The sequence below is a fragment of the Rhodomicrobium sp. genome, assembly GCF_047605405.1.
Lineage (GTDB): Bacteria > Pseudomonadota > Alphaproteobacteria > Rhizobiales > Rhodomicrobiaceae > Rhodomicrobium > Rhodomicrobium lacus.
In genome coordinates this window covers 1-57,671 of sequence record NZ_JASGFR010000023.1, presented here as the reverse complement: position 1 = coordinate 57,671, position 57,671 = coordinate 1, and the positions used below count along the sequence as shown (strand labels likewise).

Below are 57,671 nucleotides of genomic sequence, written 5' to 3'. Positions count from 1 at the left end.
GCGAGGGGTTCGAAACGCGCCTTCTTTCCTTCGCCGGTCTTGCGGACATACCCTTCGTTCGCGAGGCGTCCGAGGGCATTTGAGACGCTGCCAGGTGCGAGGCCAACACGGACGGCAATCTCGCGGAGATTGCGATAGTTCGGGTTACCGACGAGTTCAGAATAGACCTTCATGTCATTGGACACATTGCTGGGTTTCGCCGTTGCTGCCGTTTCGTCCAAATCGACAACATATGTCGACGAGCGAGCAAGGTAGACCGTCCGCCGCTTGTAGCCCAGCACGAGGCTGGGGTCATCGTCGCGCGTTTTGACGATACTCAGCACTTTGCCATCTGCGTAAAGGCAAGCGTCGCATAGCGCGTAAAGCGAACCATGTCCGCGAGGAAGTCTCTTCGGGCCGTCCTTTTTATTGCCGAGTGCGGGGTGATGTAGAGCGAGCACCGAAGCGTCAAGGCTGCTCGAAAGCCGGCCCAGCCCGGCGAGGATCGCGCCCATCCCTTCCGGCGTGTTCTCGGGCGTGCCGAGGCTCATGCTCGACAAGGTGTCGACAATGACAAGACCCGCCCGCTTGCCGTACCGCCCACGGAGCGCGCTGGCGCATGAATACGCCGCATCGACGACGCTACCGACGTTACGAACAAGATCGAAATGCCCGTGCAGGAAGGCCGCTTGCATTTGCCCTCTGCGCTCCGTCTCGAACCGCCGACGCACGGCCGTTACCCGGTTCATGAACTTGTCTCGGCTGCCTTCGCCGACGAGATAGACGACAGGCGTCTGCGACACCTCAAGCCCAAGAAAGGGAAAACCAGAAGATACGCACGCAGCCATCTCAATGGCAATGCCACTTTTTCCAGTCTGACTTTCGCCGACTAAAAGCGACAGCGGGCTTTCCGGCAGTAGACCTTTGATCAATCCTTGGCTCTGCATGCAGTTTTCCTCCGCCATTTCGAACATAACCGGCTCGCAAGCGCTTGCAGCAGTGTCATCCGAATGATAAATTCTTACTGCCACGTCAGAAGGATTAGCAAGACTTCGACCGTCGCCATCGGTCGAGGCCTTTTCTTTTAGTGTGCCCATCGGCTCACGCTCCGTCATCGCCCTCTCGGGCGTGTGATGAGTTCCATACTCTAATTGGGTGTCATCCGCCGTCGCTCGCTCATGCGACGACCGGGCAAGCCGTAAATTTCATTTATTCGGTTGCTTTGTTCAACCTTCCAAGTGACAAAAACAAAAATGGTGTGAACGCGAGCAAAAAGGGGCGCGGATCGCCGCGCCCGGTTTCAGTTTTGGTATTTGGGTTTCACTTCTTCTTGCACCGCCATGCATCATACTGCACGATTGGGGCCTAATGCACGGGTTAGCACGTTGTTTTCATTGAAGTTTATTCGTACTCCCGGGATCGCCATTGAATACAATACCTTAAGCACCGGTTTCGCAGCGCTTGCATTCCGCAGGAAGGCCGGTACGGAACGCAAACAAGCTGTGATCACAAAACATGAGGCTTCTCCCCGACGCCTCGCCGTAAAATGCCCAGACGAGACCGTCTGCGAACGACGTGCGAACGTTCTAGTGGAGCGAATTTGACATTTGAATCCCGGTGGCTGCGAGCTCTCGCTCAAATGTCAAATTCAAAAGCTCCACGAGAATCATGATGTTGCTAGTGGTCCTTTCGATTCCGACATTTGCTCGCAAGCGTGCTGCAAACGGATGCAAATGTCGGAAACGGACCACTAGGAAGTCGCTGAAGTCTTTGCGCCTGAAGGCGAACACCCGGGGGAGCGCAAGGCCCTTGCCAACCAATCCTTTCCAAGCCGCGCCAAGTCCGTGTAAATCGCGGACATGGGTGATTTGAACAGAGCGCGGGACTGCCTGCGCAAGACCTTCGGGTTCGCGGATTTCCGGGCTGGCCAGGATGATGTCATCAGCGCCGTCCTGAATGGTAGCGATGTCCTCGCCGTGATGCCGACAGGCGGCGGCAAGTCGCTCTGCTATCAGTTGCCCGCCTTGATGAGAGAAGGACTGACCGTCGTCGTCTCGCCGCTCATTGCGCTGATGCGCAATCAGGTTGCGCAATTGCAGGCCTACGGGATTGCGGCGGGCGCTCTCAATTCTTCAAACAGCCGCGAAGAAACCGCCTCTCTCATCGATGCCATCGCAAATCGCCGCTTGCGCCTGCTTTACGTCTCTCCCGAAAGACTGGCGCTCGGCGATACGAAAGCGATGCTCCAGCGAGCGGGGGTCAGCCTCCTTGCCATCGACGAGGCTCATTGCGTTTCCCAGTGGGGCCATGACTTCCGACCCGATTATCTCAATCTGGGAGAAGTGGCGGCGGCGCTGACCGGCGTTCAAATTCTTGCGCTCACGGCGACGGCCGACACCGCCACGCGCGCCGACATCCTGAGCCGTCTTTTCGTGCGTGAGCCCGCGGTCTTCGTCCACGGCTTCGACAGGCCGAACCTGCGCCTTGCCATGCGCGCGAAGAGCGACGCTCGCCGTCAGCTGACGGAGTTCATTGCCGACCACACAGGCGAAAGCGGCATCGTCTATTGCAGCGCGAGAAGGCAAACCGAGGATCTGGCGGCGTTCCTGAGCGGGAAAGGCATCCCGGCGCTCGCCTACCATGCCGGCATGGATAGCGCGGCACGATCGCAGACCCAGGACCGGTTCCTGCAGGAAGACGGCCTTGTCATGGTGGCGACTGTTGCCTTCGGGATGGGCATTGACAAGCCGGATGTCCGCTTCGTCGCCCATGCCAATCTGCCCAAATCGATAGAGGCTTATTATCAGGAGATCGGGCGCGCGGGACGCGACGGCCTGGCCGCCTCCACGCTGACGCTCTACGGCCTCGACGACATGCGCCTCCGCCGCCAGCAGATCGAGGATAGCGAGGCGCCGGACGAGCAGAAGCGCGTCGAACGCCGAAGGCTCGATGCACTTGTCGCGCTATGCGAGGCCCCGCGTTGCCGACGGCAGACGCTCCTCGCCTATTTCGGCGAGAGCGCCGAACCTTGCGGCAATTGCGACCTGTGCATCGAGGGTGTCGAACTCGTGGACGGCACGATCCTCGCGCAAAAGGCGCTTTCCGCGATTGCGCGCACGGGCGAACGGTTCGGAACGGAGCATCTGATCGCTCTGCTGCGCGGCCAGCAGACGGATCGCATCACACAACTCGGCCATCATGATTTGCCGACATTCGGGGTCGGCAGCGATATCGGTGCATCGGCATGGCGGGCGATTTTTCGCCAGCTTTACGCAGGCGGCGTCATCAATCTCGATGTTGCCGGATATGGCTCCTGGACCATCACCGCGCATGGGCGGGATGTCTTGCGCGGCAAGGCTGCGGTCGAACTCAGGAAAGAAGCGCTCGTGGAGCGGGGACAGAAATCGCCTTCCCGCTCTGGTTCGGCGGCGGGCGGAAACGCCGTTGCCTTGTCGGCCTCTGACACAAGCTTGCTCGAAGCCTTGAAAGCGATACGACGTACGCTTGCGACGGACAAGCAGGTGCCCGCTTATGTGATATTCCCCGATAAAACCCTGCTCGACATGGTGCACCTTAAGCCTCAGACGCGCGATCAGATGGCGATGGTGCATGGCGTAGGCGCCGCCAAGCTCGACCAGTATGGCGACGCGTTTCTCGCCGTCGTCACGGATCATCTGGCCCGGGTGCGATAAGTGTGGCTTTCGCTGGGGCGCCACATGATCGGCGCTTCGGATTCCTGCCTGGAGCGCGTCGGGAAAGTGTGAAGCGGCTTCCGACAAGACGCGCGACAAGACAAGATTAAGTGCGCTTCCGATCCGATCAAAAGCGGATACGCTTAAGCAACGATCCGCTCGAACCGGCGTTCGCGTTTGCCGATCCTGCATGCGCGCCAAGCCGCAAGCGGCCCGGCGCGCCCGATAGAGTTGGGTCCAAGGTGACGTGCTACCGGTTGAGCACGCGCCCCGCGACAGCGTCGAGCTTCGCAAGCAGTGCCGGATCGCGTGCATCTCGCGACGTGACGATGGCATGTTCGAGCGCGCGGTCGGAGCCGATGGGGCAAGGTTCGTGCTCGCGCGGGAAGTCGGCGGCGAGACGCGCAACGAGACGGCTCGCCTTCTCGGAATTGTCCTTCATGATGCGGATGATCGCCGTCATGTCGACGTCTTCGTGCTCTTCGTGCCAGCAGTCGAAGTCGGTCACCATGGCGATGGTGGCATAGCAAAGCTCGGCCTCGCGGGCGAGTTTCGCTTCCGGCATGTTGGTCATGCCGATGACGCTGCATCCCCACGCCTTGTACATGTAGGACTCGGCGCGCGTCGAGAATTGCGGGCCTTCCATCACGAGATAGGTGCCGCCGCGCGTGTGGGCTATGCCTTCGGCCTTGGCCGCCGCTTCGATATGATCCGCAAGGCGCGGGCTCACGGGATCGGCCATTGGCACATGCGCAACGCAGCCCTCGCCGAAGAAAGACTTTTCACGGGCGAAGGTGCGGTCGATGAACTGGTCCACCAGCACAAAATGTCCGGGCGGCAGTTCCTCCTTGAAAGACCCGCAGGCCGAAACCGAAATGAGATCGGTCACGCCGATGCGCTTCAGCACGTCGATGTTGGCGCGGTAGTTGATGGACGAGGGCGACTGAACATGACCGGCGCCATGGCGCGGCAGAAATGCGACCGAAAGGCCGCCGATCTCGCCGAGATGCACGTCGGAGGACGGCTCGCCCCACGGCGACGGCACCTTCACCTTGCGCTTGTTTTCCAGTCCCGGCAGATCGTAAAGCCCAGATCCGCCTATGATGCCAAGAAACGACTTCGTCATGTCCCGCTCCAGCCGCGCCAAAATTCAAGTTCGCGCATCTTCAAAGCTGAAGCCGGGTTGTCAAGCCAATAGCTCGATATAATAAAGGGCGAAAACCCAGCGCGCCTCCTCTTCCTCCGTCCTCCTGGTGCCAGCCGGAAGTTCCCGCACGAGATAGATCGGACCGAAACCGCCGAGGTCGAAGGCGTTGCCGTCCGCTTCGAGCGCAAGAACCCAGCGCTCGGAATAGACCGTGTCGAGAGAGAGTTCTGCCGCGAAACCGTCGAGCGCGGAGAGGCGCGCCGTCTTCGCCTCGACGGGAGGCAAGGCGGTCGCCAGAACATCATGGAGCAGCGGGCCCTTGTAGACATGGGCAATGCCGGCTTCGTCGAGGCTCGTTACGATGACTTGCGAAAACTGGAGGAGATCGCCGTAGGAAAAGGCGCGCGCCTCCTTGAAGTCGATGTTGTTGCTGTAAAACAGGCGGTCGCGCTTCTGCTCCAAAGGCGGGCGGTTCGGCGCGCCGACGAGGCCGCCGACCGTGAGGACCACGAGCCCCGCGGGCGCGGCGGGCGCTGCGACGGCGCTCCGCCCTTGCGTGGCGAATGCCGCTGCACCGCCCGCGAGTGCGGCCATGGTGCCCCGCCGGGTGAAATTCCTTGCGAACATGCGTGTTCTCCTGTCCATCGGGGTTGCGCCACCGACGCCGCGCGCCTAAACCGCTTCGCGGTGGGACAAGCGGGGCCACAAGGTGGATATTTATATTCAAGCGGCAGTGCTAGGTGTCATAGAGGGGCTGACCGAGTTTCTGCCCGTCTCCTCAACAGGCCATCTGATCGTCTTCGGCGATCTTCTCGGCTTCAAGGGGCCTCCCGGCAAGACCTTCGAGGTGATGATACAGCTTGGCGCCATACTCGCGCTGATCATCCTCTACTTCCGAAAGCTTTTCGGCACCTTGTTCGGCCTCCCGACTGACCCGGCCGCGCGACGATTTGCGCTTTCGATCCTCGTCGCTTTCTTGCCCGCGCTGGTGCTCGGGGCAACTCTTCACGGCTTCATCAAATCCGTGCTCTTCTCGCCGGTCGTCGTGGCGGTCGCGCTCATCGTCGGCGGAATTGTCATCCTCATCGCCGAGGAAACGCAAAAGCGCGTGCTCTACAAGGAGGCCGACAATGTCCCGCTCAAGACGAGTTTTCTCGTCGGCTGCGGGCAGGCGCTTGCGCTCGTTCCAGGCGTGTCGCGCTCCGGCGCGACCATTATCGCCGGTCTGCTGCTCGGCCTTGAGCGGCGCGCGGCGGCGGAATTTTCGTTCTTCCTGTCGATCCCGACCATGGCGGGCGCCTTCGTCTACGACGCTTTCAAGAACCGGCACGAGCTTTCAACCGGCGATGCCGGGGTGATCGCCGTGGGCTTCATCGCGGCCTTTATCGCGGCCATACTGGTGGTCAAGCCGTTCCTTGCCATCGTGACGCGGATCGGCTTCGCGCCCTTCGCGTATTACCGCATCGCGTTCGGCACCTTCATTCTCGCGGTTATCTACGCGTTCAACGCGTGGCCCACCGGCGGCACAGCGTAAAGGTTGCGTAAACCGCGCTCATAAAAAATGCGTGACGCGGCATGGCAAAGCTTCCAAAGCGAGGCAATGCCGCTTATGTAATACTGTTGCATGAGACAAAACAGATCAGCCCGCGCTTGCGCTCTTCCGTGCAGCCGATGTGCCGCTTTCGGCGCCGAGACAGGCGCTCGCGTCGGGACGCTTGCGCTTTTCGGTCGGAAGGGCGACCTTTACCGAAGGGCACGCCGATCGAAATCGTGCGTCGGATCTTGCGCGCGGCATTCGGCGCAGGGTTCCCATTCACCATCATACGCCTCCGCACTTGCGCGTGAGGCTTGGTTTGCTTCCGTTCGGGATGCGCGGCATTGCGTCTGCGGATTCGACGGCTTGGACAGGATAGGCCATGGAAAGCGCTAATCCCCCTTCTCCTTTTGGCGACGCCCGGCAGATTGCCGTCGAACGCGCGATAGCGGAGTTTCGCGCGGCGCGCCCCGTGGTGGTCCGGTCGGGAAGCGGCGCCATCGTTGCGTTTCCGGTGGATGGCGCAACCGAAGCCGCGCTGGCGTTCCTGCAGCGAGGCGACGGCAAGCCGCGTGTCATCGTGCCGGGCGAAAAGATCCTGTCGGCGGGCAAGTGGATCAGGCCCGTTGCGGCGCTCAGGCTCGAGCCCTTCACAATGGAGGCGCTTGATGCGTATTTCGGCCACGATGAGCGCGTGACGGCTGCGGCGAACGAGAGTTTTCGCGCCGCCGACCGTGCCGAGGTGGCCGCGCTTGCGCTGGCGAACCTCGCGCTTCTCCTGCCCGCTGTGCTCGTCGCTGACGCGAGCGCGAATGCGCGGGACGCGTTTTCGCTCCTGGCCGTCGACGCTGAAGATATCTTTGGTTTCCGCGACCGCGAGGCGAAGGCGCTCAAGATCGTTTCGCGTGCGTTTGTGCCGCTTGAAGGCGCCGGAAGCTGCGAGTTCGTCGTGTTTCGCGGCGGCGACGGGTTTCGCGATCAGATTGCCATCCTTGTCGGCAATCCCACGCCGGGCAAGCCCGTGTCGGTGCGCATTCATTCCGCCTGCCTCACGGGCGATCTGTTCGGCAGTCTAAAATGCGACTGCGGCGAGCAGCTGCGCGGCACGGTGCGCGCGATGGCCGAACAGGGCGGAGGCGCGGTGCTCTACCTCGATCAGGAAGGGCGCGGCAACGGCATCGCGAACAAGATCCGCGCCTACCGGCTACAGGATCAGGGGTTCGACACCTACGATGCCGACGAGCTTCTGGGCTTTGGGCAGGATCAGCGCCGCTTCGATTTCGCTGCGGACATGCTGAGGCTGCTGGGCTTCACGTCCGTGCGGCTGATGACGAACAACCCGCTCAAGATCAAGGCGCTGCGCGATGGCGGGCTCGATGTCTTGTCGACGCACCGCGTCCTGACACGGCCGACGGCGCACAATGTGAAGTATCTCGCTGCGAAGCGCGACAAGGCCGGGCACCTGCTCGGCGACGCGGGGCTCGACACGTTCGAGGGCGGCGAACATCCTCTTTCCCCGGCGCGGCTTCCCTGAGCATTTCGAGCGAAACAGATATCGTCTCGCTCGAAGAGCGTCCGCCCGGAGCTGGCAGGCCAATCCGATTTTCCTGATCGAGCATTCGGACGAGTTTACGCAGCCACGCGTTTTCCGACGACGCCCCTCGCCAGGAGTTCGTCGAACAGCGCGCGATACTGCGCCATGATGGTGGCTTCGGAATAGGTCGTCATGGCCTCTTCCTTGCCCGCCGCAGCCAGCCGAGCCGCGAAATCGCGGTCTCCGAGCACCTCGCGGAACGCAGCGGCCATCGCGGCCGGGTCTTCGTTCGGCACCAGCAGCCCCGTCTCGCCGTGGCGGATGAGATGTTCCGGCCCCGGTGAGCGCACCGCCACCACCGGCAGCCGGTGCGACCAGCCTTCCAGCACGACATTACCGAACACCTCGAAACGCGAGGCGCACACGAAGATGTCCGCCGCCGCAAGGAACGGATGCACATTGTCCTGCCAGCCAAGGAAGCGGATGCGGTCATTCAACTGAAGCTCGGCCGCAAGCGCGCGAAGCTCCGCCTCGAAGCGGCCCGCGCCCGCCATCCAGAGATACGCGCCCGGCACCTCCGCCAGCGCGCGGACGACGAGATCCGGCCCCTTCTCGTGCTCCATGCGGCCGGTCCATACGATCAGCGGCGCGTCGTCCGGCGTATCGTAGTCGGAGCGGCGCGCCTTGTTCACGCCGAGTTCCAGTTCAGGTACGAAATTCGGGATGTAAAAGATGCGATCGTCGCTCCAGCCGCCGCTGCGGAAATAATCGAGGCACCCCGGTGTGTTGCCGATGAGGTAGTCGCAGCGCGCGTAGTCCTCCAACGCATAATACCCGCCGAGGCGGGCGACATGCACCCAAGGCCCGCGGGGCGTGCGCTTGGTCGCGCGTTCGAGATGCGTCAGCACGAGGTTTGCGCGGGCCTGTTTCAGGATGCGCGGATATCGGATCGGGGTGACGAGATCGAGCGCCCCGCCGAAGGGCAGGCTGTGAATTTTCACATTCGTCTTGCCGAGTTCAGCTTCGGTCCAGCCGCCGCGCTTGACGAGCACGCCATGCTGCACGCCATCGGCCTCCATGGCTTCGACAAGGCGCATCGTGAAGCGCTGAGCGCCTCCCTTGTGGCGACTGCCGATAGCCTGCACGAGCCGGAGGGGCTCCATTTTGCTGCGTTGCCAGAACTGCATCGTTCCCCGCACGCGCCTAAGGGTGCGCGTCGAGTAAAATCTGCTCTAAAAGCGGCGAATGCAATTAAAAGCAGCAGTTTTCGGGTGTAAACATCTGTTGATTGCAAGGCTCGCGCAAGTCAGGCTTCAAACGGGGGATCGAACGCGAAGTCGCCTCATCCCGTCACCACAAAATTGTGCAGAGCGGAGACGGAAAGCGTGATTCGCGCCACAGTGTGTGATTTAACCACCATGAGACTGGTCAGCCACGGCTGGCGGTATGACATAGCGTGTTTGGTACATGACAAAGAAAAAACTGCTTCTTCTGCCCGGCGACGGGATCGGCCCCGAAGTGATGGCCGAAGTCGAACGGGTTCTCGCGTGGCTCAACGAGAGCGGGCGTGCACAATTCGAATATGAGACGGATCTGGTCGGCGGCTGCGCGTATGACGCGCATGGCGAGGCCATTTCCGATGCCGCGATGGACAAGGCGCATGCGGCAGACGCCGTGATCCTCGGCGCGGTCGGCGGCCCGAAATGGGCGAACGTGCCCTATGCCCAGCGCCCGGAGGCTGGCCTTCTCCGCCTCCGCAAGGACATGAAGCTGTTCGCCAATCTCCGTCCCGCGATCTGCTATCCTGCGCTGACCGAGGCGTCGAGCCTGAAGCGCGAGGTGGTCGAGGGGCTCGACCTCATGATCGTGCGCGAGCTGACGGGCGGCGTCTATTTCGGCGAGCCGAAGGAAATCGTCACACTGGAAAACGGCGAGCGTCGCGCAGTGGACTCGCAGCTCTATTACGAGCACGAGATCGAGCGCATCGCGCGCGTCGCCTTCGATCTGGCGCGGGCGCGCGGCAAGCGGCTCGCTTCGGTCGAGAAGCACAACGTGATGCGCACGGGCGTGCTCTGGAAGTCCGTCGTGACCCGCGTTCACGAAGACTACAAGGATATCGAGCTGACGCACGTTCTCGCGGACAATTGCGCGATGCAGCTTGTGAAGTGGCCGAAGCAGTTCGACACGATCGTGACCGATAACCTCTTCGGCGACGTTCTGTCCGACCTCGCGGCGATGTCGACCGGTTCGCTCGGCATGCTTCCTTCCGCCTCGCTCGGCGCGAAGGACGCGAGCGGCAGGCGCCCGGCGCTTTACGAGCCGGTGCATGGCTCCGCGCCCGACATCGCGGGCAAGGGCGTCGCCAACCCCATCGCCACGATCGGAAGCCTTGGCATGGCGTTGCGCTATTCCTTCGACCTCGGCAAGGAGGCGGACCTCCTCGATGCGGCCATCGCTGGCGTGCTCGCGAAGGGGCTTCGCACCCCGGACATCATGCAGGACGGCAAGACGAAGATCGGGACGGCGGAAATGGGCGAGGCCATCGTCGGCGAACTGAAGCGGCTTTCGGCGTAGCGCTGATCGGCGCGCATCCGTCTCGACGGGCGGAACCGTCTTACACTGCGGAGGTTCGCGCCTTTCGGCGCGGACCGCTTCCATGGGCAGCGGGAAGGAGATGAGGTGATGGCGGATCACTTCAGTCTTATCGGTTTCAAGGCGGCTTCGGCCGAAGATCTGTCGGCGCTCGTCAGCAGCCTCCTTGAACAAGGCGGCGACAAGGAGCCTTGCCCCGTCGGCTATTATCACAGGCTGAGGCTTCCCGTTGGGCCCGAACTCTGGGTTCACATGCAGAAGGCGGCCGAGAACGATCCCGATCCTTATATCGCCGTTGGCATCACGCCGTTTTTCGAGGGCGAAGGGCGCACGCCCATTCGCGTTCGCGCTTTGCGGCAGCGCCCGGACGACAATCTGTTCGAGGGGGCGTTCTATGTGGAACTCGGGCCGACCATCGCGCTGATCGACGTGGTCGATTTCGCTCGCTTTGCCGGGAAGCGCGTGCCGTTCATGGCCATCGCGCAGATCGTTGCCTTCCCTCACGAACTGGCCGTTTACGAAAACGAAGCCGCCTTCGAGGCCACGCAGGCCGACAAGGACGTGAAATTCACGCCGCGCTCGTTCCTCGCAAGCGGCCTTTTCACCGGCGGCGGCGATAGCGAGATCGTGTTCCTTGACCCGGAGGCGGAAGACTTCCGCGCCCCCGCTCGCGCCTTCCTGACGGGCGAGGTGCAGAAGACGGAACGCCGCCAGAACCCCGTTACCGGCCAGGAATTCACCTGGGCCGTGATAGGGACGGCGGGCGGCACCTTCGACCTCGTCGCCGACGACGCCATCCTCCGGCAGCCTCTCGAACCCGGCATGATCGTCGAGGGAGAATTTTGGTTGTGCGGGCGCCTGATCGAGATCTTCGGCGCGGCTTGATTCGCCTCACAAATTAGCAAACCACTTCTTTTGTGTATGCGCGGGTGTACATTACACAAGGGCAAAGTGATTCGCGCGGTGGGGGCTCATGCGGACAAATATCGATCTCGACGACACGCTTATCGACGAAGTCATGCGCGTCGCAAACGTTAAAACGAAAAAGGAAGCCGTGCATCTCGCGATGCGGGAGTTCCTGAAGGCGAAGAAGAAGAAAAATCTTTTCGAGTTGGCCGGAAAGATCGATTTCGACGCCCATTTCGATCACACCGGCTTCCGGCACACGCGCTACGATGCTGATTGACACCAGCACGCTCGTCGCTCTTTTCCGTGATCGCACGGGCACCGTATCGCGCGCGCTCCAGGCCGTGCTCGAAGGTCGCGACTACTACCTGACGCGCTTCACGCAGACGGAGCTTCTCGCCGGTGCGCGCGATGAGGTGGAGTGGCTCAAGCTGGCCGATTATCTTGCCGATCAGGATTACGTCGAGGCCGGCATGGATACGTGGGCCTTGGCCGCGCGACTTGCTTTCGACCTCCGGCGCGAAGGACTACCCGTTCCGGGCGCGCCGACTTGCTGCATCGCGGCGATCGCCATCGAAAACGGCATGACGCTTCTGCATAACGACGCCGATTTCGCCACCGTTGCGAAAATCAGCGCACTGAAGCATCTGCCGTTTGAAATGCTTGGCGCGGCGCGGGTCATCTGACGCACCGCTTGCTTCTTTTGCTGCACGGCGGCGGCCAGGAAGGCCACCGCCATCTTGAGATTTAGAGCGCGCTCTTGTTCTTCCGCGCCCCGGTGAGCCTGAGCCGCAGCGCGTTCAGCTTGATGAAGCCCGCCGCGTCGCGCTGATCGTACGCCACCGCGCCTTCCTCGAACGTCACAAGCTCCTGATTATAGAGCGAGAACGGGCTTTCGCGCCCGATGACATGCGCCGCGCCCTTGTAGAGCTTAAGCCGCACAGTGCCGGTTACGAACTCCTGGCTCTTGTCGATGGCGGCCTGCAGCATCTCGCGTTCGGGCGAGAACCAGAAGCCGTTATAGATCAGCTCGGCGTATTTCGGCATCATCTCGTCCTTCAGATGAGCCGCGCCACGGTCGAGCGTGATGCTCTCGATGCCGCGATGCGCCTGAAGCAGAATCGTGCCGCCGGGCGTCTCGTAGATGCCGCGCGATTTCATGCCGACAAAGCGGTTCTCGACGAGGTCGAGGCGGCCGATGCCGTGCTTGCGGCCCAGCTCATTGAGTTTCGTGAGCAGCGTTGCGGGCGAAAGCTTCTCGCCGTTGATGGAGACGGCGTCGCCCTTCTCGAAGCCGACTTCGATGATTTCGGGCGTATTCGGCGCATCCTCGGGCGAAACGGTCCGCTGATAGACGTAATCGGGCGCCTCGATGGCCGGGTCTTCGAGAAGCTTGCCCTCGGACGAGGTGTGCAGCAGGTTCGCGTCCACCGAGAAGGGGGCGTCGCCGCGCTTGTCCTTCGTCACGAGGATCTGGTTCTTTTCGGCGAAGTCGATCAGCGCCGTGCGGGACTTGAAATCCCACTCGCGCCACGGAGCCACCACCGAGATATTGGGATCGAGCGAATAATAGGACAGTTCGAAGCGCACCTGGTCGTTGCCCTTGCCGGTTGCGCCGTGGCAGACAGCGTCCGCGCCCGTCTCATGCGCGATCTCGATCTGGCGCTTCGCGATGAGCGGCCGCGCGATTGAGGTGCCGAGCAGGTAAATCCCCTCATAGACCGCGTTCGCGCGGAACATCGGGAACACATAGTCGCGCACGAACTCTTCGCGCAGATCCTCGATGTAGATCTGCTTGATGCCCAGCAATTCTGCCTTGCGGCGCGCCGGTTCCAGCTCTTCGCCCTGTCCGAGATCGGCGGTGAAGGTCACGACCTCGCAGCCATAGGTGACTTGCAGCCATTTCAGGATGATCGACGTGTCCAAGCCGCCGGAATAGGCGAGGACGACTTTCTTGATGCTTTTCTTGTCGGACATTTCGGGCTCTTCGCGGATGTGGGGCGCTTGCGCGCACGCTTGCTTCGTCCGGCGAACGGCTCGCGGACGAGGGGGAAAACATGCCGCTACAAAACCCCATGTCGGCGCGAATGGGAAGACGATTCTGACGTGTCGCCAGGTTGAGTCCTTGCCCCGAAATCGGCGGGCGAAGTTTTTGATTAAAATCAATAAGATGGACTCGCCGGAATGCCCAGGCTGCTGGCATGCAAAAGACCTTCAATAATCAATCGAAGGTGTGTCAGTAATGCATCATAGGCGCGGCCTACGCGGCGGCGTAAGTCACTCTAATTCATGTTGGTATTTTTGACTCAAATTTTAGTTGAATTATATGGCCCCGTTCTGCAATCGCGGGTTAGTAATCACCCGATTTTCCCGAAGCTAAATCTTGGAATCGCGCATGGCGTGCGTGCCAATATAGGCTTTGGGGAAATTTCATGAAGAAGATTTTGTTGGGTGCTACGAGCATCGTTGCGCTCTCGTCGTCGGCTTTCGCGGCCGATCTTTACAAGGGCGGCAGCCTGAAGGATGCGCCGGTTTACGAAGCGCCCGCGACCTGGACCGGCTTCTATGTTGGCGCGCATGGCGGCTATGCCTGGAACTCGATCGATTTTCCCGGGACGCCATCTCACGCTAATGGCGGTGCGCCGCGCCCCGATCTTGAAGGCGGCTTCGTTGGCGGTCAGATTGGCTACAATTATCAGTACGACAAAATCGTTGTAGGCGTTGTTGCCGACATTTCTGCCGCGAACCTCGAAAAGACCGTCGATGACGGCGGCACACTCAGTCAAACCGCCAAAATCGACAGATTTAATACCGTCCGCGCAATAATTGGTTACTCGTTCGGCAAGTGGCTTCCTTACGGTACGGTCGGCTATGGTTGGGCGAACGTCTCTTATCGCTATGATTGCCCCGCTGATCCCAATGTAAACCCGTACAGCGGCTGCGCTAAAACCACTTACGCAGCCCGTTCGTCCAGCGATGAACAGTCAATCGGTGGACTAGTTTATGGTGGCGGCTTGAAATACGCTATCAACGAAAAGTTTTCGGTCGGAGCCGAATACCTTCGGTTCGATCCTGCTGACGAAACCTTCTCATACAACGCTTACGCGAAATGGGGACCGTCCAAAACCAAGATCGAGACCGAGACTGACACTGTGAAAGTGTCCGTCGACTACAAGGTCTTCGGCGGTAGCGTTTACGAGCCCCTGAAATAGTCCGCGACCCCATCCGGACTTCGGAAGCGGCGCCTCGCGGCGCCGCCTTTTGTTTCCGGGTGATCTGCGACGGCACGATGCGGGCACACGCCCGCGTCGCCACCCGAGCCCCGTTTCGGCGACGGGACCGCCTGTTCCACCGAACGCCGCGCCGCACAACCATGCCGTCGCCCACAGCTCCCGCCACCACCTCTCTGGACATCGCGTGGCTGGGCGTCCATGTTATCGCCCATGCAGGCGGAGCTTCTCTCGAACATCGCGGAATTCACAGTCTCGGAGCTTTCCTTCGCCATCAAGCGCACGGTGGAGGACGCATATGGTCTCGTGCGCCTGCGCGGCGAAATCTCCGGCTACCGCGGGCAGCACAGCTCCGGCCACGCCTATCTCTGCCTCAAGGACGACAAGGCGCGCATCGACGCGGTGATCTGGCGCGGCACATTCAATCACCTCAAGTTCAAGCCCGAGGAAGGGCTTGAGGTCATCGTAACCGGGCGTGTGACCACATTTCCCGGCAAGTCGAGCTATCAGATCGTCATCGAACAGCTGGAACCGGCGGGCGCGGGTGCGCTCATGGCGCTGCTCGAAGAGCGCAAGAAGAAGCTCGCCGCCGAAGGGCTGTTCGATGAGGACCGCAAGCGCCCGCTGCCGTTCTGGCCGCAGGTGGTCGGCATCGTGACGTCGCCGACGGGCGCGGTCATCCGCGACATGCTGCACGGCTTCACCGAGCGCTGCCCGACGCGCGTCATCGTCTGGCCGGTGCGCGTTCAGGGCGAAACCTGCGGCGCGGAGGTTTCGGCGGCGATCCGGGGCTTCAACGCGCTTGACGGCTTCGGCCCGCTGCCGAGGCCCGATCTGCTTATCGTCGCGCGCGGTGGCGGCAGCCTCGAAGATCTCTGGGGCTTCAACGAGGAAGCCGTGGTGCGCGCCGCCGCCGAAAGCGCGATCCCGCTGATTTCCGCCGTCGGTCACGAGACGGACTGGACGCTGATCGACCTCGTCGCCGACGCCCGCGCGCCGACGCCGACGAAGGCCGCCGAGTGGGCCGTGCCGAAGCACGCCGATCTCATCCTCCGCCTCGGCGAGTGCATCGAGCGCGCGCGGCGCTGCGTCCGCCGCAACCTAGACCGCATGCGCGCGGAGTTTCGCGGCGCGGAACGCGGCCTCCCGCGTCCGCATACGCTTCTCCAGGTGCCGCGCCAGCGCCTCGACACGGCGGGCGCGCGTCTCGGGCAGGCGCTCATCTATTTCACGGAGCGCTCGCGCGGACGTTTCGAACGCTCCGCCGTGCGGCTTTCACAGCGCCTCGTCGCGCGGCCTGTCGTCGAGGCGCGCGAGCGTCTGGGCCGCGCCGCCACCTTCAATGCGCGTGCCTTCCGCGATGTGATCGTCCGCAAACGCGAGCGCTGGACCGTTCGCGCCGAGCGGCTCAATGCGGGCCTCCTCGCCACGCCGACGCAACGCGGGATCGAGCGGCTGCTTGGGCTTGCCGCCCGCGCCGATCAGGCCGTGACGAACCTCGCGCAGCGCCACCGGCAGCGTGTTGCCGCGCTCGGACAGCTTCTTCAAAGCCTCGGCCACAAGAGCGTGCTGGAACGCGGCTTCGCGCTCGTGCGGGGTGCGGACGGTCGGGTGATACGCCGCGCCGCATCGGTGCCCGGTGCCGCCGCCCTTGACATCGAATTCGCGGATGGTCACGTTCGGGCTCATGGGGCCGCAGCCGATGCGCGAGCCGAGCCTGCGCCAACGCGCCGACGCCCGGCCACGCAACCGCAACCATCGCGGCGCGCGACTTCCAGAGACAAGGACGGGCAGGGTACGCTGCTCTAGGGACGACAGAGATGAATCGCATGGAGCGCCCTTTCGCCTTCGGGCAGGAGGCAAAAATCCGCTATCTCGACGGCGAGTTCCAGGTGCTGAAGCACGGCGCCTATGTGAAGTGCGCGGTAACGGGCGAGCCGATCCGCATCGAAGACCTGAAATACTGGAGCGTGGCCTATCAGGAGCCGTATATCAACGCGGCGGCCTCGCTGCGTCGTCATCTGGAACGTGCGCGCAGCCGCTGAGACGCGTGCGACGGCGTCCGCTTGAATAGAACATCATCCGGGGGATGCGGTGAGCGACGAGGCATCGGAAACATGGCCTGTAGGACCGCTGAACAGAATTCGGCGCGGCGATCGCGCGGATTATGACCGCGACGCCGTAAACGCCGTGCTCGATGAAGGGTTGACGGCCCATGTCGGCTTCGTCGACGGTGATCGCCCGGTCGTTGTGCCGATGTTTTACGGTCGCATTCACGATACCCTTTATCTGCACGGCTCGAATGGCACGCGTATCGCGAAGAAGCTCGGCAAGGGCGCGCCCGTTTGCCTCACGGTGACGCTTCTCGACGGGCTCGTCGTGGCGCGCTCCGCGTTTCACATGTCGGCGAATTTCCGCTCCGTGGTTCTGCATGGCCGCGCCGACCTCGTGACCGACGCCTCGGAAGCTTCGCGCGCGCTCGCGGCCATCACCGACCACGCCTTTCCGGGGCGCTGGGCCGAAGTCCGCCCGATGCTCGAAAAGGAATTGCGCGCCACAGCCGTCCTGCGCGTGACCGTGGAGGCCGCCTCGCTCAAGCACCGCAACGCGCCGCCGAAAGATGACGAGGCAGACATGGCGCTGCCCATCTGGGCAGGCGTCGTTTCACTCGATACGCGCGCCACGGCAGCGACCGACGAAACATGCCCGCCGGATGTGCCCTTGCCGCCGTCGGTCGAGGCGATGCTGAAGCGCCGCGGCGCGGGCCTTTAGATCGGCCTGCGTTAAATCGGACTCGATTGCCCCGGACAGGCCGATCCGCTTCGCACTTTCCGAACCCGCTTGAGCTTTCTACCGCAAACGTGCAGCGACGGCTGTCATCAACGCGGCCTGGTCTTCCGCGCGAAACCGCAGGTCGATTGGAAGGACCGCCGCGGCGTCACGAAGTTCTGCAACCGCGCCGGAACCGCCTTTCAGCCGCGCCCTGTCCTTCTCGGTCGTAAGAAGCCGCGCGCCCAACTCGCGCGATCGAAGAAGCAGCGCACGCGCATCGCCTTCCGTGAAAGGATGATGATCCGGGAACGCCCGCGCCTCCGCCACGGCAATTTCCGCGCCTTTCAGCGTGGTGAAGAATTTGCCGGGTCTCCCGATGCCGCAAAAGGCGAGCACGGGCTGCGAAAGAAGCGCGTCGTCGACCACCGGCACGATCTCCGCGCGAAAGAGCGGCTTGTCCGCGCGCATAAGCCTCTCGTCGCCCGGAAAAGGAGCAGCGGCCGCGCCTGCGCCGAGAACGACGATGGCATCGGCGCGAGCGAGTTGGGCGTCGAGCGGCGCGCGGAGCGGACCCATCGGAAACACGCGCGCGTTGCCGATGCCCGCGCCGCCATCCACCACCACGAGGCAGAAATCCTTGGCGAGGGACGGGTTCTGAAACCCGTCATCCATGATGATGAGGTCGGGCGCGGTTTTGCCGGGTGGCTCGCATCGTGGCGTCGCGCTTGCCACCGCCGTCAGGGCGTCCCCATCCATGAAAGCGGGTGCGGTCGATCCGTCAGAAGCCGCCGGCAAGGGCTCGCTCCGGCCGCCGCCCATCGCCTCGATGAACCGGGCGCCCGCTTGCCGGTCCCGGCTCACGACTGTCGGCGCGTTGCGGGCCAGCAGGAGCGGCTCGTCCCCAACCCGCTCCGCGTTGTCTTCCTCACCGTCGACAAGATAAGGCCCGCGCTCGCTGCCTCCGTAGCCGCGCGTGAGAAAGGCAGGCTGCCGACCGATCCCCCGAAGCAGAGCGGCGAGTTTCAGCGAGACGGGTGTCTTGCCCGCGCCGCCCATCGTGAAATTGCCGACGCAGATAACGGGGAGAGCGCTTTGATAAGGGGTCGCCTTGCGAAACCTGCGCTCGGCGATGCCGCCATAAGCGGCAGCCGCAGGCCAGAGGGCCCAGGCCGCGAACGGCGTCTTGACGCCATGCCACCAGCGGGGTGGCTCAAGGCGCATCGTGCGGAAGGAGTTCGGGTTGCGGCGCAGCTTCGCCGGGCGCTGCCTGCGGAAGCCACGGTGCAAGCGCTTCGAGCGTCTTTTCCAGCGCTCCGCCGAGCGTGGCGATGGCGGCGGAAGCGTGGCTTTTCAACTTCGCGGCCTTTTCGCGATCCTCGAAAACCTCTTGCGCGGCGGCGGCGAGTTCGGCTGTGTCGCGCACGAGGCAGACGCCATCGAAGCGGGCGAGCGTTTCGTAGGTTTCGGTAAAGTTGAAGGTGTGCGGCCCGGACAGGATGGCGGCGTCGAGCTTGATCGCCTCAATGGGGTTTTGTCCGCCATGCTCGACAAGCGAGCCCCCGATGAAAGCGGCCCCCGCGAGCGTATAGAAAAGGCCAAGCTCGCCGATCGTGTCCGCGACATAGATGCGCGTGGCCTCGTCGATCGCATCACCGGCAGACCTTCGCGCGACCGCATCGCCCCGCGCGCCTGCGAGGGCCGCAACGTCTGCGCCGCGTTCGGGGTGGCGCGGCGCGATCACCGTCAGAAGAGACGGGATGGCCGCGCGCAGCGTTTCGGCGGCGCGAAGCACGATGTCATCCTCGCCCGGATGCGTGCTCGCGGCGAGGAAGACCGGGCGCGCGCCTATGGCGTTGCGAAGCGCGTCCAGCGCCACGGCGTCGACAGGCGGAGGCGGCGCATCGTATTTCAGATTGCCGGTCACGACGATCTTGCGCGCGCCGAGACTTTTGAGGCGCTTCGCGATCCTGCGGTTTTGCGTCAGCACGAGGTCGAAGCGCGAGAAGACCGGCTGGCTCAGGCTCGATAGCCGCCGCCATCGCTGCGTCGAGCGCTGCGACATGCGCCCGTTGACGAGCGCGAGGGGCACGCCCGCGCCGTTCGCTTCCACGATCAGGTTCGGCCAGATTTCGGACTCGACGAAAAGGCCGAGGTCCGGCCGCCAGTGCTCGACGAAGCGTTTGCAGAAAGCGGGATTGTCGAGCGGCACGAACTGATGAATAGCCCCAGCGGGAAGGCGCTCCTTCGCGATTTTCGCCGAGGTCGTGGTGACGGTGGTCAGGAGCAGGTTCAATGTGGGGTGACGGCGCTTCAGCTCATCCATGAGCGCAAGCACGGAATTGGTTTCGCCCACGCTCGCCGCATGGAACCATGCGAGCGGCCCCTCAGGGCGCGGCTCCGACGCGATGCCGAGGCGCTCGCCAAGCCGCTCCGGCACTTCCTTGCCGCGCGCGGCGCGCCGCTTGAGGATTGTCATCGCCGCGGGCCGGGCCGCCCATGTCGCGCCGCGATAGGCCGAAAGCAGGAAGCCAGATTTGCGCGGCGGCAGTTTTTCCTGCGGCAGCGTGCGGGTGATGTCACCACCCGCGAGTTCATAGGCCCGCACGGTGGTGGCGTTCATGGCGTCTTCCACGAGCTGACGGTAGCGTTCCAGCTCGGCGTCGTCCGCATCGCGTGGCACATGGATCGGATCGCCGACGACCAACGCAAGCCGCGTGAACGGCAGATTGATCGTCATGCGGCTCCACGTCGGCAGCGTGAAAAAGCGTCCCGTGGCCACGGCGGCTGGCAGAATGGGCCGCCCCGACATGCGCGCTATGGTGACGATGCCAAGCCCTGCCACGCGCGCGGGGCCCGGCGGAATGTCCGTCGTCATGGCGACGGTGGTGCCGCCTTTCAGCGCCTTGAGCGCGGCCCGAAGCGCGCCCGCGCCGCCGCGATCCTTGCCGGAATCGCCCGCGCCCGCGCCCCGGATCAGCCCCATGTCGAAATGCAGAAGTGTGCGGCCGATCATTTCGCCGTCGGCATGCTTGGCGACCATGTTGCTGACCGGCATCGTTTTCGGCTTGATCAGCGGCATGCAGAGGAATTGACCATGCCACATGGCGACGATGGACGGATGGTGCGCCAGAAGGCGCGCGTCCGTATCAGCGGGATCGCGAACGATCCTGGAGGTGGAAAGCACCACGCGGACGTGCCTTGCCGCCAGCCCGCTGATCGTGTCCATGAACAGACCCGATTGCTGCACCCGTCGGAGGAATTTCTCTGGCTTTGGGGAAGCTGACGTCATTCAATCGCTGCACATGTGTCCTGAGGCATTGACGGTGTTAGCCCAAAGGATCGCGGCGTGAAAGTCCTAAGCGTAGGCTCACCCTGCTTATCCATTGAGCAGATCGCTTAAAGCGCGTCGCCCATGCGTTCCGCGAGGAGAGGGTAAAGCGATGGCCCGGCCGCAAGATAGCCCGGAACTTTCGCGCTTCTGTTGTTGAAGCGGAATGCGCTGCCGCTGGCATCGGTGGCGAGGCCGCCAGCCTCGGCGACAAGCAGCGAACCGGGCGCCACGTCCCATTCCCATTTGGGCGGCAGCGCGAAGGACGCATCCCCGACGCCGCTTGCGACGAGGCAGAGGCGATAGGTCATCGAACAGATGTGGACCGATTTCAAAGCGGGCCACGGGCGCGTCCACCGGCTGCTTTTAAGATGCGAGGGCGAGACGATGAACGTCGCGCCGGAAAGGGTGTCGCGCGCGCTGACGGCGATGCGGCGACCGTTCAGGAAGGCGCCGCCGCCGCGGCGCGCCTCATAGAATTCGCCGCGCACGGGATTGACGACCGCCGAGAGAACCGCTTCGCCGTCCTCGACGAGCGATAAGGCGACAGTCCAGTCATCCTTTGCTTGTATGAAGGATTGCGTGCCGTCGATGGGATCGAGAACGAACACGCGCCGCGCCGAAAGTCGCGATTCATGCTCGGCGCTTTCCTCGGACAGCCAGCCGTAATCGGGGCGGGCCTCGCGAAGCCTTGCGGCGAAAAGAGCGTCGACCGCGCGGTCGGCTTCCGTGATCGCAGTTCCGTCCGCTTTCGTTTCCTGGCGAATGCCCCGCCCCCAATAGGACAGCGCAAGCTCGCCAGCTTCGCGCGCGGTCTCGCGGACCAGCTCGAAATCCCGTGCGAGGTCATCCGTCATGTGCGTCAAACCGGGAGCGGGATCATGTCGAGGATCAGGGCGAGAAAGACGATCGCGCCAAACAGATGGTTGCTCCGGAAACGGTCGAGGCAATTCTGCCCGTCGTCCATGTCGAGCGTCGCGATCTGCCAAACGAGATGGCCGGCCGCGAGAGCCATGCCGGCATAGAAGACATAGCCCGCGCCGATGATGGCGCCCGCGAGCGTGATGCCGACGATGGTGATGCCATAGAAGAGCGAGAGCCACGCGGGCGTATTCTTCCCGAAGCGCAGCGCCGTGGATTTCAGTCCGATGACGGCGTCATCTTCCTTGTCCTGATGCGCGTAGATGGTGTCGTAACCGATGGTCCACGCCACAGCCGCGACATAGAGCAGGATCGGGGCTACACCGAGCGAGCCGAAGATGGCCGCCCAGCCCATGAGCGCGCCCCAGGAGAATGCGAGGCCCAGCACCGCCTGCGGCCAGAAGGTAACGCGTTTCATCAGCGGATAGACGAGGACGATGCCGACCGACGCGAAACCGAGCGCGATGGCGAAGGCGTTGAACTGGATCAGCACTGCGAGCCCGACAAGGCAGAGCGCCACGATCAGCGCGAACGCGGCCTTGACGGAGATGCGTCCGCTCGCAAGGGGCCTGCTTTGCGTGCGCGCGACCCTCGCGTCGATATCGCGGTCGAGGATGTCATTATAGACGCAGCCGGCGCTTCGCATGGCGAACGAACCGATGGCGAAAAGTGCAAGGAGCCACACATAAGGAAGCGTCGATGCGACGTCCTTGAAGTCGTTGAGATAACGGGCCGCCAGAGCCACCGACCACCAGCATGGCCACATCAAAAGCCACGCGCCGACTGGCCGGTCCGCCCGCATGAGCCGTAGCCAGGGCTTCAGGCTTTCGGGCGCCAGACGGTCCACGATATTGCGGTGCGGCGCGTCAGGGATTATCTCGGCGGGTGCTGCGCCCTGCGCGCTCGCCTTGGTTCCCGTTTCAGGCCATGTCGTTGGCATCGAATCCTCGTTCCCAGCCGATTTTTCTCCGTCGCGCGATATCGCGGCAAATCCTATGCTAAGTTTCAGCCATTGTCCTGCACAATACCCACCCAGCACGTTTTGACGCCATGGCCATGCAACGGATTTTTGTCGCAAATAAACTCGATCCCGACGGAGAGATCGCGCTCGATCCCGCGCAGGCTCACTACCTGCTGCATGTCTTGCGACTGTCGGAAGGCGCGGAGCTTCTGGCGTTCGACGGCACGAGCGGAGAATGGCTTGCCAGGATCGTCAAGGCAAGGAAAAGCGCCTGCTCGATTCGCCTCACGGAGAAGGTGCGCGAACAAACCGCGCCAACCGGCATCCATTATGCGTTTGCGCCGCTGAAACAGGCGCGGCTCGATTACATGGTGCAAAAGGCCGTGGAGATGGGCGCGTCGCTGCTGCAACCGGTCGTAACCCAGCACACCGCGGTGCCTCGCATCGGCGCCGACCGCATGAAGGCGAATGCCATCGAGGCGGCGGAACAATGCGGCGTGCTCACCCTGCCTGAGATCCGGCAGCCAGTGAAGCTCGCGGCCTTCCTTAAGGCGTTCGACAAGACCCGCGTGCTGGTCTTTTGCGACGAGCGCGCGACGGTCGCCTCGCCGCTCGAAGCGCTGGCGGGGCTTTCGGGAGGGCAAGTCACGGCGCTCATCGGGCCGGAAGGCGGCTTTTCGGAAAATGAGCGCGCCGATCTCCTTTCCCGGAGTTTTGTTTGCCCGATTTCGCTCGGACCGCGCATCATGCGTGCGGACACGGCTGCCGTCGCCGTGCTCGCATTGCTTAACGCGACCGTGGGAGACTGGCGGCGTTGAAAAACCGTCTTACATTTCACTATAGTGTCGCCGAACCCCCGCACTCAGGCGGCGACAGGCAGGCCTCTCATGTTAGCGAACAGCGATAAAGCGCCTTTGATCGAAAGCCGCGACGATCTGGTGGCGGAGATTTCCAAGGGCGAAAAGCCGAAGTCGCACTGGCGCATCGGCTCGGAGCACGAGAAGATTCCCTTCTATCGCGACACGCTGCGGCCCGTGCCCTACGAAGGCGACGCGGGGATTTCGGCGCTGCTTCACGGCCTTGCGGAGCGTTTCGGGTGGAAGCCGGTCTACGATCTCGACAAGGTGATCGCCCTCGACGCGCCAGCCGACAGTTCCGGCGGCTCCATCACGCTCGAACCGGGCGGACAGTTCGAGCTTTCCGGCGCGCCGCTCAAGACGCTGTTCGAAACCTGCGAGGAAGTCGGCCGACATCTCGATCAGGTTCAGCAGATCGCCGATCCGCTCGGCATTTCCTTCCTTGCGCTCGGATTTTCGCCGGTGTGGACCATCGCCGAAACGCCACGCATGCCGAAGAGCCGTTACAAGATCATGACCGAATACATGCCGAAGGTCGGCGCTTACGGCCTCGACATGATGTATCGCACCGCCACCGTGCAGGTGAATCTCGACTTTGCGAGCGAGGCGGACATGGTCAAGAAGATGCGCGTCTCGCTCGCGCTTCAGCCTATCGCGACGGCGCTCTTCGCCAATTCACCGTTCACCGAAGGCAAGCCCAACGGCTATCTGAGCTTCCGCAGCGCGGTCTGGCTCGACACGGACAATTCGCGCGCGGGAATGCTGCCCTTCGCTTTCGAGGACGGCATGGGCTACGAGCGCTATGTCGATTACGCGCTCGACGTGCCGATGTACTTCGTGCGGCGCGATCACAAATATATCGACGCGACAGGCCAGTCGTTCCGCGCCTTCCTTGAAGGGAAGCTGCCGCAATTGCCGGGCGAAAAGCCCACCATCGAAGACTGGGCCGACCACCTCACCACGATCTTTCCCGAGGTCCGCCTCAAGCGTTTCCTCGAAATGCGCGGCGCCGACAGCGGCCCGTGGCACGCGACGCTCTGCGTCCTCCCGGCGCTTTGGGTTGGCCTCCTCTACGATCAGGCGGCGCTCGATGCGGCATGGGATCTCGTGAAGGACTGGACGGCCGAAGAGCGTCAGCAGCTTCGCAACGATGTCCCGCGCCTCGGCCTTGCCACGCCGTTCCGCGGCGGTACGGTGCGCGATCTGGCCAGCGCAACGGTGAGGATCGCCGAAGCAGGCCTTGCCTCGCGCGCCCGCGAGCATGGGTTCAGGGACGAAAGTTCATTCCTGAAGCCGCTGCACGACATTCTGGAAAGCGGCCTTACGCAGGCTGACGTTCTGCTCCGGCGCTATCACCTCGAATGGGGCGGCGACGTGCGCCCGGTCTTTACCGAAAACGCTTACTGAAAACGAAATTCCATCTCGAAAACCTGAGAGCAGGCGACGTTTCGCGGCCGCACCGGTGCGCGATCTCGCCAGAGCCACGGTGAGAATCGCCGGGGCGGGCCATCGCGCGCCCGGAAAGGCGTGAAGCCGCTTCCCGACACGACAAACAACAAGATAGAGCGCGCTTTTGATTTGATCGAAAGCGGATACCTCCCGCGCTTGCGAGCGTGGGTTCATTCCGGAAAGCGATCTGACGGCAGGCTGACGTCCGCCTCCGGCGTTATCGCCTGAATGAGGTGGCGATGTGCGCCCGTGCTTTACCGAAAACCCCGGCCGAACAAACGAATCTCTTCTCTCGGAAACCTGGCGCCGAACGACTCGAATATCAGGAGCGATTCGTTGCGAAATCTGCCGCTGCGCCCGAATTTCAGCAGTATTACAACCTATATACTATACTGGTTGCAGGTAATACTGTTGCCGTTTTTCAACAGATTTTTGCCACACCAAACGTCAAATCATTGAAATAATTCATTTTTCTTTCCGCGCGCACCTCCGTTGCCGTGAAAAAGTGTACTTGCCTAATCTGACAATCTTGAGTTTAGAAAAACGCCATGCGATCACAATTGTCAGTTGAGTACACACATCGTCACAACTCGCGGGGAAATGAGGAGAGACATGACTCTCACGAAATTTGCACTGGTCAGCACTGTGGCCCTCGGCACGCTTTCAATCGCTGCCCAAGCCAATGCTGCCGATATCTATACTCCGAGCACCAAGGACGCTCCGATCGTGGTCGTTCCTCCGACATGGACCGGCTTCTACTTCGGTGGTCATCTCGGCGCTGCCTGGTCGCAGATCGACACGAACAAGAACACCTACTATGACGGCTATCATTGGAAAGACGAAAATCATGTGACCTATTATGGTCAGTCGCCATTTGGCGGCAATAACCTGAATGACCAGAACGCCTTCGGCGGCGGCCAGTTCGGCTATAACTGGCAGACGGGCGGCAACTTCGTCTTCGGTATCGAAGTCGACATCGGCGGTCTCGGCGGCGAAAACGAGAAGACCTTCTTCGGTAACACGACATATGGTAGCGACGCAGACCTTCAGGACGTCTTCGCCGTTCGGGTGAAGTCTGAAGGCGGCTTCTACGGCGACGTCACGGGCCGTCTCGGCTACGCTTGGGGCAATACCCTCCTCTATGCAAAGGGCGGTTTTGCGTGGATCCAGCCTGAGCTGAAGGTCAGTGTGGCAGCTTACGACAACAACACGGGCGATACTTACGGGATCAGCCGGACCTTTGACGACACCCTCACCGGTTGGACGGTCGGTGGCGGTCTCGAGTTCCTCCTGAACCCGAACTGGTCGGTCAAGGTGGAATACCTTCACTACAACTTCGAACTCGACAACAACCGGTGGAACTGGGGCGATACGGATTGGGCAGCCAACTCGTGGAAGCTGTTCAACAACGACCTGACAATCGACACCGTCAAGCTCGGCGTCAACTACAAGTTCGGCAGCGCTCCGGTGTACACGCCGCTCAAGTAGGCTGGGACGGTACCGTCAAACTGAAGGCCCCCTTCGGCGGGGGCCTTTCTCTTTTGCCAATGGCGAGCCGGAGCCGCCGGGCGACCGAACGCAAAACGCCGCGCATCCGCCGAGCAATTCCCGTTGCGCCCGCGCGTGAACGCGAAGATGATGGCCGGAGTGAATGAAAGGGAGCCGCTCTTCCTTGTCGAACTCCACGCACAACGGCAACGCGGGAAGCGCCGGACAGGCAGCCGTGATAGCCTTTCTCTCCGAGCCCGAAACCTACGGCGTTTCCGAGGTTGAGCGTATCGAGACGCACGGCGCCATTGTCTTTCTGGCGGGGGATCGTGCTTACAAGCTCAAACGCGCGGTCAAGCTTCCCTATCTCGACTTTTCGACGCTCGAAAAGCGTCATGCCATCATCTCTCGCGAATTCGGCATCAACTCCCACGCGTCGCCCGAGCTTTATCTGTCGATCCAGCCCGTGACACGGCGCGAGAATGGCGCGCTGGCGCTTGGCGCCCCCGGTGAAACGGTCGACTGGGTGCTGGTCATGCGCCGCTTCGATCAGACGCTCCTGCTCGACGCGCTGGCCCGCGATGGCCGTTTTGACCGCACGGTCTCGGTGGATCTCGCCAACACCGTCGAGCATTTCCACCGCCACGCTTCCGTTGTGACGAACTCGGGCTTCGCGCGATCACTGCTCGGCGTTGCCGATACGCTGGAGGCGGCGCTTTGCGGTCCGGTGGCGCAATCCCACGGCGTGAATGTCTGCCCCTATATCGCGAAGCTGAGACGCGAACTCGACGATAATTTCGCGTTTATCGAAGCGCGGCAGCGCGAGGGCTTCGTGCGACGCTGCCACGGCGACCTGCATCTCAAGAACATCGTGCTGTGGGACGGAAAGCCGACGCTGTTCGACGCGCTCGAATTCGACGACAGGCTTTCCACGATCGACGTGCTTTACGATCTGGCGTTCCTGCTGATGGACCTGTGGCAGCGGGGGCTCAAGCTCCAGGCGAACATCATTCTCAACCACTACCTCGAAATGGCGGCGATCAGCGAAGTGAAGGGGTTGGCGCTGCTGCCGCTGTTCCTGTCGTTCCGCTCGGCGATCCGCGCGATGACTGGCATTCACGCGCTGACGGTTTGCGCGCCCCGCGACCACGACCGCCTTTTGCGCGAGGTTCGCGATTATTCCGCCTTTGCCGCCGGCGTCATCACACCGAGCCAGCCGTCGCTCGTGGCTATCGGTGGCCTCTCCGGCACGGGGAAGACGACGGTAGCGCGTGAAGCAGCCCCGTTCATTGGGGCGGCGCCCGGAGCGCTTCACATCCGCACGGACGTCGAACGCAAGAGCATGCACGGCGTTCAGCTCACGCATCGCCTGCCGCGCGAGACATACACCCCGGAAAGCCGCGACGAAGTCTATCGCCGCGTTATCAAGAAAGCCGAAGTTGCGCTCGACAGCGGGCATTCTGTCATCCTGGACGCGGTGTTTCCCGAAGCGATCCAGCGCATTCGGCTTCTTGAAGTTGCACAGCGGGCGGGGGCCGGATTCGTCGGCGTCTGGCTCGACGCAGGCCCGGAGATTCTCCGCGAGCGCGTCGTCGCACGCGAGGGCGATGCTTCCGATGCGGACATTGCTGTGGTCGAACATCAGTTGCGAACGATCGAGGCGCCTGCCGACTGGCTTCATGTCGACGCGAGCGGTGAAACGGGTGCGTGCGCCGCTGCTATCGTGCGGGAACTCGCCGCGAGAGCGTTTTCAAGCGGTGCGCACACCGGTTAAAAAGTTTAGGGGCTGCGGCTTTTCGCGAATAACGGCCGAAATGCGAAACCGGCCCTACGCACGGCCGGCGGCGCAGACAAGATGGGAAGGATCGATACCGATGCTCTCCATCGCACGATGATATTTCGTGTCGAGATCGGTGGCAAAAACGATATCCGGGTCGGCCGGACAATTCAGCCAATCGTTTTCCTGAATCTCGCGCTCAAGCTGGCCGGGCTCCCAACCGGCATAACCGAGCGCCAGGATGGCATTGTTCGGCCCGCGCCCTCGGGCGATGGCGCGCAGGATGTCGACCGTCGCCGTCAGGCAAACGCCGTCGTTGATCGGAAGCGTTGCATCGGCCACGAAATAGTCCGAGCTGTGCAGCACGAATCCGCGGCTTATGTCGATGGGGCCACCGAGATGCACGGCCATCGCGTCCATGCGAATGGACGTCGGCCGAGACCAGCTCATGGGGATGTCGAGCTGTTCAAGCAGCTTCGTCATCGTGATGTGCGAGGCGCGCTGATTGACGATCAACCCCATCGCACCTTCTTCGGAATGAGCGCAGACGTAGATCACGGATCGATGAAAGCGCGGGTCCGTCGTCGAAGGCATCGCAACGAGGAGCTGCCCGTCGAGGTAGCCGTGGCTTTTGAAGCAGCCCATGTGACCGTGTCGTATTGCCATGTCCCTATGGTAGCGCCTCCGCCCGCTGGTTGTGAAGACGGGACTCGAAGAAATCCTGCGCGCGCCAACTCTTTGTGATGTCAGCGTTCCTGCTTCGATAACGGGATAAACCGCAAATCGGGGAGCGGGTTTCCGGCTGCGTAAATTGCGCGCAAGCGTAGCGGGATGGTCTCGGGCCTTGGCGAAGGCGAGCGCGGCAAGTTCGCCACATGCTTGTTGGCGCATGATCGTGATTGTTTCCGGAGCGCCGAGACACCGAGCTTGAGCTATGCACGTCATCGTCCAGATTCTGCAACTGATCCAGGATAGCGTTTATGCGGTTGCGCGCGTTGCCGGCTCGGCCTGGCAGTGGTGCCTGACGCAAATTATGGCCGTGCCGTGGGACCGGCTCGGTGACATGCCCGGATCGAAGGTAATCATCCTGCTCGGAAGCTCCGCCATCGTGTTCTATTTCATCTCGAAAGCGGCCCGGGAGCTTCTGGCCGCCGGTGAAAAGGCGTTCGCGGCGATTATGACGCTGTTTCAGGTTTTCGTCCGCGCCCTGCCGCCGATCCTCATCGCGGGCGCCACCGCCGCCGCCGGTTCGTGGGTGGTCAATAACGTCCATTTCTGAGCGTCCGGCCTGCTTCGCGCCTATCCCAAGACAAGAGCGGCGGACTTAAAATCGGCCTCGTTTTTGTGGCGTATGCGTTGCACGCGCGAATCGAGTTGATCCTCGCGCATGACCCGGCTTCCGAGTTTCAGCTCGGCTCTCCACGCTTTGTTACGAGTTCGGCATATGCGCCGCTTACCAAAGTATGAGATAAATCGCGTGGGCAACTCCGGCGCCGCGCAACGTGTCCTTTACCGTCACGGCCTGCGCAAGCGAACGGGCCCCCGGCTCTGTTCGCGAGCATGCGCTGGCGGGCGGGCCTGATCGATGGCTGGGTTGTAGCGGGTTCCTTCGATGAATGCTCGCGGTTGCTCGGTCATGCCGTATATTTTTGACCGAGCCTCGACGGAGTGCCACTTATGACTATCCGCAACCTCGATCTTCTCTTCAATCCCACCAATGTCGTCCTCATCGGGGCCAGCGAGCGCCACGGATCCATAGGGAAGCATGTGGCCGAAAACCTGCTCAAGGGCGGCTTCAAGGGCGAAATCGCCTTCATCAATCCGAAACGCGACGAGATCCTCGGAAAGCCGTGCTTCAAATCGGTCGACAGGCTTCCTTTTACGCCGGGCCTTGCCGTCATCGCGACACCGCCCGAGACTGTGCCGGGCGTCGTGGACGAACTTGGCCGCAAGGGATGCCGCGCGGCGGTGGTTATCACGGCGGGCGTCTCGGGCGACCTGCGCAAGCGCATGCTTGAGGCCGCGCGGCCGCATCTCTTGCGCATCATCGGGCCGAATTGCCTCGGAATGCAGGTGCCGCGCCTCGGACTCGACGCAAGCTTCGCTCAGGTGCTCGGCAAGCCGGGCAGCGTGGCGCTCGTTTCGCAGTCGGGCGCGATCACGACCGCGATGCTCGACTGGGCTGCCGTCGAAGGCGTCGGGTTCAGCCATGTGGTTTCGATCGGCGACGCGGCGGACGTGGATCTGGGCGACATGCTCGATTATCTCGCGGGCGAAACGACGAGCCGCGCCGTGTTCCTTTATATCGAATCCGTTGGCGACGCGCGGAAGTTCATGTCGGCGGCCCGGCGATGCGCGCGCGTCAAGCCCGTGATCGCCATCAAGGCGGGACGCCATCCGGAAGGCGCGAAGGCAGCCGCATCGCATACCGGCGCGCTCGCTGGGTCTGACAACGTCTATGGCGCGGCGCTCCGGCGTGCGGGTGTGCTGCGCGTGACCGACCTCGACGCGATGTTCGACGCCGCCGAGATGCTCGCCTATGTGCCGGCGATGCCGGGCGACCGCGTGGCAGTCGTCACCAATGGCGGCGGCGCGGGCGTCCTCGCCGTGGACAGCCTGACCGATTTCCATGGCGCGCTGGCGCAACTGGCGCCCGAAACGGTCGATGCGCTGGACGCGGTGCTGCCGCCGACCTGGTCACACGGCAACCCCGTCGACATCATCGGCGATGCCGGGCCTGAACGCTACCGCGCGACCCTCGATGCCGTGCTCGCCGACCCGACCGCGGATGCCGTGCTCGTCATCAACTGCCCGACGGCTCTCGCCTCGTCGCTCGACGGCGCCAAGGCAGTCGTCGCGGCGGTGCAGGACATGCGCGCGAAGGGGAGGAACAAGCCCGTTATCGCCAATTGGCTTGCGCGCCAAGACGAAACCGGCATCCGCGACGCGTTCGCGGCGGCGAAAATCCCGTCTTATGAGACGCCCGTCGCCGCCGTTCGCGGCATGATGCACCTCGTCCATTACCGCCGGGCACAAACCGAACTGATGCAGACGCCGCCTGCCCTGCCGGAAAACCTCGTTTTCGACGCGGGCGCCGTCAGCGCCGAAATCGCGCAGGTGCTCGCTGAAAAGCGCGATCTGATGACGGAGCCGGAGGCGAAGGCCGTGCTTGCTGCCTACGGCATCCCGACAGTGCCGACGCGGGTCGCGCGGACGCCTGAAGAAGCGGGCGAGGCGGCGGCCGAGCTTCTGCGCCGTTCGCCTTCGGTCGTGGTAAAGATTTTGTCGCGCAACCTCTCTCACAAGTCCGACATCGGCGGAGTTCGTCTCGATCTCATGTCCGCCGAAGCGGTCGAAACCGCCACGCATCAGATGCTGACGGCCATCGGAGAGGCAAGGCCCGACGCGATCCTCGAAGGCGTGACCGTGCAGCCGATGGTGCGCCGCCCGAACGCCTACGAACTCATCCTCGGCATAACGACCGACCCGACCTTCGGCCCGGTGATCCTGTTCGGCGCCGGTGGAACGGGCGTCGAAGCCATCGGCGACACGGCCATGTCGCTGACGCCGCTCGACCTGAAGCTTGCGCGCGATCTCATCGCATCGACCCGCATTTACAAGCTTCTGAAAGGCTTCCGCGATCGTCCTCCGGTCGATCTCGACGGGCTGGCGCTGTGTCTCGTGAAGCTTTCGTCGCTTGCGGTGCAGCATCGCGCCATCCGCGAACTCGACATCAACCCGCTTTTGATCGACGCCAAGGGCATGATTGCGCTCGACGCCCGCATCAAGGTGGTCGACCCGGCTGAGCACAAGCCGGTGCCGTGCGCCATCCGCCCCTACCCCGTGCGGTGGGAAGCCCACGAAACGCTGCTTGACGGCTCGCCGGTCACGGTTCGCCCGATACGCCCGGACGACGAACATTTCTACCCCTCGTTCATGAGTCACGTGACGCCCGAGGATTTGCGCCTGCGCCTGTTCAGCCCGGTGCGGCAGTTCTCGCACCATTTTCTGGCCCGCCTCACGCAGATCGACTACGCGCGCGAGATGGCTTTCATCGCGGTGCGTCCGGCAGAAAACGGCGGGCCGTCCGAAATGCTGGGTGTGGCGCGCTTCTTCGCCGACCCGGATTACGAGAAAGGCGAATACGCCGTTCTGATCCGATCCGATCTCAAGGGGCGCGGGCTCGGCTGGGTACTGATGCGCCAACTCATCGGTTATGCGCGCGAGGAAGGGCTGAAGCAGCTTTACGGAAGCGTGTTGGAAGAAAATACGGGAATGCTCCAGATGTGCCAGGAATTAGGTTTTCATATCGCGAGAGACCCGGATGACGCCCGTGTTTTTGCCGTAACGCTGGATCTTTCATCGCCCGCCGTTGACGAAGTTTTGAAGACCTGGCAGCATCACGTGAAATAAATCTATTCTTATTCTAAGATTATGCTCAATGTGCGATATTCGGTCGCACATTGAGCATTGCCTTATTCCTTTGCACTGTAACTTCCGAAATCGATAACGTTTCCCCAGCGAATTGGGCACGGTGGGGACATGCGCTCAAGGCATTGGATTTGCTCGTTAGCCATTATCGGCGTGCTGCTGCATGCCGGTACGCTTGCGCGCCACCATCTCGTCGTCTTCGGCGAGACGGTTGCGGCGGCGGAAAGGCTGGCGGCTGCCGAGGCCTACGACGAACATGCGGTGTGTCGCTCCGGCGCTGAAGACGATAGCGCAGGCGAGCGGCAGGGAAACAAAGTGCCCGGCGCGCCAAAGTCTTGCCTCGTCTGTCTTGGCCTCGCGTTCGCGCACGCGCTGCCGCCCGCAGAAGCGCCTCCCTTCCCCCCGCCGCCTGCCTACGGCGCTGTTCTTCCGGCCATTCCCCTTCATGGTTCCCACGCGGCGGCGAACGTCCGGCTGCCGCAAAGTCGCGCTCCTCCCTCTCTGCAAGTCTGATTGCTCTGACGCGCATTCCGGCCGTGGGGGCCGCCGCGCGTGCGAATTCTTGCACTTGAGGGAATATCCATGTCGAAAGTCATCATCGCGGTGCTTGGCACCGCTGCCGCAGGGCTGTGCGCAGAGCAGGCCCTTGCACAATCGAGCGACCGCCCGTCCACCTTGCCGCCCGTCACGGTGAGCACCGAGAAGGCAAAGAAACCCGTAAAGAAGAAAGCAACGTCTTCGACTGAGGCTAACCGTGCGGCTGAGCCCGCGCCGCAAGACCTTCCCGAGCCGGAGCCGCAAACTCTCGCGAAGCCGCTGTCTGCGGCGGTGATTTCGGGCGCGGCCCTCACGGAAGCCCGCCCCGGCGAACGTGACGCGGCCGCGCTTCTGACGGCCGCGCCCGGCGTGGCAGTGGCAACGGGCGGCGGCGTCTCCAGCCTTCCCGCCATCAACGGCCTCGGCGACGAGCGCATCCGCACCGAACTCAACGGCATGCTCATCACGTCGGCCTGCGCGAACCGCATGAACCCGACGCTGTCCTATGTCGATCCATCGAGCATCGGCAAGGTGGAGGTCTACACGGCGCTTGCGCCGGTGAGCAAAGGCGGCGACTCGATCGGTGGCACGATCTCGGTCGAGCGCGCGCCCGCAAACTTCGCAACCGTTCCGGGCGAGGTGCTGACAGCGGCGACACTTTCGACATTCTACCGCAGCAATGGCGACGGCTTCGGCGGCTCGGCCCGCATCGAGGCGGCGACCCAGACCTTGAACGCCACGTATAACGGTGCGTGGAGCAAGTCGAACAACTACGAGCGGGGCGGCGGCGAGGAAGTCCGCTCCACCGAGTACGAGGCCGGCAACCACGCGCTCACGCTCACCGCGCGCGACGGCCGCGACCTCTACGTGCTCGAAGGCACCTACCAGAAGATTCCAGAGCAGGGCTTCGTGAACCAGTGGATGGACATGCTGGACAACGAAGGCTGGTCCGTGAAAGCGAGCGTCTTGCAGCATTACGGCTGGGGAACTCTCGATGCGCGCGCCTATTACCAGCACACCGACCATTACATGAATTTCCTTGCCGACAAGAACGGCGGGAAGGACGCCGGCCCCAACGAGGGCATGCCCATGTACACGCGCGGCGAAGACTTCGGCTATTCGGTGAAGGCCGAAATCCTGACCTCCCCGCGCGACAAGGTACGCATCGGCAACGAATTTCATGGCCAGACTCTCGACGACTGGTGGCCGCCGGTCGCGGGCAGCATGATGATGGGCCCAGACACCTACTGGAACATCAACGGCGGTGAACGAAACCGCGTCGGTACCTTCGCGGAATGGGAGCGCAAATGGACGCCATCGTGGAGCACTCTCCTCGGCGCTCGCAACGACATCGTCTGGATGGATACCGGCAACGTGCAGCCCTATAGCTGGACGTCGATGATGCAGAGTTCCGACATCGCCGCAGCGACGGCTTTCAATGCGCGCGACCACGCCCGTACCGACGTCAACTTCGACCTGACGGCGCTTGCCCGCTACGAGCCGAACACGTCGAGCACCTACGAATTCGGCTACGCTCGGAAGACCCGTTCGCCTAATCTCTACGAGCGCTACGCATGGGGCACGGGCATGATGTCGAGCATGATGGTCAACTGGTTCGGCGACGGCAACGGCTATGTCGGCAATCTCGATCTCAAGCCCGAGGTCGCCCACACGATCAGCGCTACGGCAGCCTGGCGCGCGGGTTCGGCCGGTGAGTACGAAGTCAAGGTCACGCCTTATTACTCCTACGTCGAGAACTTCATCGATGTGGACGACACCGGCAATATGATGTTCACGCAGCTTAAATTCGCCAACCACGATGCGGAACTCTACGGCGTGAACGTCTCCGGCAAGGCTCCGCTGTGGTCGAGCGAAAGCTATGGCCGCTTCGGCGTGAACGGACTCATCGGCTGGGTGGAAGGCGAGCGCACCGATGGCGTGAACCTCTATCGCATTCAGCCGCTCAACGCGAAGGCCGCGCTCACGCATAGCCTCGGCAACTGGTCGAACACGGCGGAACTGCAACTCGTCGCGGCGAAGGACAAGGTACAGTCCCTCCGCAACGAGCTTGAGACGCCGGGCTATGCGCTCCTGAACCTGCGCACGAGCTATCTCTGGGGCAATGTGCGCTTCGACCTCGCCGCCGAGAACGTGTTCGACAAGCTCTATTACCAGCCACTCGGCGGGGTGGACCTCGTGGACGGCGGCGCGGTGGCGGGCGTGGGCCGCTCGTTCAACGCATCCGTCACGGTGAAGTTCTAAGAAACGCGCCGTCGCGAAAATTGTAAGAACGCTCGATAAGCCGGGGCACCGTTCGGTGCTCCGGTTCTTTTTGACGGGCATGTCGAATGGCGCGCCTGCATTATCCGCGCCTTGAACGCTCGTGCGCGCGCACCAAGTGCTGCGAGACGACGGATCAAGCCCGGCGCACCCCGGCGCCTATCGTGCCGCTTGGCACTCATCGTACAAAAGGACTATGATCCCGCATCGAATTTTCTCAGGGGGCTCCATGCTCATTCGCCATCCCTATCTGCTTTTTCTGGGTGACGTTCCCGATCAGCTTTCTGCCAAGACCGCGCAAGGCATCGTGGACTGGCGACGCGACTGGTGCCTCGGCCAGCTCCGTCTTCCGGGCTGCAAGGCCGACACCGGCCTCCCCGACAAGACCATTCAGCAGGCGGCCGATGAGGGCGCCAGGACGCTGATCGTGGGCGTTGTGAACGCGGGCGGCGTGCTGCCGGATCACTGGATCGGCGTCATTCAGGAGGCGCTTGCGGCAGGGCTCGATGTGGCGAGCGGGCTGCATGTGCGGCTGTCGTCCATCCCGGCGATTGCGGATACCGCGCGCGAATGCGGCCGCGAGCTGTTCGATGTGCGCCATTCGGATCAGCGTTTCGCCGTCGGCAAGGGCACCAAGCGCTCGGGCATGCGGCTTCTCACTGTCGGAACCGATTGCTCGGTCGGCAAGAAATATGCCGCGCTGGCGCTCGAAAAGGAAATGCGCGCGCGGGGCTTCGACGCCGACTTCAAGGCGACGGGGCAGACGGGCGTCTTCATCTCGGGGCGCGGTGTCGCCATCGACGCGGTGGTCGCCGATTTCATTTCGGGCGCCGTGGAATGGATTTCGCCCGCCGCCGATATCAGCCATTGGGACTTGATCGAAGGGCAGGGTTCGCTGTTCCATCCGTCCTTTGCGGGCGTGTCGCTCGGCCTTTTGCACGGAGCGCAGGCCGATGCGTTCGTCGTCTGTCATGAGCCGACGCGGAGGACCATGCGCGGCGTCGCTCATCCGCTGCCGACGATCCGCGAGGTGATCGACATGACGGTTCGGCTCGGGGCGCTCACCAATCCCGGGATCCGGCCCATCGGCATTTCCGTCAACACGCAGGCGCTCGACGAAAAAACCGCGACCGAAACCCTCAAGCGGTTGCAGGACGAGCATTTCCTTCCGGCGACCGACCCGATCCGCTTCGGCGTCGGTCCTATCGTTGATCGTATCGCTGCGGACTTTCCGTTGACACGCGGCGCGGTCAAGGTCAGCTGAGCGATGCGCAGGCTCTCCGTCGCCATCGAAAGCTGGCCCATCGCGGGGGCGTTCACGATCTCACGCGGCAGTCGCACGGAAGCGCGCGTCGTGGTCGCCATCGTCGAGGACGGCGGCGTGCATGGGCGGGGCGAATGCGTGCCTTATCCGCGCTACGGCGAAACCGTCGAGGGCGTCGCCGCGAAAATCGAAAGCCTCGGCGAAGCGATCGCGGGCGGGGTGACACGAGCGGAGCTTCTGACCCTGCTCCCGGGCGGTGCGGCGCGAAACGCGCTCGACTGTGCGCTGTGGGATCTGGAAGCGAAGCTTGCGGGCAAGCGTGTCTGGGATCTTGCGGGCATTGCCGCGCCTCAACCCGCCACCACCGCCTATACGCTGAGCCTCGGCGATCCTGCCTCGATGGAGGAGGCTGCGCGCGCGGCCGGACACCGCCCGCTTCTCAAGGTCAAGCTCGGTGGAGCGGGTGACGCGGAGCGCATCGCCGCCGTTCGCAGAGGCGCGCCGGACGCCGCGCTTATCGCGGATGCCAACGAGGCATGGAACGACGCGGTGTTCGCGGAAAATCTGGCGGCCTGCCGCGCCGCCGCAGTCTCGCTCGTGGAGCAGCCGCTTCCGGCCGGAGCGGACGCCCGCCTCGCCGATGTCGCGGACGAAGAGCGGGGCTCCATCCGTTTCTGCGCCGACGAAAGTATCCACACAGCCGCGGACCTCGGCCAGATCGCGACGCGATATCAGGCGATCAACATCAAGCTGGACAAGACGGGCGGGCTTACCGCTGCGCTGGAACTCAAGCGTGAGGCGCTCGGGCTGGGACTGTCAATCATGGTCGGCTGCATGGTCGGCACGTCGCTTGCGATGGCGCCCGCGCTGTTGCTCGCCAACGGCGCCGACTATGTGGACCTCGATGGCCCGCTGCTACTGGCGCGGGATCGCGACCCCGGCCTTGCCTTTGAAGGCAGCGTCATCGGCGCACTGCCTTCCGCTCTCTGGGGGTAGCGGCGCCTTCGGGGTAGGGGCGCGGACGCCCCCTTGCCGGGCGCTCTCGCTGCGGCGGTCTGCCGCGCCGCCCAAGCATGCGGCGAATTGCTTCATACCTCTTGATTCAAAACTAACCGCGGCCTCGGATTGAACGTGCCGAAGGGCCGGGAAGCCTTCAAATTATCCGCACCAGCGGAGCGAATTTGACATTTGAGTTCCGGTTCCCGCGAATTCTCGCTCAAATGTCGAATTCAAAGCTCCCTTAAAATCAAGGTGTTGCTGTGCCAGGCGGTTATCGTGACGAGCCCAAGCCGGTCGGATCGGCCTCCTGGAAAGCAGGTGCGAGGTGTCATGCGTTCCGTTTGTCTGAAAGCTGCCATGCTGTCGGCCGCGCTGAGTCTTTCTGCCGGCTGTCCTGCCAATGCCGAGGAAGAACGTGACAGCTATCTTCCTCCAAAGGAACTCGTTGCGAAGGCAACACCAGCACCCGTGAAGAAAGTCGATGGCGCAGCTGTTGCCACAATTGAAAGGCGCGCCAGAACTACCGCGCGGCAGCAAAAAAGATACTTGAATCGCCCTCAAAAACGCGTGGTAAGGGTTGGTAAGGGTGGATATGCAAAACGATACGTTGTATACGATTTTCCGATGCAATCCTTTGGCGCATATTAGTTAGAGACTTTCAGTCAGGCACCGTCGCTTTGGTTTGTGAACCGAAAGCGCATTTTGAGGAGTCGATAATGTCTTTTCTGAAGGTGAAGCAATACTTATCCCGTTTTTGGAAGAAGTACGTAGTGGCCGAGGATCCTGACGAAGCTGAACGCATGCGTCAGAAGCGCATCGGCAATATCATGCTGGATGTAATCGCGCGCGAGTCCATGCTCAAATGGGAAAGAGAACGGTTCAATGAAGTCACAAAGAAGCAACCCGATAGCAAGAGATCATCTCTCATGCTTTGACCGGATCGCCTTCTTTTTCAGGGTGTTCAGCCTTCCAGAACCTCATAAACGGCGGGCGCCTTGGCAGATCCCGTCCGGGTCGTGCGGATGAAGTTCTTCTTTTCGAGAGACTGAAGAACGGAATGAAGCGATCCCAGAGGAATCTTGGCTGCGCTGGCAAGGGAAGCGGCACGCATTTCGACTTCGTTGTTTTCGTTCTTGCGGCTACGGAGCGTTTTCAAAACCGCGGCCTGACGCTCGCTCAATTCCGAGATCACATCGCTGGTGCCCGCTTCCACGTGACTGGCGGACGAACGCCTCGGCTCCGCTTTTGCTTCGGCGCGCACCGGGGATTCGGCTGAAGTCTTGCCGCTTTCCTTCGCGGCATAGTCACGCGCGCGCTCTTCGTCAAAGAAGGTCGCTACGACTTCCAGTTTTCTCTGATCGCCAGCTTCGACCGCCACCACTGCATAGCTGCCGTCGTCGAATGCGACCGTCTTGAACGTACCACCAATTGCCATGACTTTCCTCATTTGCCCGTCTACTTGCCCTCTTCACTACCATTGCCGATAGTGCCAAGAAGGGGCGATGCCGCTTGAGCATTCCCGTATACATTTCTGAAATCGCACGCACACTAACCCGAAATTGGTTTCAAATCTGTTCGTGTAGCCTTCACTGGCCAGGGGTTTGCTGGCGGTTCTTTTGATCCCGGCATTTGCTCGCAAGCGTGCTGCAAACGGATGCACATGGCGGAATCGGACCACCAGTCTGGCGATCTGACGGACAGTTCGTTTCGGATCAAAGAAAATGAGGGGCATACATCATAATGGCCCGAATTTGTCCGTGAGGAAGCGGACCCGTTTCAAGCAACGGAATGTGATCACGAAGTTATCCATCTTGATCGGAGACAAGAGCCAGAAGTCTCTGTTTGAAAGTCAGCTTCCATCTTTCTGACATCAATCAGATCACTGGCCACGGGCTATCTTCACGCATGAGGCGGAGCAACTCGGTCTTGAGAATGTCCGGTCGCAGCGGCTTCACAAGCGCGGGCACACCATGGAACGCCAGCGGAAGCTGATCGAGCGAATATCCCGATACGATCACGAACGGAATGCCGCGGCGATTGAGTTCGAGCGCGACGGCTTCTGATGTTTCCGCTCCGAGATTGATATCGAGCACAGCGGCGCTGAAACGGAATTCCTTCAGAATTTCCAGAGCTTGTGCCACGCTGCGCGCCGGCCCCAGAACGTCGAACTGCGCTTCCCTCAGCGACTGCACGATTTCGAGGGCGACGAGCGCTTCGTCCTCCACGACAAGAACGTATCTGCGCCCCGACTGCGGCCCCGTCGGCAGAGGTTTGGCTGGAACGGAAGCTGCTGATCGTCCCTCCACCACGTTCTTCAGCGGGCATTGCAGGCGCCAGATCACACCGGTCGGCTCGAAGTCAAACTGAACCTGCGCATCGAGGCTCATTTCGGTCATCGGCCCGAGAACGGTGGAGCCGAAACCTTCATTGGCTCGACTGTTAACGCGCGGTCCATGCGCCTCGCGCCATTCCAGTTCGAAGCTGTCGGGATCGTCACACGCGTTGTGCCGTGCTGACCAGCTGACGTGGATCGTGCCCTCGCCTGAAGAGAGCGCGCCATATTTGCCCGCGTTCGTCGCGAGTTCATGCAAAGCCATTCCGAGCGTCTGAGCCGCCGAAGCCGAAATGAACAGCGGCGGACCGTCGAGCGAGATCCTCTGTCCAATGGCGTCGAGAAAATGCGCAAGCTGAGAGCGGATCAGTTCCGCGAGAACGACGCCTTTCCACTCCGATTTGACAAGCAGATCCTGCGCGGCGGCAAGGGCGCGCACGCGCTCCTCGAAGCGCTCAAGAAAGTCTTCGGCGTTGGTGGATACGGTTTGCCGCGCGATAGCCTGAACGAGGGCGAGCATATTCTTGGATCGATGGTTCACTTCCCTCAGCAGAAGCTGCACTTCTTCCTCATGCCGCTTCCGCTCGGTGATGTCGCGAATTGTGCCGGTAAAAAAGCGCTTGCCGGCAAAATGCCATTCCGCGATGGCCGTATCGGCTGTGAAGACGGTGCCATCCTTCCGCCTGTGCATGAGTTCGCGGCCGGTACCCATTATCATCGCTTTGCCGGTTTTCAGATAATTGGCAATGTAGGAATTGTGGAGTGCGAGGTTCTGCTCGGGCATCAGAACTCCTATATTCTGGCCGGCGAGTTCTTCTTCGCTGTAGCCGAAGATGCGTTCTCCGGACGGATTGATCGACTGGATCAGCCCCGCATCGTCAATGACGATGATTGCATCGACGGCCGTGTCCACGATCGCGCGCAGACGTTCTTCGCTCTCCTTCCGTGCATCGTCAGCACGACAGCGTTCCAGAAAGTCCGTGGCCTGGCGAACGAAAAGAGCGAGGCGCTGAAAATCCTGTTCCGAAAGATCGTGCGGCTGCGAAAATTGCGTGGACAGCACGCCCAGAACCGTGCCGTCCCGCACCACGAGGGGACAGAATTGTGTCGCCCGGAAGCCCAGGATCTTGGCTACCTCCTGGTACTGTGGGCCCTGGAGGCGGGGATCGGTTTCGATATCCCTGATGGTGAGCGTTTCACCGCTTCGTATAGTGTCGGCGAGAACGGGATAGTCGTCGATCCTGGTTTCATGGAAGGCGCTGACGATTGCCTCGTCATAGCCGCGGACGGCCGCGATGCGGATAATGGCGCGCTCGGCGTCGTAGAGCTGGATCACACCGCGATCCGCTCCCAGAAGCTCGATGGCCGCGCCGAGCACCTCATCGAGCCCGCTTGCCAGATCCCGCGCGCGCCAGAGCCTCGAACTCGCGTCATTGAGGCGGCGAAGCGCCTCCGCGTCGCGCGCCAGCGTCGCTTCGCTGTCGCGCAGGGCTTTTTCCGCAAGCTTCCATTGCGTGCAGTCGAAAAACGCTCCCACAGCGCCCCTAATCTCTCCCTGCTCGTCGAAGAGTGGCAAGGCGTTGCCATAAATGAAACGCGAGCTGCCATCGGCATAGTGAAGTTCTACATCCTCGCCAAAAAAGGAGCGCCCGGTCTTGGCTGCCCAATGAAGCGGAAAATCGCCCCTCTCGATGAGGCGTCCGTCCTTCAATGCGCTGACGAGGCGTGGCATTCCTTCAACCGTAACCTTCGCAGGCATCCCAAGGATGTCCTGCGCCATGCGATTGAGGCTGAGGCGCGAGCAGGCGCGGTCTTCTCCAAAAATCACGCCAGCCGGGACCGCTTCAAGCACAGCTTCGAGATCGTGCCGCCTGAGCCGCTCCCGCCGCTCGCTCTCGCGCAGCGCCTCTTCGGCCTGCTTGCGTTTCGTTATGTCCGTCGCGAGGACTATTGCGAAGCGCGCTCCGCCTCCGCCCTCGTCGGGCAGCAGGGAAACGATCTTGTGGGTCCAGACCGGCTGGCCGCTTTTGTGCACATAGCGGCCTTCAACGTCGATGAACGAGATTTCGCCCGCCTGAAGTGCCCGAGCGAGTTCGGACTGCTCCGCGAAATCGTCGGGATGGAACAGCTCGGAAAAATGCTTCTCGCGAAGCTCGCTCTCCGAATATCCGACCAGCTTGCTGTAAGCGGGATTGCATTCGAGAATATGGCCATCGGGTCCGGTGATGGCGATTCCGGCGAGCGAATACTTATAGATGCTGCGGAACCGGCTTTCCCAGAGGGCACGGTCCATTTCGGCCCGCCTCTGCTCCGTCACGTCGATCAGCGTGCCGATGGAGAGCGCCACCTTGCCCGTCGCCTGATTGACGGGACCGAGCGATTGCCCCCTGTCCAGAAGCCAGCGCACCTCCCCGCCCGGACGCACGATGCGGAATTCGTTGTGATACCGTCCCACCGTTCGCACAATGGCCTTCGCGGCCCGATGAATGCGCTCGCGGTCTTCCGGGTGGATGCAGGGGAGCACGCTGTCCATGCACGCCTTGCTATCCTCGGGAATGCCGAGGAGGCGCCGCATATAGCCGGACCAACGCACCTTTTCGTTGTCGATGTCGTATTCGTAAATGCCAAATCCGGCCGCTTCGCTGGCGAGCTCAAAGCAATGAAGAGCACCTTCCAGCGCAGAGAGGCCTGTTCTTTTGTCGCTCATTCCGTTCATTTCACTTGATGAGCCTGCCGTCTTTTTCAGGCTCGCGCGTCGAGGGACGCTGTCGAAATATCAATGATCAAGCTATCCCAAGCTTCAACAGGAAAGGAACCGCCTATGTAAGGAATTTGCACCGGCGTTCAACGCACGCCGCGCGGCTTAATGCCGGGACTGGCACCAGCGGCAGCGCCGCTGTTGTCCTGTCGGAAAAGGAAGATTACTGAAATCGCAGGCGAACGGAAATCAATCCTCGAAGAGTGTTAAGAAACATAACGTTGCTTGCTTCGATAATATCCTTTCTCGTTAACACGTCTTCGCTGACATCACCACGGGCGAGAAGCTCCGCGCGGAGCGTTCCCGGCAAGAGGCCGCAGGTTTCAGCCGGTGTAACGAACTTGCCGTTGCGCATGATGGCGACATTGCCCCGAGTAAACTCCGTGATCTCGCCTCGCTCGTTGAAGAGGAGCGTGTCGAAGATGGCGCCGTCCTTCGGGGCATGGGCTTCGTAAACAGCGCGGTTCGTCGTCTTGTGCCGCAGGAATTCGTCATCGCTTGAGACGGGCGATTGCGCGAACACCACGAAGGGATCGGCTGGCGTGACGGGAAGCGGCCCGCTTTCAAGCTTCAACGCACCCTCCCGCGACAGGAGAAGCCGCAGGCGATGCGCGCCCGTCGCGTGGTCTGCGCAAATGGCGGCAACAGCGCGGCGCACCTCGTCTTCGTCGAAGGGAAAGCCGAAATGCTCAGCCGCGCGGGCGAGCCTCGCCATGTGGCGATGCAGGAGAACAATCGCGCCTTCATCGATCTTCATCGTTTCCAGCAGTTCAAAAGGGGCGCTCGCGCGAAGAAGGAAACGGCGCTTCATGATGCACTCCTCATATTCGTCGGCCGCATTCGAATCCCATGTCACGCCGCTGCCGACCCCGCAGGTGGCGGTGCCGTTCGCGATCGCGACCGTTCGTATGCCGACGCTGAAAGTCGCCGCACCGCCGGGTTCGATCACGCCGAGCGCCCCGCAATAGGGGCCGCGCGGGCCGGTTTCGAGCGCCGCGATGGATTTCATCGCCGCGATCTTCGGCGCGCCGGTGACGGAGCCGCAGGGAAACAGGGCGGCGAAGATGTCGGCGAGTGCGGTCCTCGGGCGCGCGGTGCCGGTGACGGTCGACGTCATCTGCTGCACGGTGGAGAGCTTCTCGATGGCGAACAGCTTCGGCACACTTACGGTGCCGTCCACGGCGACGCGCGCGATGTCGTTGCGCAGAAGGTCCACGATCATCAGGTTTTCGGCGCGCTCTTTCGGCGAGGCCAGCAGCGCATCCGGGGGCGCGTCGGCGTGCGCGGTGCCCTTCATGGGCCGGGTGAGGATCGCGCGGGTTCGCGGCTCCCACGCAAAGAACAATTCCGGCGAAACGGACGCGATCTGCCATCGAAGCGCTGAACAATCGCCGAAATCGAGATAAAGCGCGTAGGCGTGCGGCTGGGCGCGGCGCAAGGCGTCGAACAGGCCGCGCGGGTCGCCATCGAAGCGCGAGGCGAGGCGCATGGTCAGATTCACCTGATAATGCGCACCGTCGGCGATGCCGTCGCGAATGGCCGCGATTTTTTCGCTGTAGGCGGCGCGCGTCATGTCTGCCCCCCAGCCCGAGCAAGCGAAGGTGGCGGGCGTTTCTTGCCACGGCTTCGGAGCATCGAACACGGCGAAGGCCGCGAGCGGAAAGCGCGGGTCGGGTGCGAGTGTCGTCAACGCCCTGTCGAACGCCGCTGCTGCTTCATAGGCCACGAAGCCGACGGCCCAACGCCCCTGTTGCGCGTGGTTTTCCGCCGCGCGAAGAACCGGCACGACATCGGCGGCGCGCTCGGCGACGAGCAGTTCGCGCGGCCCGGCGAAGCCAAGGCTAAGCGGCGGCGCATCGTCCTTCGGAAAATCGATTAAGGCGCGGGCGTACAGCGGGCGATCCTGAGGCTTCGGGGTGCTGGCCGGAGCCTACCAACCCGACCGGCCGCTGCAAATCACGTTTTATGATCGGCCCTTGGCGTATCGACGAAGTGGCGGCCGGACTGAGACGCCCACCCCCGGCGAAAGACGAAGACGCGGCTTGACCGGGCAGGGCTTGCGCGCGGCACGCGCCGGGAGCACTCTGAGCGAAAAAGATACATAAGCTCGGAGGAAACATGGGCTACGATTATGTCATCGCCGGGGGCGGGTCGGCGGGTTGCGTGCTCGCGAACCGGCTCTCCGCCGATCCGTCGATCAAGGTCGCGCTTCTCGAAGCGGGAGGCCGCGACTGGAATTTTCTCATTCATATGCCGTCCGGTTATGCGGGCCTGATGCGAACGGGCTGGGTCGACTGGGGCTATCACACCGAGCCGCAGGCGGGCCTCTACGGGCGTCGGCTTTATTGGCCGCGCGGCAAGGTGCTCGGCGGCTCAAGCTCCGTCAACGCCATGATCTACATTCGCGGCGTGCCGAGCGATTACGACACGTGGGCGCAGATCGGCAATCGCGGCTGGGCGTGGGACGATGTGCTGCCCTATTTCAAAAAGGCGGAAAACTATTCAGGCGGCGCGGACGAGTATCACGGCGGCGACGGCCCGCTGAAGGTGTCGCGGCCGGGCGTCGTCAATCCGCTGAACGTGGCATGGATCGAGGCGGGCCGGCAGGCGGGCCACCCCTACACGGGCGATTTCAACGGCGCGTCGCAGGAAGGCTTCGGCCCCATCGACTGCACGGTGTCGAACGGCCGCCGCGCGAGCGCCGCGGTGTGCTATCTGAAGCCGGTGATGGACCGGCCGAACCTCACCGTGATCACGCGGGCGCAGGCGACGCGCATCATCGTGGAGAGCGGGCGCGCGGTCGGCGTGGAATATGCGCATGGCAGCGAGAAGCGCACCATTCGCGCCGCGCGCGAGGTGATCGTATCGGGCGGCGCGATCAACTCGCCGCAACTGCTGCTGCTCTCGGGCATCGGCCCGGCGGACGAGATCGCACCGCACGGCATCAGGCCGGTGCATAACCTTCCCGGCGTCGGCAAGAACCTTCAGGATCACATCCACGGCGCGATCAAGCACTACTGCCCGAAGCCCGTCTCCTACTATAACATTGTCAAGCCGAGTGCGCTCCTGCGGCACGTCGCTTACTATCTGATGACGCACAAAGGGCCCGCGTCGATCGTGGGGCTGGAATCGCTCGCCTTTCTCAAGACGCGGCCCGAGATTGTTGCGCCGGATGTGCAATATCACTTCGCGGCGATCCTTTACGCCGATCACGGGCGCAAGATGATCCAGCGCCATGGATATATGGGCTATTACAACGTGCAGCGGCCCGAGGCGCGCGGCGAGATCGTGCTGAAATCGGCGGATCCGCTGGCGCATCCGGCGATCCAGCCGAACTATCTTCAAAGCGAGGCCGACCTGCGCACGTTGCGAGACGGTTTCAAGATGCTGCGCGACGTGTTCGCGCAACCCGCGTTCGATCCGTATCGCGGCGAGGAATGGCAGCCTGGCGCGAAGGTGCGCACCGACGCCGAAATCGACGATTACAACCGTCGCACGGCAGAGACGATCTATCACCCGATCGGCACCTGCAAGATGGGGCAGGACGCCATGGCGGTGGTGGACGAAACGCTGCGCGTGCGCGGGCTGGAGGGCTTGCGCGTGGTGGACGCATCGATCATGCCTCGCCTCATCAGCGGCAACACCAACGCGCCGACGATCATGATCGCTGAAAAAGCGGCGGATATGATCCTGTCGGGAGCGGTAGCGTCTTCCTCGGATGACGCTGCGCTGGCGGCGTGACGCCTATCGTCACGCGCCCGTTCCGAAGCCGCTCAAAAGGGCGGCTTGTCCCCGGCTTTTTCCGTCTCAGTTCGCGCCAGGCCCCCGGAAGCGGTAGCCGCCGTCCTCCAGCTCGTCGAACAACTCGCCGAGCTGCGGATGGCGCAACGGCTCGCCGCTGTCGTCCGGCAGCAGGTTCTGCTCGGAGACATAGGCGACGTATTCGGTTTCCTCATTCTCGGCAAGCAGATGATAGTACGGCTGATCCTTCTCCGGGCGGATATCCTCCGGGATGGCGAGCCACCATTCATCCGTGTTGGCGAACTCGGGGTCGACGTCGAAGATAATTCCCCGAAACGGGAAAAGACGATGCTTCACGACTTCCCCGATGGCAAACCGCGCGCGCCGTTCTTTCACCATGGCGTTATTGAATTCTTCCCGCATCCTTTAAAAACTTTGCACTAATGCTGCTGGGCTACAAGATGTCACACGGTCACTGGGGCAGCGCCGTCTTTGGCCTCGACGAGGTTCGCGAGGTCTACGATGACCTTGGCCTGTTTCCAGGTCGCGTCGTCCTGCATCTTGCCGTCGACCATCACCGCGCCCGTGCCATCCGGCATGGCTTCGAGGATGCGCCGGGCGAAAGCCGCCTCCCCCGGATCCGGCGTGAAAACACGGCGCGCGATCTCGATCTGCGAGGGATGCAAGGTCCATGCCCCCGCGCAGCCCTGAAGGAAGGCGTTGCGGAATTGCGCTTCGCACGCCGCCGCGTCGGAGAAATCGCCGAACGGACCGTAAAAGGGCTTGAGGTCGTAGGTGGCACAGGCGTCCACCATGCGGCCTATGGTGTAATGCCACAGATCCTGCTGGTAGAAGGCACGCGGCGCGTCGCCCGCCGCGTCCGCAAGCACGCCGTAGGACGGATGGCCGCCGCCGACGCGGGTCGTCTTCATGGCGCGGCTCGCGGCGAGATCGGCCGGCCCGAGGCTCATGCCGTGCATGCGAGGGCTCGCGCCCGCGATGTGATCGACATTCGCCACGCCTTCCGCCGTTTCGAGCAGGGCGTGAATCATGACGGGCTTCTTGATATTGTGCTTCGCCTCAAGCTGGGCGAGCAGCTGGTCGAGATAGTGAATGTCCCACGGGCCTTCCACCTTCGGCAGCATGATGACGTCGAGCTTGTTGCCCACCGCACCCATGATCTCGACGATGTCGTCGAGCACCCACGGGCTGTTCAGCGCGTTGATGCGCGTCCAAAGCCCTGTGCTGCCGAACTCGTTTTCCTGAGCGAGCTTGATGAAGCCCTTGCGCGCGGCCTCCTTCTCGGTCGCGGGGATCGCATCTTCGAGATTGCCGAGCACCACGTCGACCTGCTTGATGAGGTCCGGCACCTTCGCGCGGATCTTCTCCACATGCGGGGCGACGAAGTGGATCATCCGTTCGAGGCGCACGGGCTTTTCCACGAACGGAGCGGGAGCACCCGCTGCGAGGGGCTTGAAGAATTTGGATGGGGTCTTTGTCGCTGCCATGGAAGCCTCCGCCGAATGCTCCCTCTATTTGCCTTTGTGGACCCAGCGGGTCAAGCAGCGGAAAACCATCGAGCCCAAAGACGAATGACAGACCCTTGTGGATCGAACACGGTCCGAGCTGTATGGTCGTCGCCTCCGGGATAGAAGCAGCAGCCAACGATGCGGTGAAATCATGCGCACGGCCGATTCTTCGAACGAAACGACGAGAGAGCCCTACGTGATCGCGGAGGACGGAACGCGCGCCCCCGGCATAGCGCCAGCCTATGCAGACCGATCCGCGATACCGATAGTCACATGCTTCAACCGCAAATACATGCCGGGCGCCGCCGCGCTGTTTGCGTCCATAGCCGAGCACGCATCGCCCGAGCGTCTCTACGATCTGGTGGTGTTCACCGACGATCTGACGAGTAACGACCGCCAGAAGCTCAGGCTCTGTCTCCTTGAAAAGCCGAATATATCTCTTCGTTTCTTTGATGTCACTGCGTATTATTCCGATTTTGCCATCAAAGGATCGGGCTATTTTACGAAAGAAGCTTTCTATAGGCTTCGCATTCCGGAAATAATGCTATCCTGCGATAAAGTCTTGTATATCGACGCAGACACTGTCACCAACCGCGATGTGGCCGAATTGTTCGATACTCCGATGGATGGGCATTGCATAGCGGCAGCTCCGGATATGTTTTATACGCTGCTTGGCCAGATCGGAGCCGACCGCAACAAGAAAGGGGCGATACAGGAGATCAGACGGAACGGAACCTATTTCAACTCCGGCGTCATCTTGTTCAATGTCCATGAAATGAAGGCAACAAACGCAAGCGCCAGTATTATCCGCGTCATGCAAGAGCATGAATATCGCCTGATGGATCAGGATATTCTCAACATAGCGTTGGCCGGCGCGACCAAGTTCATAGACTGGAAGTGGAATTCGCTCCTGTTTTTGGAAGGGGATCATCGCATGCCCCGGGAATTTCACGCCAAGATCGTCGAAGCGAAACGCGATCCTTATATCGTTCACTTCACGGGACCGGTGAAGCCCTGGCACAATGGAGATCTCAACATGGCGCAACACTATTGGCGCTACGCGTTGAAGACGCCTTTTTATGATGAACTGATAGAAAACATGCACCGCGGCCGTCAGCTTCACCGCATGGATATCGTTCGTGGCAGCGCAAGTGTGGTCCGTTACATCCTGCTTCCATTCGGCAAGCGCCGCAAGAAGCGCGATGCAATCTTGAATTTCGCCCGGGACAGGTTCGCCTGACCGTGCCCCGGGGCGGTTACAATCGTTGCGTTCAAGCCGGGCGATGCGCGCCTGCTTCGGGGAGCGACCCGTCGGCCCCGCTTTCGCGCGCGCCGAGCGCCGCGAAAATCAGGCTCAAGCCGGTCAACAGCAATTCGATGCCGACGAACAGGCCGAGAACCCACAGGCCGGTCGACGGCCATCCCGCGATCACGAACGCCGCGATCACGAAATCGACCAGCGCGACGAACAACAGAAGAATCCACCGGCCCGTGTCCGGTTTGATCGAGAAGGCGAACGCGATGGTCGCGATGCCGTGCGCGATGAAATAGGCGGTCAGGACCAGCGTGAGCGAGAGCGACCCCTGAACGGGAAACAGCGCGAGCACGAGGCCGAGGATCGCCATCAGCGCCGACAGCAGGATGTGCCAGACATAGCCCGGCGCGCGCGGCGAACGGATGGTGGAGATGGCGGAGAAGACCCCCGCAAAGAAAAGGAGCCAGCCCACGAACGCCGCCACCGCGATGGAAGCGAGCACCGGCACGGCAATAGCCGCCGCGCCGAGTAGCACGAGCAGCACGCCTTCGGCCGTGAACCACTTCCAATGTTCACGAAGGCCCTTTTGCACGGCAGCCTCCAGCTCTTTTTCTGCGGCCTCGAAGCTCTTCGGATCAAAATCCTGCGAGCGATCAGGGAAGGGACGTTCCGGAATGCTGGGGGAAGTCATGGGCAACTCCTCTGGTGTCGGGGCGGATGGATCGCACGCTTGCTTGATCGGTGTTCGCGAACCAAAGACGGGAGGTGCGTTCCTCAAGCGCGGGCCAGCGGCAGGGGTGAACCAGATGCAAAATTCAATGCACTAGACGCCTGACGCATTGGCAGGCACCATTCCGTTTTAGACCGCGCGCCGTTTCGGCAGGCTTGCGTGAAACCGAACAAATCGACCAATCCCATCGGCTTTCGACGCGTCGAACCGACGACGCAAGAAGCGGCAACAGCGACAGCCCGACAGTCATGAATTATCGCCACGTCTTTCATGCCGGAAACTTTGCGGACGTCATCAAGCACGCGGTTCTGGCCTTCTGCATCGATTACCTAATGCGGAAGGAAAGCCCGCTCTGCCTTGTCGATGCGCATGGCGGCGCGGGTCTTTACGATCTGCGTTCGGACGATGCGGAGAAAACGGGCGAGTGGGCCAAAGGCATCGGTGCCCTCATGAGCGCCGCGACCGGTGCCGGGATGGCCGAGCGTGCGGCGGCGCTGGAGCCCTATCTCCGGCTCGTGCGCGAGGATGTCGGAGACGGCTTCTATCCCGGCTCACCGCTTCTGCTTGCGCGGCGGCTGCGGCGACAGGACAGGCTGATCGCGAACGAACTGCACGCCTCCACCCGCGACGCGCTTCATGGCACGCTGGCGGAATTTCCGGCCGCGCGCGTGACCGGCATGGATGCCTATGAGTGCATTCGCGCGACGATCCCGCCGAAGGAGCGGCGCGGTCTCGTGCTGATCGACCCGCCGTTCGAGGAAAAGAACGAGTTCGAAACTCTCATCAGGCAGATGCGCGAGTGGAAGAAGCGCTGGGCGACCGGCGTTTTCCTGCTGTGGTATCCGATCAAGGCGGTTTCGCCGACCGATGCCTTGAAGGCTGAGGCGGCCGCGCTCGGCCTGCCTCGCACATGGTGTGTGGAAACGCTGATCTATCCGCGCGGCCGCGCGCTAAGCCTGAATGGCTGCGGATTGATCCTGTTCAACGCGCCCTTTACCGTGCCGGAGGCCGTCGAGACGGCACTCCCGGCGCTCGCGGACGCGATGCGCCTGCACGAAACGCACACGGCGTGGCTCGTGCCCGGCACGTAAGCCGATCAATAGCCGCTGTCGTTGGGCGTGAAGGCATCGCTGTTCGAGGGCGTGAGATCGAGCACGGCCTCGCCCGTCTTTACCGGAGCGATGGGCTCGTCGAAGGAGCGCTCGTCTTCGGTCCAGCGCAGCGTGCCGTCGTAACGCGTGCCCATTTCGATGCCGATGCCTTGATGGAAGATGTCACCTTCGACCTTCGCGGATGATTGCAGCATGACGCGGCGGCCGCGAATGGTGCCGTTCACCTTGCCTTGGACGGTGACTTCCTGATTGGCGATGATGCCGCCGTTCACGCGGCCGTTCGCCGTCACGATGAGCGAGGTGCAATAGATGTTGCCCTCGATGACTCCGTCGAGCGTCACGCTGCCCGTGGAGGTCACATCGCCGATGATCGTGAGATCGTTTGAAATATTGGAATCGCCGGTGGAGTGGACGCTGCGGCTCGGCGTGACGGGGGAATAATTCGGCTGGTTGAGGGCAAACGGTGTCGCCATGGGTGACCTTCAAGCGTGACGAGTGGCGTTGATCCAAAGCGGATGCCGGCTGCGCTTTCGCGGCCGTCCTGCCTGTCTAGCCGGTCATTCTGGACATTTGCAAGGCAAAGCTTCGCCGATTTTAATAAAGCGTTAAGCGCTTGCGCCCGCTGAAATCGGCGGAATGAAAACGGCCGGGCGAAAGACCCGGCCGCGATCTGTGTCTCGAAGGCTGTGCTTACGCCCGCTTCTCGATGAGGCCGCGGTTGATGATGAGTTCCGCGATCTGCACGGTGTTGAGCGCCGCGCCCTTGCGGAGGTTGTCGGACACCACCCAGAGCGACAGCCCGTTCTCGACCGTCGGATCCTCGCGGATGCGGCTGACATAGGTCGCGAACTCGCCGACGCATTCGACGGGCGTGATGTAGCCGCCGTCCTCGCGCTTGTCGACAACGAGCAAGCCCGGGGCCTCCCGCAGGATATCGCGCGCCTCCTTTGCGGAGATCGGGTTCTCGAACTCGATATGCACCGCCTCGGAATGGCCGACGAACACGGGCACGCGCACGGCGGTGGCGACGAGCTTGATCTTCGGATCGAGGATCTTTTTCGTCTCCGCGACCATCTTCCACTCTTCCTTCGTGAAGCCGTCATCGAGGAACACGTCGATGTGCGGGATCACGTTGAAAGCGATCTGCTTGGTAAACACCTCGGGCGTGGGCGCGTCGGTGACGAAGATGCCCTTCGTCTGGTTCCACAGCTCGTCCATCGCCTCCTTGCCCGCGCCGGACACGGACTGATAGGTGTCGACGACGACGCGCTTGATGGTGGCGGCGTCGTGCAGCGGCTTCAGTGCCACGACGAGTTGAGCGGTCGAGCAATTCGGGTTCGCGATGATGTTCTTCTTGCGGAAGCCGGCGACCGCGTCGGCGTTCACTTCCGGCACGATCAGCGGCACGTCGATGTCGTAGCGCCACGCGCTCGAATTATCGATGACGACGCAGCCGGTCTTCGCGATCTTCGGCGCCCATTCCTTCGACACATCGCCGCCCGCGGACAACAGCGCGAAATCGCAGCGCGAGAAATCGAACGTCGCGAGATCGTGGCATTTGAGCGTTTTGTCGCCGAACGAAACTTCCACGCCGACGGAGCGGCGCGACGCAATCGCGAAAACCTCTTTCACCGGGAATTCGCGCTCGTCGAGGATGTTCAGCATTTCGCGGCCCACATTGCCCGTGGCGCCGACGACAGCGACGTTATAGCTCATGGTTTCATCCTTTTTAGAGGTCGGCGGAATGTATGCGCGCTTTGCCTTCGTGAAAAGAGTTTTTGCACGCTGCCTTTCTTCTCGCCGCTTTCAAAGCTGCACTCTTTTTCGGCAAGTTGAGCAGAAGTTATGCAGAATGTTCGCGATCTCAAAAAAATGTTCGCGCGACAAAAGCCACGGTTTCGGTAAATTTACACTTAGTGTAATTTCAAGCCTCGCAAGGTCGGGCAATCCGGCAACGAACTGCAGTCTCGTGCTCCGGCGCGAAAAAAGGAGATACCATGGCGAACATTACATTTTCTTCCCCGAGCCTGGCAAAGGATGTCACGGTTTACGCTGTAGCGGGCGATCGGGGGACCATTCTCGCCGTTGCCAAGGAGCACAAGATCCCGATCCCGTTTGACTGCCAGGATGGCGAATGCGGTTCCTGTCTCATCGAGGTGAAGCAGCTTGATGCGCAACGCGCTCACGCCATCTCGCTCACAGAAAAGGAAAAGGAGCAGCTCCGCCAGCTCGGCAAGATCACGGCCGAGGAAATCAAGAACGCTGAAACCAGCGACGTGGCGCCGCGCTTCCGCCTCGCATGCCAGTATATCGTGCGCGACGAAGACATCATCGTTTCGTTCGTGGGCGACGAGACCGTTCCCGCCAAGGGGCCGGCCGTCACGAAAGCGGCGCGCGTTTACAAGGGCGGCACCGAGATCCGCAGCCTTGAGGAATTTTTCGGATATGCGGTGAAGGTCGAGGAAGACGCTGCGATCCACTACGACCAGCTGTCGAAGTCCATGGCGGATGTCGGCAACGCAGAGGTCGCCGAACTTTTTGCCAAGCTTGCCGAGTTCTCCCGCCTGCATCTGGCGGAAGCGCAGAAGCGCGCCGGCACCATCGACCCGAGCCTGCATATCCCCGCCGACTACGTCTGGCCCGACCATGTGACGCCGGAGCGTACAGCGCTTTGGGCTGGCGATCCGACGCTGTCGCGCCTCGATGCGCTGAAGGCCGCCCTTCAGGGCGAGAAGCGTGGCTACGAGTTCTATTACGCCGTGGCCCATGTGTCGAAAGACCCGGCCATCGTCGCCGAAGCGAAGCAATTCGTGAAAGAGGAAGCCGAGCACGTCGCGGAGCTTGAGAAGTGGATCGCCCGCGAGGAATATGCCCGCAAGGGCTGATCAAGTCTCAGCAGGTTCCTGCAGACCGGAGCGCCGCCGCGAGCGGCGCTCCTTTTTTGTGCTTCTGGCGAACGCGCTCAGCCGCGCCACCTCCCCTCGCGAAGCGCCCGTTTTCGTCAGGACAACCCGGGCGATGGAACCAATTGGCTGGCCTGGTGATCGCAGGCAAACGGCCTTTGCGGCGCGAGCGCCGGGAACCGCGAGCCGAGCGATCAGCGCTCGCATCGGACGCCTCGCCGGAAGCGCACCGGAGCATAAGCTCGCATTCGCTCAGGGTTGGTGCGCCGCGCTTTCGGCAAGCGACGGCAACTGAGCGCTTTTTCCAATCTTCGCGGTCAGCAGAGAGGGGAAAACGGCGCGCACAGCCATCGTCGCAACCATGGAGGCGGCGCCGCCGGCCGCCAGAACGGTCGGAACAGAAAATGCCTGGGAGGCCGCTCCCGTCTGGAAGCCGCCGATGGCCGGAGCCGCCGAGGATTGCAGGAGCCAGAGGCCGAAGACGCGCCCCCTCAGCCGATCCGGGACGTGACACTGCAACAGCGCACCCCTCAGGATTTCCCCAGCCGCCCCAAAAAAGCCCATCAGGCCGAAAAGCGCCGTAGCGGACCCGATGTCTGGCGCCGTCGCGGCAACCGCAACGCAAAGTCCCCAGCACGCCGTCAGCAGCAACAGCGCCCGCCCAGGCTGCCGGACATGGCGCGTCCATCCCGACGTCAGCGCTGCAAGCAGACCGCCTACGGCGGGCGCCGTATAAAGGAGGCTTGCGTAAGCCGTGCCACCCGCGAAAATATCGAAGGCGAGTTGTGGAATGAGCACGTGCGGGACGATAAAAAGACAGGTCAGGAAATCCGTCGCCAGCAAGCCCGCAACAACGGGGTGCGTTCTGAAGAAGACGAGCGCATCGAGCAGATGAGGGCCGCAAAGGCCGGCATCGTCCGCGGATTTCGGAGGCAGCGGCGGCAGGCGAGCCAGCAAGACCGGCGTAATCGCAGCGCCGATTGCGACGAAGGCGTAACAGAACGCGAATCCGGGCCCGGCGATGAGAAGACCTGCAACGGGCGGCCCGATAATCGCCCCGGTTTCGATCCCAATGGCGGTAAGCGCGCCTGCGGCAGCCAGGTGCTCGCGCGCGATGAGCGTCGGAGCCGCCGCCATCAGGGCGGGAGCGCTGAAGCCGCCTGCGAGGCCGCCCAGACCCGCGGCCAGATAGACGAGCCAGAGGCGCGGTTCGGCGAGCAAGGCGTTCGCAAGCAGCGCAAGTACAGTGCAGAGGAACGCGAGCCTGCTCCAGACCATCTGCGGCTTGCGGTCGTAGCGGTCAGCCATCGGCGAGCCGAAAAGAAGTCCGAGCGCGGTTCCGCCTGCGGCTGCGAACCCGACCGCTCCGACATGAAACGACGATTGCGTGAGCGCGAAGACCTGCAGGCTGACGGCAACGCCGAGCACGCCATAAACGAGCAGCGACGCGGTCCGCGCGAAGAACAGCATACGGAACGGCTGGCTCTCCCGCAGGGGAGCGATGTCCACAAGGAGGCGCGAAAGTTGCCCCCGCAGGAGCCCCACGGAGCGGCCCATCCTATTTGATCGAGAAGCGCACGGGCGCGGTGATGGTCAGCGGCGCGCCGGGCGGAGGGACGGGCAGCGGAGAGGCGCGCCGCACGAGGTCGAGCACTTCCGCATCGAGGTCTGGATGTCCGGAGGTTTTTTGCAGCGAAGCCGAAAGCACCTTGCCGGAAAGATCGAGACTGAAGGTCACCGTAACTGTGCCCGTTTCGCCTCTGGCGCGCGCATCGGCCGGGTAGCGCTTGTTTCGCCCGAGATGCGTCATCAACCGGCTTTCCCATGTCGCGATGGCAACGGCCGAGGATGAGCCCGCACCCGACTGTCGTGCAACGCTCCGGTCGGACTTCTGAACCTCCGCCGCTGCCTCGATTGCGGCGACCGACGCAGGGGCGGGCTTATTCGACTTTTTCACCGGTTCGGGCTTGGGCGTTTCAGTTGGAAGCGGAACCTCGACGTTCTCCGTCTGCGGCAGAGGCGTCTTGATTTCCTCCGGCGGCTCGTCGGGCTTTTTCTCGACGGGTTTTTCAGGTTCGTCCGGCAGGGAATCGGGCGTTTCCGATGGCTTCTCCACGGGCTCGATTGAGTTGCTCTGAACCTCCTGCGCGGCGAACATCGCATTGCCGATTTCGGTCATGTCGGTACGGGCGGCTTCATCCGCATCGATGGAAAGATCGATCATGAGCGCGGGGGGCGGTCCGGCATTCGCCTGAATCTCAGGCTGTAGAGCAAGACCGAGGCCGACAAGCGCGGCAATCCCCGCGACTGTTGCGCAGGCGGATCCCCAGAGTGCAACCTCTGCGGCGCCGTTGCCGTTCCGCTCCAGCAATCTGTCGGAAAGCCGCATCAACGCGTCGTCGATGCCGCGAAAGCGAGACGCCGTCATGGGGCGCTCGGGGCGGACGGCGGCGGCACACCTACGGTTTCGAGCCCGACGAGCGCAACCTTCAGGTAGCCCGCATCGCGCAGCACGTTCATTACGGCCATGAACTCGCCATAGGGCACGCCCTTGTCCGCGCGCAGATAGATGCGCGTCTCGCGGTTGCCCGACGCAGCGGTGTCGATCGCTCCGGCCAGCGCATCGCGAGAAATCGCCTCATTGCCGAGCGCGAGCGTAAAATCGCCCTTGAGCGTAAGATACAGCGGCTTCTCAGGTTTTTGCGCGGGCTTCGCCGTGGAGGCAGGCAAGTCCACGTTTATGTCTACGGTTGCGAGCGGCGCCGCCACCATGAAGATGATGAGCAGCACGAGCATCACGTCGATCATCGGCGTGACGTTGATTTCGCTCGCCTCCGGCAACTCGTCGCCGTTACCGTGATTATCCAGCAATCCTCCGGCCATGGTCTTATTCCGCGGCCTGCCCGAAGCGTACGACGCGGGTCGACGGCACCTTGCGATAGTCGAGATCGCGGCTGATGAGGCACAGTAAGCCCGCAGCCACGTCGCCGAGCAGCGCGCGGTAGGCCTGTATCCGCCGAACGAAGCCGTTGTAGACGATGACGGCGGGGATCGCCGCGACGAGCCCGATGGCTGTAGCCAGGAGCGCTTCGGCGATACCCGGCGCGACGACGGCGAGGTTTGTCGTCTGAGCCTTCGAGATGCCGACGAAGCTGTTCATGATGCCCCATACAGTGCCGAACAGGCCGACGAACGGCGCGATGGAGCCGATTGTTGCGAGCACGCCCGTGCCTTCCGAGATGCGCCGCCCGGCCGACGCCTCGATGCGTGAAAGCATGAGTTGCACGCGCTGCTTCAGTCCCTCGCCGCCCGCGTGATCGATGGCACCATCTGACAGGGCCACCTCGCGCGCTGCGTCGGAGACCATTTCTCTTGCGGGACCGCCGTTCCTTTCCGTGGCCGAAAGCGCTTCGGCCATCGTCCGGGCCTCGCGAACGGCGTCGAGCGTGTGTCGCGCGCTCCGCCGGGCCCCGGCAAGCTCGATCGTCTTTGCGAGAAGGATTGTCCATGTCGCCAGCGAAGCCAACGCGAGGCCGATCATGACTGCCTTAACGAGGCTGTCCGCTGCCATGAACATGCCCCAGGGGGACAGGTCGCGCGGGAGATCGGAGCGTTGCACCACCGGCGCGGCTT

Annotated in this window: 49 protein-coding genes (1 of these 49 running past the window's edge); 27 read left to right on the top strand and 22 right to left on the bottom strand. The window is 62.4% G+C overall.

What is annotated here, in order from left to right:
* Positions 1-1,094: the 5' portion of an AAA family ATPase gene (locus QM659_RS10820; protein WP_415188436.1), read on the bottom strand. The gene continues 28 nt to the left of window position 1, outside the view; the window shows 1,094 of its 1,122 coding nt (coding positions 1-1,094); the start codon lies at positions 1,092-1,094; its stop codon lies beyond the left edge, outside the window.
* A gap of 744 nt (positions 1,095-1,838) precedes the next feature.
* Between QM659_RS10820 and recQ the strand changes: the two genes are divergently transcribed.
* On the top strand, positions 1,839-3,671 hold the full coding sequence (gene recQ / locus QM659_RS10815) for a DNA helicase RecQ (RefSeq protein ID WP_415188435.1): 1,833 nt from the start codon (positions 1,839-1,841) through the stop codon (positions 3,669-3,671).
* Positions 3,672-3,921: 250 nt separating this feature from the next.
* On the opposite strand, the gene QM659_RS10810 is transcribed toward recQ, so the two are convergent.
* Together QM659_RS10810 and QM659_RS10805 are read right to left on the bottom strand one after the other, a co-directional pair.
* Positions 3,922-4,797, bottom strand: coding sequence for an S-methyl-5'-thioadenosine phosphorylase (locus tag QM659_RS10810; protein ID WP_415188434.1), 876 nt, complete (start codon positions 4,795-4,797; stop codon positions 3,922-3,924).
* Positions 4,798-4,857: 60 nt separating this feature from the next.
* Complete coding sequence (locus QM659_RS10805; protein WP_415188433.1) at positions 4,858-5,445, bottom strand: hypothetical protein; 588 nt, start codon at positions 5,443-5,445, stop codon at positions 4,858-4,860.
* Positions 5,446-5,527: 82 nt separating this feature from the next.
* Here QM659_RS10805 and QM659_RS10800 point away from each other — a divergent pair, with 82 nt between their 5' ends.
* Both QM659_RS10800 and ribA read left to right on the top strand, forming a co-directional pair.
* Positions 5,528-6,352, top strand: coding sequence for an undecaprenyl-diphosphate phosphatase (locus QM659_RS10800; protein ID WP_415188432.1), 825 nt, complete (start codon positions 5,528-5,530; stop codon positions 6,350-6,352).
* 382 nt (positions 6,353-6,734) lie between these two features.
* Positions 6,735-7,886: a GTP cyclohydrolase II RibA gene (ribA, locus tag QM659_RS10795; protein WP_415188431.1), complete on the top strand. Its 1,152-nt coding sequence runs from the start codon at positions 6,735-6,737 to the stop codon at positions 7,884-7,886.
* 95 nt (positions 7,887-7,981) lie between these two features.
* On the opposite strand, the gene QM659_RS10790 is transcribed toward ribA, so the two are convergent.
* The gene (locus QM659_RS10790) at positions 7,982-9,049 is read right to left on the bottom strand and encodes a glycosyltransferase (protein WP_415188430.1); all 1,068 of its coding nucleotides are present in this window, start codon (positions 9,047-9,049) and stop codon (positions 7,982-7,984) included.
* 304 nt (positions 9,050-9,353) lie between these two features.
* Between QM659_RS10790 and leuB the strand changes: the two genes are divergently transcribed.
* The 4 genes from leuB to QM659_RS10770 all read left to right on the top strand — a co-directional run bounded on the left by leuB (position 9,354) and on the right by QM659_RS10770 (position 12,070).
* Positions 9,354-10,460: a 3-isopropylmalate dehydrogenase gene (gene leuB / locus QM659_RS10785; RefSeq protein WP_415188429.1), complete on the top strand. Its 1,107-nt coding sequence runs from the start codon at positions 9,354-9,356 to the stop codon at positions 10,458-10,460.
* Between the two features lie 108 nt (positions 10,461-10,568).
* Positions 10,569-11,363, top strand: a complete 795-nt coding sequence (locus tag QM659_RS10780) for a hypothetical protein (protein ID WP_303482520.1) — start codon at positions 10,569-10,571, stop codon at positions 11,361-11,363.
* Positions 11,364-11,451: 88 nt separating this feature from the next.
* Positions 11,452-11,664 (top strand): type II toxin-antitoxin system VapB family antitoxin, encoded by a 213-nt coding sequence (locus tag QM659_RS10775; protein WP_127078448.1) that lies wholly within the window; start codon positions 11,452-11,454, stop codon positions 11,662-11,664.
* Positions 11,654-12,070, top strand: a complete 417-nt coding sequence (locus QM659_RS10770) for a PIN domain-containing protein (RefSeq protein ID WP_303482516.1) — start codon at positions 11,654-11,656, stop codon at positions 12,068-12,070. Before QM659_RS10775 ends, QM659_RS10770 begins: the two co-directional genes overlap by 11 nt.
* A gap of 61 nt (positions 12,071-12,131) precedes the next feature.
* On the opposite strand, the gene QM659_RS10765 is transcribed toward QM659_RS10770, so the two are convergent.
* Entirely contained in the window at positions 12,132-13,361 is a 1,230-nt protein-coding gene (locus QM659_RS10765) for an argininosuccinate synthase (RefSeq protein WP_127078452.1), read from the bottom strand.
* Between the two features lie 455 nt (positions 13,362-13,816).
* Between QM659_RS10765 and QM659_RS10760 the strand changes: the two genes are divergently transcribed.
* The 4 genes from QM659_RS10760 (at position 13,817) to QM659_RS10745 (ending at position 17,386) form a co-directional block, all read left to right on the top strand.
* Positions 13,817-14,596 carry an outer membrane protein gene (locus tag QM659_RS10760; protein ID WP_415188428.1) on the top strand — a complete coding sequence of 260 codons (780 nt, stop codon included), beginning with the start codon at positions 13,817-13,819 and terminating at the stop codon, positions 14,594-14,596.
* A 219-nt stretch (positions 14,597-14,815) separates the two neighbouring features.
* Entirely contained in the window at positions 14,816-16,423 is a 1,608-nt protein-coding gene (xseA, locus tag QM659_RS10755) for an exodeoxyribonuclease VII large subunit (protein WP_415188427.1), read from the top strand.
* An 11-nt stretch (positions 16,424-16,434) separates the two neighbouring features.
* Entirely contained in the window at positions 16,435-16,659 is a 225-nt protein-coding gene (locus tag QM659_RS10750; RefSeq protein WP_127078456.1) for a DUF2093 domain-containing protein, read from the top strand.
* A gap of 49 nt (positions 16,660-16,708) precedes the next feature.
* The gene (locus QM659_RS10745) at positions 16,709-17,386 is read left to right on the top strand and encodes a pyridoxamine 5'-phosphate oxidase family protein (RefSeq protein ID WP_415188426.1); all 678 of its coding nucleotides are present in this window, start codon (positions 16,709-16,711) and stop codon (positions 17,384-17,386) included.
* Between the two features lie 78 nt (positions 17,387-17,464).
* Here QM659_RS10745 and lpxK read toward each other — a convergent pair whose 3' ends face one another.
* The 4 genes from lpxK to ubiA form a co-directional block, all read right to left on the bottom strand.
* Positions 17,465-18,607 carry a tetraacyldisaccharide 4'-kinase gene (gene lpxK / locus QM659_RS10740; RefSeq protein ID WP_415188425.1) on the bottom strand — a complete coding sequence of 381 codons (1,143 nt, stop codon included), beginning with the start codon at positions 18,605-18,607 and terminating at the stop codon, positions 17,465-17,467.
* Positions 18,597-20,612 (bottom strand): glycosyltransferase N-terminal domain-containing protein, encoded by a 2,016-nt coding sequence (locus tag QM659_RS10735; protein ID WP_415188424.1) that lies wholly within the window; start codon positions 20,610-20,612, stop codon positions 18,597-18,599. Before QM659_RS10735 ends, lpxK begins: the two co-directional genes overlap by 11 nt.
* A gap of 170 nt (positions 20,613-20,782) precedes the next feature.
* Positions 20,783-21,571, bottom strand: coding sequence for a 3'(2'),5'-bisphosphate nucleotidase CysQ (locus QM659_RS10730; RefSeq protein WP_415188423.1), 789 nt, complete (start codon positions 21,569-21,571; stop codon positions 20,783-20,785).
* 5 nt (positions 21,572-21,576) lie between these two features.
* Positions 21,577-22,575 (bottom strand): 4-hydroxybenzoate octaprenyltransferase, encoded by a 999-nt coding sequence (ubiA, locus tag QM659_RS10725; protein WP_415188422.1) that lies wholly within the window; start codon positions 22,573-22,575, stop codon positions 21,577-21,579.
* Positions 22,576-22,691: 116 nt separating this feature from the next.
* On the opposite strand from ubiA, the gene QM659_RS10720 reads away from it, so the two are divergent.
* From QM659_RS10720 to QM659_RS10705, 4 genes are all read left to right on the top strand, one after another.
* Positions 22,692-23,414: a 16S rRNA (uracil(1498)-N(3))-methyltransferase gene (locus tag QM659_RS10720; RefSeq protein ID WP_415188421.1), complete on the top strand. Its 723-nt coding sequence runs from the start codon at positions 22,692-22,694 to the stop codon at positions 23,412-23,414.
* A 69-nt stretch (positions 23,415-23,483) separates the two neighbouring features.
* Positions 23,484-24,860, top strand: a complete 1,377-nt coding sequence (locus QM659_RS10715) for a glutamate--cysteine ligase (protein WP_415188420.1) — start codon at positions 23,484-23,486, stop codon at positions 24,858-24,860.
* A gap of 654 nt (positions 24,861-25,514) precedes the next feature.
* Positions 25,515-26,390, top strand: coding sequence for an outer membrane protein (locus QM659_RS10710; RefSeq protein ID WP_415188419.1), 876 nt, complete (start codon positions 25,515-25,517; stop codon positions 26,388-26,390).
* Between the two features lie 184 nt (positions 26,391-26,574).
* The gene (locus tag QM659_RS10705) at positions 26,575-28,164 is read left to right on the top strand and encodes an AAA family ATPase (RefSeq protein WP_415188418.1); all 1,590 of its coding nucleotides are present in this window, start codon (positions 26,575-26,577) and stop codon (positions 28,162-28,164) included.
* Positions 28,165-28,218: 54 nt separating this feature from the next.
* On the opposite strand, the gene QM659_RS10700 is transcribed toward QM659_RS10705, so the two are convergent.
* Positions 28,219-28,833, bottom strand: coding sequence for a YqgE/AlgH family protein (locus QM659_RS10700; protein WP_127078475.1), 615 nt, complete (start codon positions 28,831-28,833; stop codon positions 28,219-28,221).
* Between the two features lie 268 nt (positions 28,834-29,101).
* Here QM659_RS10700 and QM659_RS10695 point away from each other — a divergent pair, with 268 nt between their 5' ends.
* From QM659_RS10695 to QM659_RS10660, 8 genes are all read left to right on the top strand, one after another.
* On the top strand, positions 29,102-29,446 hold the full coding sequence (locus QM659_RS10695) for a hypothetical protein (RefSeq protein WP_127078477.1): 345 nt from the start codon (positions 29,102-29,104) through the stop codon (positions 29,444-29,446).
* 398 nt (positions 29,447-29,844) lie between these two features.
* The gene (locus QM659_RS10690) at positions 29,845-32,580 is read left to right on the top strand and encodes a bifunctional acetate--CoA ligase family protein/GNAT family N-acetyltransferase (RefSeq protein WP_415188417.1); all 2,736 of its coding nucleotides are present in this window, start codon (positions 29,845-29,847) and stop codon (positions 32,578-32,580) included.
* Positions 32,581-32,709: 129 nt separating this feature from the next.
* Positions 32,710-33,111, top strand: coding sequence for a DUF2946 family protein (locus QM659_RS10685; protein ID WP_415188416.1), 402 nt, complete (start codon positions 32,710-32,712; stop codon positions 33,109-33,111).
* A 69-nt stretch (positions 33,112-33,180) separates the two neighbouring features.
* On the top strand, positions 33,181-35,397 hold the full coding sequence (locus tag QM659_RS10680) for a TonB-dependent receptor plug domain-containing protein (RefSeq protein ID WP_415188415.1): 2,217 nt from the start codon (positions 33,181-33,183) through the stop codon (positions 35,395-35,397).
* A 247-nt stretch (positions 35,398-35,644) separates the two neighbouring features.
* Positions 35,645-36,679 carry an N-acetyltransferase DgcN gene (gene dgcN, locus QM659_RS10675; RefSeq protein ID WP_415188414.1) on the top strand — a complete coding sequence of 345 codons (1,035 nt, stop codon included), beginning with the start codon at positions 35,645-35,647 and terminating at the stop codon, positions 36,677-36,679.
* Between the two features lie 3 nt (positions 36,680-36,682).
* A complete protein-coding gene (dgcA, locus tag QM659_RS10670) occupies positions 36,683-37,675 on the top strand; it encodes an N-acetyl-D-Glu racemase DgcA (RefSeq protein ID WP_415188413.1) in 993 nt (330 codons plus the stop codon).
* Between the two features lie 360 nt (positions 37,676-38,035).
* Positions 38,036-38,326, top strand: coding sequence for a hypothetical protein (locus QM659_RS10665; RefSeq protein WP_415188412.1), 291 nt, complete (start codon positions 38,036-38,038; stop codon positions 38,324-38,326).
* Between the two features lie 68 nt (positions 38,327-38,394).
* A complete protein-coding gene (locus QM659_RS10660; protein ID WP_415188411.1) occupies positions 38,395-38,613 on the top strand; it encodes a hypothetical protein in 219 nt (72 codons plus the stop codon).
* 26 nt (positions 38,614-38,639) lie between these two features.
* Here QM659_RS10660 and QM659_RS10655 read toward each other — a convergent pair whose 3' ends face one another.
* From QM659_RS10655 to QM659_RS10645, 3 genes are all read right to left on the bottom strand, one after another.
* A complete protein-coding gene (locus QM659_RS10655) occupies positions 38,640-39,113 on the bottom strand; it encodes a hypothetical protein (RefSeq protein ID WP_415188410.1) in 474 nt (157 codons plus the stop codon).
* A 439-nt stretch (positions 39,114-39,552) separates the two neighbouring features.
* Positions 39,553-42,717, bottom strand: a complete 3,165-nt coding sequence (locus tag QM659_RS10650; protein WP_415188409.1) for a PAS domain S-box protein — start codon at positions 42,715-42,717, stop codon at positions 39,553-39,555.
* Between the two features lie 214 nt (positions 42,718-42,931).
* Entirely contained in the window at positions 42,932-44,554 is a 1,623-nt protein-coding gene (locus QM659_RS10645) for a chorismate-binding protein (RefSeq protein WP_415188408.1), read from the bottom strand.
* 332 nt (positions 44,555-44,886) lie between these two features.
* On the opposite strand from QM659_RS10645, the gene QM659_RS10640 reads away from it, so the two are divergent.
* A complete protein-coding gene (locus QM659_RS10640) occupies positions 44,887-46,509 on the top strand; it encodes a GMC family oxidoreductase (RefSeq protein ID WP_415188407.1) in 1,623 nt (540 codons plus the stop codon).
* A 66-nt stretch (positions 46,510-46,575) separates the two neighbouring features.
* Here the strand turns inward: QM659_RS10640 and hspQ are convergent, their stop codons facing one another.
* Positions 46,576-46,908 carry a heat shock protein HspQ gene (gene hspQ, locus QM659_RS10635; RefSeq protein WP_127078500.1) on the bottom strand — a complete coding sequence of 111 codons (333 nt, stop codon included), beginning with the start codon at positions 46,906-46,908 and terminating at the stop codon, positions 46,576-46,578.
* Positions 46,909-46,973: 65 nt separating this feature from the next.
* Positions 46,974-48,017, bottom strand: a complete 1,044-nt coding sequence (locus tag QM659_RS10630) for an HpcH/HpaI aldolase/citrate lyase family protein (RefSeq protein WP_415188406.1) — start codon at positions 48,015-48,017, stop codon at positions 46,974-46,976.
* Between the two features lie 172 nt (positions 48,018-48,189).
* On the opposite strand from QM659_RS10630, the gene QM659_RS10625 reads away from it, so the two are divergent.
* Positions 48,190-49,278: a glycosyltransferase family 8 protein gene (locus QM659_RS10625; RefSeq protein ID WP_415188405.1), complete on the top strand. Its 1,089-nt coding sequence runs from the start codon at positions 48,190-48,192 to the stop codon at positions 49,276-49,278.
* 31 nt (positions 49,279-49,309) lie between these two features.
* Here QM659_RS10625 and QM659_RS10620 read toward each other — a convergent pair whose 3' ends face one another.
* Complete coding sequence (locus tag QM659_RS10620; protein ID WP_415188404.1) at positions 49,310-49,984, bottom strand: HdeD family acid-resistance protein; 675 nt, start codon at positions 49,982-49,984, stop codon at positions 49,310-49,312.
* Positions 49,985-50,271: 287 nt separating this feature from the next.
* Here QM659_RS10620 and QM659_RS10615 point away from each other — a divergent pair, with 287 nt between their 5' ends.
* Complete coding sequence (locus QM659_RS10615; RefSeq protein WP_415188403.1) at positions 50,272-51,114, top strand: 23S rRNA (adenine(2030)-N(6))-methyltransferase RlmJ; 843 nt, start codon at positions 50,272-50,274, stop codon at positions 51,112-51,114.
* A gap of 5 nt (positions 51,115-51,119) precedes the next feature.
* On the opposite strand, the gene QM659_RS10610 is transcribed toward QM659_RS10615, so the two are convergent.
* Complete coding sequence (locus tag QM659_RS10610) at positions 51,120-51,608, bottom strand: bactofilin family protein (protein ID WP_415188402.1); 489 nt, start codon at positions 51,606-51,608, stop codon at positions 51,120-51,122.
* Between the two features lie 217 nt (positions 51,609-51,825).
* The gene (locus QM659_RS10605; RefSeq protein ID WP_127078512.1) at positions 51,826-52,851 is read right to left on the bottom strand and encodes an aspartate-semialdehyde dehydrogenase; all 1,026 of its coding nucleotides are present in this window, start codon (positions 52,849-52,851) and stop codon (positions 51,826-51,828) included.
* Between the two features lie 281 nt (positions 52,852-53,132).
* Here QM659_RS10605 and QM659_RS10600 point away from each other — a divergent pair, with 281 nt between their 5' ends.
* Positions 53,133-54,020 carry a 2Fe-2S iron-sulfur cluster-binding protein gene (locus tag QM659_RS10600; RefSeq protein WP_415188401.1) on the top strand — a complete coding sequence of 296 codons (888 nt, stop codon included), beginning with the start codon at positions 53,133-53,135 and terminating at the stop codon, positions 54,018-54,020.
* A gap of 270 nt (positions 54,021-54,290) precedes the next feature.
* Here QM659_RS10600 and QM659_RS10595 read toward each other — a convergent pair whose 3' ends face one another.
* The 4 genes from QM659_RS10595 to exbB form a co-directional block, all read right to left on the bottom strand.
* Positions 54,291-55,583, bottom strand: coding sequence for an MFS transporter (locus QM659_RS10595; protein WP_415188400.1), 1,293 nt, complete (start codon positions 55,581-55,583; stop codon positions 54,291-54,293).
* A gap of 13 nt (positions 55,584-55,596) precedes the next feature.
* Positions 55,597-56,466 (bottom strand): TonB family protein, encoded by an 870-nt coding sequence (locus QM659_RS10590; protein ID WP_415188399.1) that lies wholly within the window; start codon positions 56,464-56,466, stop codon positions 55,597-55,599.
* Positions 56,463-56,921 (bottom strand): TonB system transport protein ExbD, encoded by a 459-nt coding sequence (gene exbD, locus QM659_RS10585; RefSeq protein ID WP_415188398.1) that lies wholly within the window; start codon positions 56,919-56,921, stop codon positions 56,463-56,465. The genes QM659_RS10590 and exbD overlap by 4 nt, the downstream gene beginning before the upstream one ends.
* A 4-nt stretch (positions 56,922-56,925) precedes the next feature.
* The coding region (gene exbB, locus QM659_RS10580; RefSeq protein ID WP_415188397.1) for a tonB-system energizer ExbB at positions 56,926-57,671 on the bottom strand (746 nt) is incomplete at its 5' end.

Excerpts from the sequence above, each read along its gene's own strand:
- ubiA (WP_415188422.1), bottom strand. The coding sequence starts at position 22,575 with ATGCCAACGACATGGCCTGAAACGGGAACCAAGGCGAGCGCGCAGGGC.
- QM659_RS10765 (WP_127078452.1), bottom strand. The coding sequence starts at position 13,361 with ATGTCCGACAAGAAAAGCATCAAGAAAGTCGTCCTCGCCTATTCCGGC.
- QM659_RS10600 (WP_415188401.1), top strand. The coding sequence starts at position 53,133 with ATGGCGAACATTACATTTTCTTCCCCGAGCCTGGCAAAGGATGTCACG.
- leuB (WP_415188429.1), top strand. The coding sequence starts at position 9,354 with ATGACAAAGAAAAAACTGCTTCTTCTGCCCGGCGACGGGATCGGCCCC.
- QM659_RS10735 (WP_415188424.1), bottom strand. The coding sequence starts at position 20,612 with ATGGACACGATCAGCGGGCTGGCGGCAAGGCACGTCCGCGTGGTGCTT.
- QM659_RS10810 (WP_415188434.1), bottom strand. The coding sequence starts at position 4,797 with ATGACGAAGTCGTTTCTTGGCATCATAGGCGGATCTGGGCTTTACGAT.
- dgcN (WP_415188414.1), top strand. The coding sequence starts at position 35,645 with ATGCTCATTCGCCATCCCTATCTGCTTTTTCTGGGTGACGTTCCCGAT.
- QM659_RS10650 (WP_415188409.1), bottom strand. The coding sequence starts at position 42,717 with ATGAGCGACAAAAGAACAGGCCTCTCTGCGCTGGAAGGTGCTCTTCAT.
- QM659_RS10720 (WP_415188421.1), top strand. The coding sequence starts at position 22,692 with ATGCAACGGATTTTTGTCGCAAATAAACTCGATCCCGACGGAGAGATC.
- QM659_RS10690 (WP_415188417.1), top strand. The coding sequence starts at position 29,845 with ATGACTATCCGCAACCTCGATCTTCTCTTCAATCCCACCAATGTCGTC.
- lpxK (WP_415188425.1), bottom strand. The coding sequence starts at position 18,607 with ATGCGCCTTGAGCCACCCCGCTGGTGGCATGGCGTCAAGACGCCGTTC.
- QM659_RS10685 (WP_415188416.1), top strand. The coding sequence starts at position 32,710 with ATGCGCTCAAGGCATTGGATTTGCTCGTTAGCCATTATCGGCGTGCTG.
- QM659_RS10680 (WP_415188415.1), top strand. The coding sequence starts at position 33,181 with ATGTCGAAAGTCATCATCGCGGTGCTTGGCACCGCTGCCGCAGGGCTG.
- QM659_RS10730 (WP_415188423.1), bottom strand. The coding sequence starts at position 21,571 with ATGACGGATGACCTCGCACGGGATTTCGAGCTGGTCCGCGAGACCGCG.
- QM659_RS10610 (WP_415188402.1), bottom strand. The coding sequence starts at position 51,608 with ATGGCGACACCGTTTGCCCTCAACCAGCCGAATTATTCCCCCGTCACG.
- hspQ (WP_127078500.1), bottom strand. The coding sequence starts at position 46,908 with ATGGTGAAAGAACGGCGCGCGCGGTTTGCCATCGGGGAAGTCGTGAAG.
- QM659_RS10780 (WP_303482520.1), top strand. The coding sequence starts at position 10,569 with ATGGCGGATCACTTCAGTCTTATCGGTTTCAAGGCGGCTTCGGCCGAA.
- QM659_RS10750 (WP_127078456.1), top strand. The coding sequence starts at position 16,435 with ATGAATCGCATGGAGCGCCCTTTCGCCTTCGGGCAGGAGGCAAAAATC.
- QM659_RS10710 (WP_415188419.1), top strand. The coding sequence starts at position 25,515 with ATGACTCTCACGAAATTTGCACTGGTCAGCACTGTGGCCCTCGGCACG.
- QM659_RS10715 (WP_415188420.1), top strand. The coding sequence starts at position 23,484 with ATGTTAGCGAACAGCGATAAAGCGCCTTTGATCGAAAGCCGCGACGAT.
- QM659_RS10770 (WP_303482516.1), top strand. The coding sequence starts at position 11,654 with ATGCTGATTGACACCAGCACGCTCGTCGCTCTTTTCCGTGATCGCACG.
- QM659_RS10760 (WP_415188428.1), top strand. The coding sequence starts at position 13,817 with ATGAAGAAGATTTTGTTGGGTGCTACGAGCATCGTTGCGCTCTCGTCG.
- QM659_RS10700 (WP_127078475.1), bottom strand. The coding sequence starts at position 28,833 with ATGGCAATACGACACGGTCACATGGGCTGCTTCAAAAGCCACGGCTAC.
- QM659_RS10655 (WP_415188410.1), bottom strand. The coding sequence starts at position 39,113 with ATGGCAATTGGTGGTACGTTCAAGACGGTCGCATTCGACGACGGCAGC.
- QM659_RS10615 (WP_415188403.1), top strand. The coding sequence starts at position 50,272 with ATGAATTATCGCCACGTCTTTCATGCCGGAAACTTTGCGGACGTCATC.
- QM659_RS10660 (WP_415188411.1), top strand. The coding sequence starts at position 38,395 with ATGTCTTTTCTGAAGGTGAAGCAATACTTATCCCGTTTTTGGAAGAAG.
- QM659_RS10665 (WP_415188412.1), top strand. The coding sequence starts at position 38,036 with ATGCTGTCGGCCGCGCTGAGTCTTTCTGCCGGCTGTCCTGCCAATGCC.
- recQ (WP_415188435.1), top strand. The coding sequence starts at position 1,839 with ATGGGTGATTTGAACAGAGCGCGGGACTGCCTGCGCAAGACCTTCGGG.
- QM659_RS10620 (WP_415188404.1), bottom strand. The coding sequence starts at position 49,984 with ATGACTTCCCCCAGCATTCCGGAACGTCCCTTCCCTGATCGCTCGCAG.
- QM659_RS10805 (WP_415188433.1), bottom strand. The coding sequence starts at position 5,445 with ATGTTCGCAAGGAATTTCACCCGGCGGGGCACCATGGCCGCACTCGCG.
- QM659_RS10605 (WP_127078512.1), bottom strand. The coding sequence starts at position 52,851 with ATGAGCTATAACGTCGCTGTCGTCGGCGCCACGGGCAATGTGGGCCGC.
- QM659_RS10630 (WP_415188406.1), bottom strand. The coding sequence starts at position 48,017 with ATGGCAGCGACAAAGACCCCATCCAAATTCTTCAAGCCCCTCGCAGCG.
- QM659_RS10640 (WP_415188407.1), top strand. The coding sequence starts at position 44,887 with ATGGGCTACGATTATGTCATCGCCGGGGGCGGGTCGGCGGGTTGCGTG.
- QM659_RS10695 (WP_127078477.1), top strand. The coding sequence starts at position 29,102 with ATGCACGTCATCGTCCAGATTCTGCAACTGATCCAGGATAGCGTTTAT.
- QM659_RS10775 (WP_127078448.1), top strand. The coding sequence starts at position 11,452 with ATGCGGACAAATATCGATCTCGACGACACGCTTATCGACGAAGTCATG.
- QM659_RS10625 (WP_415188405.1), top strand. The coding sequence starts at position 48,190 with ATGCGCACGGCCGATTCTTCGAACGAAACGACGAGAGAGCCCTACGTG.
- QM659_RS10590 (WP_415188399.1), bottom strand. The coding sequence starts at position 56,466 with ATGACGGCGTCTCGCTTTCGCGGCATCGACGACGCGTTGATGCGGCTT.
- QM659_RS10790 (WP_415188430.1), bottom strand. The coding sequence starts at position 9,049 with ATGGAGCCCCTCCGGCTCGTGCAGGCTATCGGCAGTCGCCACAAGGGA.
- ribA (WP_415188431.1), top strand. The coding sequence starts at position 6,735 with ATGGAAAGCGCTAATCCCCCTTCTCCTTTTGGCGACGCCCGGCAGATT.
- exbD (WP_415188398.1), bottom strand. The coding sequence starts at position 56,921 with ATGGCCGGAGGATTGCTGGATAATCACGGTAACGGCGACGAGTTGCCG.
- dgcA (WP_415188413.1), top strand. The coding sequence starts at position 36,683 with ATGCGCAGGCTCTCCGTCGCCATCGAAAGCTGGCCCATCGCGGGGGCG.
- xseA (WP_415188427.1), top strand. The coding sequence starts at position 14,816 with ATGTTATCGCCCATGCAGGCGGAGCTTCTCTCGAACATCGCGGAATTC.